At 44.8% G+C, this 57,671-nt stretch carries 55 protein-coding genes (1 of these 55 cut by a window edge); 18 read left to right on the forward strand and 37 right to left on the reverse strand.

The annotated features are described in order from the left end of the window. Nucleotides 1–89: 89 nt before the first annotated feature. The gene (locus tag H1230_RS18905; RefSeq protein ID WP_239711465.1) at nt 90–485 is read right to left on the reverse strand and encodes a hypothetical protein; all 396 of its coding nucleotides are present in this window, start codon (nt 483–485) and stop codon (nt 90–92) included. 219 nt (nt 486–704) lie between these two features. Between H1230_RS18905 and H1230_RS18910 the strand changes: the two genes are divergently transcribed. Further along, complete coding sequence (locus H1230_RS18910) at nt 705–1,910, forward strand: site-specific integrase (RefSeq protein ID WP_239711466.1); 1,206 nt, start codon at nt 705–707, stop codon at nt 1,908–1,910. A gap of 320 nt (nt 1,911–2,230) precedes the next feature. Here the strand turns inward: H1230_RS18910 and H1230_RS18915 are convergent, their stop codons facing one another. From H1230_RS18915 to H1230_RS18935, 5 genes are all read right to left on the reverse strand, one after another. Next, nucleotides 2,231–2,629: a hypothetical protein gene (locus H1230_RS18915; RefSeq protein WP_239711467.1), complete on the reverse strand. Its 399-nt coding sequence runs from the start codon at nt 2,627–2,629 to the stop codon at nt 2,231–2,233. A 266-nt stretch (nt 2,630–2,895) separates the two neighbouring features. After that, a complete protein-coding gene (locus tag H1230_RS18920) occupies nt 2,896–3,711 on the reverse strand; it encodes a DUF2935 domain-containing protein (protein ID WP_239711468.1) in 816 nt (271 codons plus the stop codon). A gap of 163 nt (nt 3,712–3,874) precedes the next feature. Then, nucleotides 3,875–4,273, reverse strand: coding sequence for a VOC family protein (locus H1230_RS18925; RefSeq protein WP_239711469.1), 399 nt, complete (start codon nt 4,271–4,273; stop codon nt 3,875–3,877). A 116-nt stretch (nt 4,274–4,389) separates the two neighbouring features. After that, on the reverse strand, nt 4,390–4,941 hold the full coding sequence (locus tag H1230_RS18930; RefSeq protein ID WP_239711470.1) for a hypothetical protein: 552 nt from the start codon (nt 4,939–4,941) through the stop codon (nt 4,390–4,392). A gap of 173 nt (nt 4,942–5,114) precedes the next feature. Next, a complete protein-coding gene (locus H1230_RS18935) occupies nt 5,115–6,815 on the reverse strand; it encodes an alpha/beta fold hydrolase (protein WP_239711471.1) in 1,701 nt (566 codons plus the stop codon). A gap of 167 nt (nt 6,816–6,982) precedes the next feature. Here H1230_RS18935 and H1230_RS18940 point away from each other — a divergent pair, with 167 nt between their 5' ends. Next, complete coding sequence (locus tag H1230_RS18940) at nt 6,983–7,225, forward strand: hypothetical protein (protein WP_239711472.1); 243 nt, start codon at nt 6,983–6,985, stop codon at nt 7,223–7,225. A gap of 475 nt (nt 7,226–7,700) precedes the next feature. Here H1230_RS18940 and H1230_RS18945 read toward each other — a convergent pair whose 3' ends face one another. From H1230_RS18945 to nirB, 8 genes are all read right to left on the reverse strand, one after another. After that, nucleotides 7,701–7,841: a YjcZ family sporulation protein gene (locus tag H1230_RS18945; protein ID WP_239711473.1), complete on the reverse strand. Its 141-nt coding sequence runs from the start codon at nt 7,839–7,841 to the stop codon at nt 7,701–7,703. Nucleotides 7,842–7,960: 119 nt separating this feature from the next. Next, the gene (locus H1230_RS18950; protein WP_239711474.1) at nt 7,961–8,380 is read right to left on the reverse strand and encodes a hypothetical protein; all 420 of its coding nucleotides are present in this window, start codon (nt 8,378–8,380) and stop codon (nt 7,961–7,963) included. A gap of 61 nt (nt 8,381–8,441) precedes the next feature. Then, nucleotides 8,442–8,723, reverse strand: a complete 282-nt coding sequence (locus H1230_RS18955; protein WP_239711475.1) for a holin — start codon at nt 8,721–8,723, stop codon at nt 8,442–8,444. Nucleotides 8,724–8,728: 5 nt separating this feature from the next. Continuing rightward, entirely contained in the window at nt 8,729–9,535 is an 807-nt protein-coding gene (locus H1230_RS18960) for a glycoside hydrolase family 73 protein (protein WP_239711476.1), read from the reverse strand. Between the two features lie 143 nt (nt 9,536–9,678). Beyond that, nucleotides 9,679–10,446 (reverse strand): uroporphyrinogen-III C-methyltransferase, encoded by a 768-nt coding sequence (gene cobA, locus H1230_RS18965; RefSeq protein ID WP_239711477.1) that lies wholly within the window; start codon nt 10,444–10,446, stop codon nt 9,679–9,681. Further along, nucleotides 10,443–11,288 (reverse strand): formate/nitrite transporter family protein, encoded by an 846-nt coding sequence (locus tag H1230_RS18970; RefSeq protein WP_239711478.1) that lies wholly within the window; start codon nt 11,286–11,288, stop codon nt 10,443–10,445. Before H1230_RS18970 ends, cobA begins: the two co-directional genes overlap by 4 nt. A 32-nt stretch (nt 11,289–11,320) precedes the next feature. Then, entirely contained in the window at nt 11,321–11,632 is a 312-nt protein-coding gene (gene nirD / locus H1230_RS18975) for a nitrite reductase small subunit NirD (protein WP_239717407.1), read from the reverse strand. Between the two features lie 24 nt (nt 11,633–11,656). Then, nucleotides 11,657–14,086: a nitrite reductase large subunit NirB gene (nirB, locus tag H1230_RS18980; protein WP_239711479.1), complete on the reverse strand. Its 2,430-nt coding sequence runs from the start codon at nt 14,084–14,086 to the stop codon at nt 11,657–11,659. A 292-nt stretch (nt 14,087–14,378) separates the two neighbouring features. Here nirB and H1230_RS18985 point away from each other — a divergent pair, with 292 nt between their 5' ends. Then, complete coding sequence (locus tag H1230_RS18985) at nt 14,379–14,975, forward strand: ANTAR domain-containing response regulator (protein ID WP_239711480.1); 597 nt, start codon at nt 14,379–14,381, stop codon at nt 14,973–14,975. Between the two features lie 15 nt (nt 14,976–14,990). Continuing rightward, nucleotides 14,991–16,037: an anthranilate phosphoribosyltransferase gene (locus tag H1230_RS18990; RefSeq protein WP_239711481.1), complete on the forward strand. Its 1,047-nt coding sequence runs from the start codon at nt 14,991–14,993 to the stop codon at nt 16,035–16,037. Nucleotides 16,038–16,138: 101 nt separating this feature from the next. Here H1230_RS18990 and H1230_RS18995 read toward each other — a convergent pair whose 3' ends face one another. Then, a complete protein-coding gene (locus H1230_RS18995) occupies nt 16,139–17,770 on the reverse strand; it encodes a sensor domain-containing diguanylate cyclase (protein WP_239711482.1) in 1,632 nt (543 codons plus the stop codon). A 192-nt stretch (nt 17,771–17,962) separates the two neighbouring features. On the opposite strand from H1230_RS18995, the gene H1230_RS19000 reads away from it, so the two are divergent. Together H1230_RS19000 and H1230_RS19005 are read left to right on the forward strand one after the other, a co-directional pair. Further along, nucleotides 17,963–18,247: a hypothetical protein gene (locus tag H1230_RS19000; protein WP_239711483.1), complete on the forward strand. Its 285-nt coding sequence runs from the start codon at nt 17,963–17,965 to the stop codon at nt 18,245–18,247. A 252-nt stretch (nt 18,248–18,499) separates the two neighbouring features. Beyond that, on the forward strand, nt 18,500–18,883 hold the full coding sequence (locus tag H1230_RS19005) for a PilZ domain-containing protein (RefSeq protein ID WP_239711484.1): 384 nt from the start codon (nt 18,500–18,502) through the stop codon (nt 18,881–18,883). A 172-nt stretch (nt 18,884–19,055) separates the two neighbouring features. Here H1230_RS19005 and H1230_RS19010 read toward each other — a convergent pair whose 3' ends face one another. Genes H1230_RS19010 through H1230_RS19030 form a run of 5 tightly spaced genes read right to left on the reverse strand, consistent with a single transcriptional unit; the run spans nt 19,056 to nt 22,625 of the window. After that, the gene (locus tag H1230_RS19010; protein ID WP_239711485.1) at nt 19,056–19,814 is read right to left on the reverse strand and encodes a hypothetical protein; all 759 of its coding nucleotides are present in this window, start codon (nt 19,812–19,814) and stop codon (nt 19,056–19,058) included. After that, nucleotides 19,808–20,509: an ABC transporter ATP-binding protein gene (locus H1230_RS19015; protein ID WP_239711486.1), complete on the reverse strand. Its 702-nt coding sequence runs from the start codon at nt 20,507–20,509 to the stop codon at nt 19,808–19,810. Before H1230_RS19015 ends, H1230_RS19010 begins: the two co-directional genes overlap by 7 nt. Before the next feature lie 13 nt (nt 20,510–20,522). Next, nucleotides 20,523–20,897, reverse strand: a complete 375-nt coding sequence (locus tag H1230_RS19020) for a GntR family transcriptional regulator (protein WP_239711487.1) — start codon at nt 20,895–20,897, stop codon at nt 20,523–20,525. Next, complete coding sequence (locus H1230_RS19025; RefSeq protein WP_239711488.1) at nt 20,897–21,643, reverse strand: ABC transporter permease; 747 nt, start codon at nt 21,641–21,643, stop codon at nt 20,897–20,899. Before H1230_RS19025 ends, H1230_RS19020 begins: the two co-directional genes overlap by 1 nt. Then, nucleotides 21,636–22,625, reverse strand: a complete 990-nt coding sequence (locus tag H1230_RS19030; protein WP_239711489.1) for an ABC transporter ATP-binding protein — start codon at nt 22,623–22,625, stop codon at nt 21,636–21,638. The genes H1230_RS19025 and H1230_RS19030 overlap by 8 nt, the downstream gene beginning before the upstream one ends. A 546-nt stretch (nt 22,626–23,171) precedes the next feature. Here H1230_RS19030 and H1230_RS19035 point away from each other — a divergent pair. After that, nucleotides 23,172–24,008, forward strand: coding sequence for a sulfurtransferase (locus H1230_RS19035; protein ID WP_239711490.1), 837 nt, complete (start codon nt 23,172–23,174; stop codon nt 24,006–24,008). 158 nt (nt 24,009–24,166) lie between these two features. Here the strand turns inward: H1230_RS19035 and H1230_RS19040 are convergent, their stop codons facing one another. From H1230_RS19040 to H1230_RS19060, 5 genes are all read right to left on the reverse strand, one after another. Beyond that, complete coding sequence (locus H1230_RS19040) at nt 24,167–24,718, reverse strand: hypothetical protein (RefSeq protein WP_239711491.1); 552 nt, start codon at nt 24,716–24,718, stop codon at nt 24,167–24,169. A gap of 502 nt (nt 24,719–25,220) precedes the next feature. Next, nucleotides 25,221–26,147, reverse strand: coding sequence for a hypothetical protein (locus H1230_RS19045; protein WP_239711492.1), 927 nt, complete (start codon nt 26,145–26,147; stop codon nt 25,221–25,223). Between the two features lie 525 nt (nt 26,148–26,672). Next, entirely contained in the window at nt 26,673–28,124 is a 1,452-nt protein-coding gene (locus H1230_RS19050; protein ID WP_239711493.1) for an IS1182 family transposase, read from the reverse strand. 189 nt (nt 28,125–28,313) lie between these two features. Further along, nucleotides 28,314–28,787 carry a hypothetical protein gene (locus tag H1230_RS19055; protein ID WP_239711494.1) on the reverse strand — a complete coding sequence of 158 codons (474 nt, stop codon included), beginning with the start codon at nt 28,785–28,787 and terminating at the stop codon, nt 28,314–28,316. Between the two features lie 238 nt (nt 28,788–29,025). Continuing rightward, nucleotides 29,026–29,325 (reverse strand): iron-sulfur cluster assembly accessory protein, encoded by a 300-nt coding sequence (locus tag H1230_RS19060; RefSeq protein WP_239711495.1) that lies wholly within the window; start codon nt 29,323–29,325, stop codon nt 29,026–29,028. 229 nt (nt 29,326–29,554) lie between these two features. Here H1230_RS19060 and H1230_RS19065 point away from each other — a divergent pair, with 229 nt between their 5' ends. Further along, a complete protein-coding gene (locus tag H1230_RS19065) occupies nt 29,555–32,995 on the forward strand; it encodes an S-layer homology domain-containing protein (protein WP_239711496.1) in 3,441 nt (1,146 codons plus the stop codon). 203 nt (nt 32,996–33,198) lie between these two features. Here the strand turns inward: H1230_RS19065 and H1230_RS19070 are convergent, their stop codons facing one another. From H1230_RS19070 to H1230_RS19080, 3 genes are all read right to left on the reverse strand, one after another. Further along, the gene (locus H1230_RS19070; protein ID WP_239711497.1) at nt 33,199–33,456 is read right to left on the reverse strand and encodes a hypothetical protein; all 258 of its coding nucleotides are present in this window, start codon (nt 33,454–33,456) and stop codon (nt 33,199–33,201) included. A 148-nt stretch (nt 33,457–33,604) separates the two neighbouring features. Beyond that, complete coding sequence (locus H1230_RS19075) at nt 33,605–34,249, reverse strand: hypothetical protein (RefSeq protein ID WP_239711498.1); 645 nt, start codon at nt 34,247–34,249, stop codon at nt 33,605–33,607. A 301-nt stretch (nt 34,250–34,550) separates the two neighbouring features. Next, nucleotides 34,551–36,140: an ABC transporter substrate-binding protein gene (locus tag H1230_RS19080; protein WP_345773365.1), complete on the reverse strand. Its 1,590-nt coding sequence runs from the start codon at nt 36,138–36,140 to the stop codon at nt 34,551–34,553. A gap of 348 nt (nt 36,141–36,488) precedes the next feature. On the opposite strand from H1230_RS19080, the gene H1230_RS19085 reads away from it, so the two are divergent. After that, entirely contained in the window at nt 36,489–37,823 is a 1,335-nt protein-coding gene (locus tag H1230_RS19085) for an S-layer homology domain-containing protein (protein WP_239711499.1), read from the forward strand. A gap of 238 nt (nt 37,824–38,061) precedes the next feature. Here H1230_RS19085 and H1230_RS19090 read toward each other — a convergent pair whose 3' ends face one another. After that, nucleotides 38,062–38,835, reverse strand: a complete 774-nt coding sequence (locus tag H1230_RS19090; RefSeq protein WP_345773366.1) for a hypothetical protein — start codon at nt 38,833–38,835, stop codon at nt 38,062–38,064. A gap of 250 nt (nt 38,836–39,085) precedes the next feature. Between H1230_RS19090 and H1230_RS19095 the strand changes: the two genes are divergently transcribed. After that, nucleotides 39,086–40,612: a flavocytochrome c gene (locus H1230_RS19095; protein ID WP_239711501.1), complete on the forward strand. Its 1,527-nt coding sequence runs from the start codon at nt 39,086–39,088 to the stop codon at nt 40,610–40,612. A gap of 124 nt (nt 40,613–40,736) precedes the next feature. Here H1230_RS19095 and H1230_RS19100 read toward each other — a convergent pair whose 3' ends face one another. Continuing rightward, complete coding sequence (locus tag H1230_RS19100; protein WP_239711502.1) at nt 40,737–41,465, reverse strand: N-acetylmuramoyl-L-alanine amidase; 729 nt, start codon at nt 41,463–41,465, stop codon at nt 40,737–40,739. Nucleotides 41,466–41,709: 244 nt separating this feature from the next. Between H1230_RS19100 and H1230_RS19105 the strand changes: the two genes are divergently transcribed. Genes H1230_RS19105 through H1230_RS19115 form a run of 3 tightly spaced genes read left to right on the forward strand, consistent with a single transcriptional unit; the run spans nt 41,710 to nt 43,345 of the window. Continuing rightward, nucleotides 41,710–42,153 (forward strand): hypothetical protein, encoded by a 444-nt coding sequence (locus tag H1230_RS19105; RefSeq protein WP_239711503.1) that lies wholly within the window; start codon nt 41,710–41,712, stop codon nt 42,151–42,153. Nucleotides 42,154–42,155: 2 nt separating this feature from the next. Continuing rightward, nucleotides 42,156–42,377, forward strand: coding sequence for a helix-turn-helix transcriptional regulator (locus H1230_RS19110; RefSeq protein ID WP_239711504.1), 222 nt, complete (start codon nt 42,156–42,158; stop codon nt 42,375–42,377). Between the two features lie 2 nt (nt 42,378–42,379). Continuing rightward, on the forward strand, nt 42,380–43,345 hold the full coding sequence (locus H1230_RS19115) for an NAD(P)-dependent alcohol dehydrogenase (protein WP_239711505.1): 966 nt from the start codon (nt 42,380–42,382) through the stop codon (nt 43,343–43,345). Nucleotides 43,346–43,347: 2 nt separating this feature from the next. On the opposite strand, the gene H1230_RS19120 is transcribed toward H1230_RS19115, so the two are convergent. The 4 genes from H1230_RS19120 to H1230_RS19135 form a co-directional block, all read right to left on the reverse strand. Then, nucleotides 43,348–44,586, reverse strand: coding sequence for a molybdopterin-dependent oxidoreductase (locus H1230_RS19120; protein WP_239711506.1), 1,239 nt, complete (start codon nt 44,584–44,586; stop codon nt 43,348–43,350). Continuing rightward, entirely contained in the window at nt 44,587–45,660 is a 1,074-nt protein-coding gene (locus H1230_RS19125; RefSeq protein WP_239711507.1) for a sensor histidine kinase, read from the reverse strand. It lies immediately after the preceding gene. Beyond that, a complete protein-coding gene (locus H1230_RS19130) occupies nt 45,657–46,400 on the reverse strand; it encodes a response regulator transcription factor (RefSeq protein ID WP_239711508.1) in 744 nt (247 codons plus the stop codon). The genes H1230_RS19125 and H1230_RS19130 overlap by 4 nt, the downstream gene beginning before the upstream one ends. A gap of 94 nt (nt 46,401–46,494) precedes the next feature. Continuing rightward, the gene (locus H1230_RS19135; protein WP_239711509.1) at nt 46,495–46,719 is read right to left on the reverse strand and encodes a hypothetical protein; all 225 of its coding nucleotides are present in this window, start codon (nt 46,717–46,719) and stop codon (nt 46,495–46,497) included. A 625-nt stretch (nt 46,720–47,344) separates the two neighbouring features. Here H1230_RS19135 and H1230_RS19140 point away from each other — a divergent pair. Continuing rightward, a complete protein-coding gene (locus tag H1230_RS19140) occupies nt 47,345–48,055 on the forward strand; it encodes a L,D-transpeptidase family protein (RefSeq protein ID WP_239711510.1) in 711 nt (236 codons plus the stop codon). Here the strand turns inward: H1230_RS19140 and H1230_RS19145 are convergent. Then, a complete protein-coding gene (locus tag H1230_RS19145; RefSeq protein ID WP_239711511.1) occupies nt 48,047–48,766 on the reverse strand; it encodes a hypothetical protein in 720 nt (239 codons plus the stop codon). The genes H1230_RS19140 and H1230_RS19145 overlap by 9 nt on opposite strands. A 178-nt stretch (nt 48,767–48,944) precedes the next feature. Here H1230_RS19145 and H1230_RS19150 point away from each other — a divergent pair, with 178 nt between their 5' ends. The 4 genes from H1230_RS19150 (at nt 48,945) to H1230_RS19165 (ending at nt 53,767) form a co-directional block, all read left to right on the forward strand. After that, nucleotides 48,945–49,700: a hypothetical protein gene (locus H1230_RS19150; RefSeq protein ID WP_239711512.1), complete on the forward strand. Its 756-nt coding sequence runs from the start codon at nt 48,945–48,947 to the stop codon at nt 49,698–49,700. A 13-nt stretch (nt 49,701–49,713) separates the two neighbouring features. Continuing rightward, nucleotides 49,714–51,402 (forward strand): vWA domain-containing protein, encoded by a 1,689-nt coding sequence (locus H1230_RS19155; RefSeq protein WP_239711513.1) that lies wholly within the window; start codon nt 49,714–49,716, stop codon nt 51,400–51,402. 35 nt (nt 51,403–51,437) lie between these two features. Then, a complete protein-coding gene (locus tag H1230_RS19160) occupies nt 51,438–52,577 on the forward strand; it encodes a toxic anion resistance protein (RefSeq protein ID WP_239711514.1) in 1,140 nt (379 codons plus the stop codon). A gap of 239 nt (nt 52,578–52,816) precedes the next feature. Continuing rightward, nucleotides 52,817–53,767, forward strand: a complete 951-nt coding sequence (locus H1230_RS19165; RefSeq protein ID WP_239711515.1) for an EamA family transporter — start codon at nt 52,817–52,819, stop codon at nt 53,765–53,767. Nucleotides 53,768–53,892: 125 nt separating this feature from the next. On the opposite strand, the gene H1230_RS19170 is transcribed toward H1230_RS19165, so the two are convergent. After that, nucleotides 53,893–55,452 (reverse strand): IS1182 family transposase, encoded by a 1,560-nt coding sequence (locus tag H1230_RS19170; RefSeq protein ID WP_239711516.1) that lies wholly within the window; start codon nt 55,450–55,452, stop codon nt 53,893–53,895. Nucleotides 55,453–55,808: 356 nt separating this feature from the next. Then, nucleotides 55,809–57,671 carry the 3' portion of an S-layer homology domain-containing protein gene (locus tag H1230_RS19175; RefSeq protein ID WP_239711517.1) on the reverse strand. The gene runs 2,181 nt beyond the window's last position, so the window shows 1,863 of its 4,044 coding nt (coding positions 2,182–4,044); its start codon lies off the right edge, out of view — the gene reads right to left on this strand; it ends in the stop codon at nt 55,809–55,811.

The raw sequence follows: 57,671 nt of genomic DNA on the forward strand, positions 1-57,671 counted from the left end.
TGTGAATATAGTGAATAAGTATTCATTCGTGTACGCATATGAAAAAGCCACCCGGGTTATGGATAGCTTTATGTACTACCTATTCATACTTACAATAAGGACTTTCTAATCAGTTCAGCCAATAATTTACTACCGACATCTTTGGTTTGAGTCAGCACCCACTTGCTACTGTTTTCTAAAATCTTCTTTCGTTTATCAGCAGATGAGAGTTCGGGTTCTATTTTCAGTAATGACTCAACATAAGATATCCCTTTGCTGGTCGGCTTTGCATTCCAAATATCAGTAATATTGGTTGCTGGTCTCGATCCAAGATTAATATATGCACCGCTGATTAATTCTTCATTTTGAAGTTTAATCACGGCGTTATGAAATACCCCTTTCTCCATATCCATTGCTGCTGGTTTAATTTTCTTGAAATTGGGCAAGTCATTCATATATTCTGTGTACATCGCAATCATAACTTGATCCTTAGCGCTTAATTCCATGTCTTCACCTCCCACAACCATAATTCGGCGTATGGAAGATAAATCCTGCATTTCGAAGGATATACAAATCACGTTTAAGCTCTCCCATGAGACGATCTACAAGGGAAATACACCTTAACTGCACTGGGAGATATAAATACACCCCTCTGCTTGTTCAGTCGCTGTAACAGGCTAATAAGGGGATATATGATTACAATGATACTGAAGGAGGTAACAACAATGGCAAGCATCCAAAAACGCGGAGAGAACCGGTGGCGATTAGTTGCAGAACTCGGCTACGATGCTCAGGGCAAACGGGTCCAAGAAAGAAAGACGATTATAGTCGATGATCCTTCCCTGCTGCGGGCACCGCGGAGGCTGCAAAACTACCTGGACGCTGAACTCCTGAAATTCCAAATGGAAGTAGAAGCTGGCCATTATATCCGACCGGAGAAACTTACATTCGAAGCTTTCATTGAGATATGGATAAATAAGTTTGTTGAAGTTGAACTTCAAGAAAAAACAAAAGTGAGTTACAAATTCCACGCTGAACGACGAATAGTTCCATTTTTCCGTACTATGCACATGGACAAAATCAAGACGATGCACATTACCGATTATCTGGACTATCTCCGGACACCTGAGGCAAGCCTGAATAGGGATGGCAAACCTCTTGGCTCTGCTACGATCGTTTATAATTACCGGGTCCTTCGCAGCATCTTCGCCAAGGCTGTTGAATGGCGAGTCTTAAAGGATAACCCCATGACAGGCGTCAAGAAGCCCCGTGAAGACGATATCAAAGAGATGGAGTACTATGACGAGAAGGAAATCGAACTGCTCTTTATGGCGCTTGAGGACGAGCCAATCCAGCTCCGGCTTCAAGTCACATTAGCTGTGACAACCGGTATGCGCCGTGCTGAAATGGCCGGACTGGAATGGAAGAACATCGATCTAGTCAATGGGGTTATTGATATCAAGCAGACTGTGACTATGTTTAAGGATGGCGCTCCGGTCATTAAAGGCCCTAAAAACAAACAATCAAAACGGCGTATTGCGCTGGCACCGGCTGTCATAGATGAGATGAAACTGTACAGAACCGAATGGGCGAAGATGAAGTTGCAGCTAGGGGATAAATGGACTGCGGGGGATTCAGAATTCCTCTTCTGTAGAACCAGCGGAGAGCCTTCTGATCCGGAGCGTCTTACAAAGCGTTGGATCTCTTTTCACCGCAAGCATGACCTGAAGCCGATCCGCCTGCATGACCTCCGTCATACGTCCGTCTCTTGGATGGTGTTCAAGAAGGTCCACTCTGAGGCCATAGCAAAGCGTGTAGGGCACACGAATACTAAGATGCTTCAGATATACGCTCACATCTTCGATTCCGTAGACCAGGCCGCTGCAGACGTCTTTGATGGTATGGTTATACCAGCTAAGAAAAAGGCTTGATTCAGGGAACGTAAGTGGGCACCATGTGGGCACCAAATCCGCAAAGAGGACCTAAAACCAGTACACACGTTCCTGTGTCATTTTGACCTAAAGCCTAATGTACCAAGGGTTTCACGTTTTAATAAAGTGCTGAAATTGTGCTTTAGTCTCCTCTCCCATGAAAGGGGCCCTAGTGATAGGGCCCCGAATTTATGTTTGTAGAGCCCTATAGTAGTAGCAATTTATTATTAAGGAAACATTTCCTAGATATAAGAAAGAGCACCTCATTGGGCACTCTTGAGTAATGACATAGTTTTAGATAATCCATTCTACTGTGCGCTTCAATGCAACAAACGTTTTTCATAGCTATTAATAAAATCTATCCAATATTCTTCACTAATTGATTTTTGACCTCCTCCGATAAAGGTAATCCTCTTATTCTCATAATCAACATCACTTACTTGAGTAATATTCGCTAAATCATGTTCCGAAATACGTTTGAGGAAATCTGGAAACGGCGAATATTCCATCGTCTCATCCACATTATTGTACGAAGGAATAATAAAATACTCGCCAAAGTTTGTCATAGCAATAAGCGAACCATTTTCATGAACCTTTAAATCAGTTATTTCGTCGCCTCTTATAGTTGCAAAATCTCCGCCCTTGGTTGGTACTGCGAGAATTTCTTCACGTTTACTAAGAAATCTTTTTATTTCATCCAGTTCAAGCTTTTCGTCCATAATGCACAACCTTTCAGCTTTAATGAGTCAAATATACAATTGAGTTCGGTAGAACACAAACAAGGAAGAATGAAAATAAGGTATGCCGTTTTACACGCCTATATGAGATCCAACTGCCTTAGGCTTTAAGCTTTAAACTAGAATAAGGGAAATTTTCCTGAGCAAAAGAAAAAACGCCTTCAGTTGGCGCTCATGGGTGAAGATATTTTAGTTACATGTATAGCGCAACATGGTTTTCAAGTAGGTGAAGCAAACCCCACAGCAAATCAGTGTAATATTTCTCTCTTGTTCACCTTAAAACCTGATAGAGATTGATCAAACATATCCAGAATAAAAAGGAAACGTTCAGCTTCGCGGAATACATGATCGGCTAACAAAGGATGGATAATACTCTTTATTTTGCATTCATCGATTAAATCACGCGCTGTCTTTTTAAAATCACGTAAAGATTGAACGGAAACTCGGTTTTCATCAACAAATTGACTCAACAAAGGAACCGTTTGTGATTGGGGACGCATATAACTTAAATCTGTCGCTTGAAAGACCAACTTATCAAAATCATTACTAAAATCCCTTGCTTGTTCGACCAGTTTCCGTTCAGATGGATCAAGTAAATGACCTATGAATTTTGCGTGATCTGCCATAATTTTTAAGAAAAAGACATTTTCATCGATAATAGCATCGGGCAAGGGTTGGAGTTTCCCTGAATTCAGTTCTTCCAAGCGATTTCTGAAATAATTGGCTTCCCGACTGATATGATCTACTAATAAAGGGAAATTAGTCTGTCCAGGAAGCTTGCACTGTAAAATAAGCCCCAACACCATTCTCTTAAATGCCCAAATATTAGTCGCCGCATTCCTAACCTCGTTATTAAACTCTTTGATAATGTAAGGATCTGTGTTGATATTAAAATTATGCGATCTTCGTTCAATGTCTTCAAAAATAGCTTGAAACTGTTTGGCTTCATTGATAAGTTGAGTATCTTCGGCTCTAAAACCTAATCCAAGAAAAAATGAATGCTCCTTCATGATCCTAGACCAAAACTGTATCTCATTTAACGACTGGGCAACAAATGCATCCAATTTATATTCCTCCTTATGTAACAAAAAACCTTACTTAGTCATATGAAATATATTTTGTCCGTTATGATAACTTTTTCTCGAACCAAAAAAACGATATGTAAGCAATTACCGAAGTAACTGCCTACATACCGTTTTTTCGATGCATGTGAGTGAGGACTGAATTTTAATTGAAGATAGAATGGTGGTCTCCTACGATGGGTCTGCTTCTAAAACAAATTATATTGCCATCGGGATCTCGAAAATGCATTGACCTTGCACCCCAAGGATAGGTAGTAGGAGGGGTCAGGAATTCAATACCCGTAATTATCAATCTTTCATATTCTACATCTACATCATGCACATTAAACCCCAAAGTAAAATTCCCTGTTCCCCAATGCTTTGAAAAGTCAAACCCCATATCAGTTTCGGCAGCTTTTTTCGAGTAAATGGCTAAACCCGTACCTATCGTTTCAATTTCCGCATGAATATCGTTTCCCTCTGCTTTTGTTTGTAATATAGCTTCATAGAAATTAGTAAGCACTAGCACGTTTTCAGTTATGAGACACACATCAGTAAACTTCACATATACCCTCCTCAATACTGAAGTGGATGATCTGACTAAACCATGACCCTTGTACAAAAAAACTCCTTCACTATACCCGTGAAGGAGTCTCTTAATCGTTCTATCGAAGCGAATTTTTATTTCGCAGCCTTAGCTGCGTTCAAAATCGCCGTTAAATAACCTTGAGTATCCACAAGTGTTGCTCCGCTTACAGCGTCGACCATTTGTTCTTTGGTCTTGTGAGTAAGTGTAGCTTCAAGTGATTTGATTGTTCTGCCTGTTGCATATTTTTCAATAGTAGCTAAGTTTTTGTCATAAGAAACTGTGGATTTAGCTTCTTCTTTCATGTGCTCGCTGTAATATTTAGCATTAGCCTTCTTCGAAGCAAGAACCATGTTAGGATCTTTGTAATTCAGTCCGAAATCGGAGTCAGAGTTAGGCACTCCCTTTGCCACATCCGAACCCAAGAATTGATAATCATCTAGCGAAGCAGCAACAATTACGCCATTTTGAACTACAGCAACCGCTACTGTAAAGCATTTCGTACCATGAGCAGCCGCTTCTACCCGGCCAACCTTAAGCGGTGCGCTTGCCGCCGAAGAAACATTGTTCAGAGCAGAGCTATTACCTGCCCCTACAACAGCCAAAGAAATACCAGCAACTAGCAATAATTTCGTAACTTTTTTCACAAACATTCCCCCGATTCTTGTTATAAAGAGCGCTTACATGTTATAATTTATCAATTTATCACATCCACGTCAGTTAAAAATGTTACTATAAAAATGCAAATATATGGAATTTTTCTGCTAATATCGAATATTCGCTATAAAAAAAGAGCCGTCTATTAGACGACTCCTCCTTATTATTTCTGTCCCGTAATCCATTCTGCCATATCGCTAATCACTTTGGCATCTACAAGCCCAGCAACATTATACTCTGTAGCGGTTCCTGCTCCAACTCCGTCGTAATTGACAAAGAAATGATTCAAGCCCGGATACAGTTTATAGACTGCCAAGGGATCATTTTTTAATACTTCCTGCCATAGAGGATAGTCCTTGTTGGCATAGACCTGAATATCATCCGAGCCTTGCAGCACAAGCACCGGTTTGGTCAGTTTACGGGCCAGAGTCTCGGTATTGTGCTGGTCCATCTCCATAAAGTAATAGGCGGGGCTTCCAAATAAAGTGGTTGCTTTAGCCTCCGTCTCGCTCCATGTACTCATTTGGTTTGCTTTTACCATTTCAGCTGCAAGCATGGCTTGAGATTGCGCCTTAAGCGGATCTTTGTCATCCATGGCCTTAAAAATGGCTGCGTATTGATCATTCATAATTTCCCACAGCTTCCGTGGTGAACCTGCCAATAGGATGAGTCCGGCAAAATCACCGCCCTCGGCGTCTATTCTAGGTGCCAACATACCACCCAGGCTGTGCCCAACCATATATACCCGTGCCGGATTAATCCGCTTGTCGCTCTTAAGTAGCAGGGAAGCCGCAATCGCATCATCCACTGTTTCTTCTTTGACGGTTACCCCTGTGGCTGCTTCACCCATAAATTGTTGCGGATAAGTAAAAGTACGCTTGTCATAACGGAGAACAGCTATCCCCTGCTGCGCCAGCCCCCACGCGATATCGCGGAACGGCTTATATCCGAACGCAGTTTCGTCCTGGTCTGACGCCCCTGACCCCTGAACTAGCACTACTGCAGACAAAGGCCCCGTTGCATTCTTAGGCAATGTCAGTGTGCCTTTCAGTGGATGCGTCGTTCCTGCTCCTACATTAATCTCCTCTTCTACTACACTCGCCGGAATAACGAGATCAGCAGGAACTGGGGAGATATGGAGCCCAATGATTTGACCATTGTTGTTAACAAGACTTGTTACAGCTACATCTCCTTTGCTAAAAGAAACTGTACTTACTATTGTAAGTCCATCATTTCCTTTGCTAGCTTGAACTGATTTCAATTTCACAAAGTCTCCGTTCGGAGTAGCGATGCTTTCCCAGGCCTGCTGAAGCTGTGGAACCGAGACGGCTGTCTGCATAACCTTACTAAAATATCGTTGCGACAATAGCTCATACTTACCAGAGGTAAAGAGACCCAGAACTGTATTTGCCATAGCTTGTGTAGTGTTCACAGCAACCTCCCCTGACACAGCATCATAAGTGGTCACTAATCCCAATGCATAGAAGAAGGTCAATGGTACATAAATACGATTATTTCTTAATACAACTTTGCCCTCAAAGGCGATTGTGTCTTGTCCATTAATCGTAACTTCGCTTCCTCCAACCTTAAGTGAGAGCTCACTTCCACCCCCAGCTAATAGGACGATGTTGTTCTTTTTAATGAAGGAAACAGTAAGGTCCAATGCTTCTCCTGCTATACGGAGGGGTACCATTACAGTAGAGCCGCTTACATAGGGTGTGCTGTCCACAGGGAGTATTAACGCCTCATTGTTAATGCTGAATTCCACTTTTGCCATTGCCCCGTGTGCTGTTGTTGCTGGCCATGCCCAACCTCCTGACAGCAGTAGACAACAAGACAAGACAATCGCTAACCTTTTTTTCACCAAAACCCTCTCCTCTCTCGATTCACATCTCTTTTTACGAATCATATTAAGATTGGTTACAGTATCATTTGGAAATTTTTTGCACAATAGAAGTTAATTAAATTCTCCCGCTTCTCTCCAAGTGCTGGTATGATTAAAAGATTAAATATATGTAAGGAGGTATCTACTTGCTAAAGCTATCTGTATATCGCAGTTGTCCGCCTCAAGGAGATCCCAATGAAATCATTACTGGAGAAACTGTTCAGGATCTAATTGCCACTCTTTATAATAAAACATTAATGAAATGGGCAGGAAAACTGAATGGTAAGGAAGTTATTGAGCAAATAAGTTCAAGTGATGTTGTAGAAGGTGTCGTCTGGTATCCCAAAGGTGACAAAAGATATTGGTTTATTGTAGAACGCATTTCATGACATTACTATAAAATTGATACAAAAAATAGAAGGCAGGCAAAGTTCCCGACCTTCTATTTCTGCTATCCATTGGACTATAACAACGATCTCCGCAAATTTTTAATTGCAATTCCATTTAAACGCAGTGCTTTAAGGATGGACACCCTCGCTTCAAGCACCTCATGTCTTGCCCGACTTCCAAGGGGTAAACAACGAAGATTTTCATTAATTTCTGCAAGTCTTCTCAAGAGTATAACCCGTTGTGCCCGCAAAGCCTTTAAAGCTCTCCAAATTCTCGCTTTATTCGCTACAGTCATTATCCAACACCTCTTTTCTTTTTTATAGAATAAGAGATGCAAGAGATCACATATCTGTCTGTATGATTTGGCAATTAAAGATTTGGGATTGTAAAAATTGTGAATATGTAAAAAAACGGCTCCTGTCAAAGACAGAAGCCAGCTATAAATGGCAAGACTAGATTGTTATTATAGTTCCTCTAGATGAAGCAGGCACTTAAAATAATAACTAACAAGATATAAAGTACCAATATCGCCCCTGTCGAAGTCCAAGGACTTACCGGACATGGACCTACACCAACGCCGCCAACATTGCCGCCGTGACCGCAATCAGCACCCATTTGAAAACCCCCTCCTTAAAGTTGAGTACAGAACAGAATATGTAATGAATGCCTTTAAAGATTGGGCGAACAGTCAAAAAGAACCCCGCCATACTCTGACGGGGTTAAACAAATGTGAATTAATCCGAAACCAGAATACCATCAAAGTTCTCTGGACCTACACGAAATGTGCCAAGAATACTCGAAGAAACAAAGGCTGTATAAGTTAACTGTGGTGTAATTGGCGGCAAAAAATCAGAAGCAGAGAAGGTAATGACTTGAGGAGCCAGTACATTAAAATCCAAATTGGAAGTAGCTGAATAAACCAAAGGATCGGTTGGCAAGATTCCTCTGACAATTGTAATGGTAATCGCTAAAGCTAACGGAATCTGTACAGATATCGTTCCTTTTAGAAGCACACGCGGATTCGTGGTTACTCCCTCTGTGATCAGACCAATTTGACCAAAGATCTGCGGTGTATTAATAACCAGAATAGGAATCGATATGGATCCCGCAAAGCTAGCATTCTGTGAGGTTCTTGCATCAAGATAAGTTCCCATATAAAGCACCCCTTCTTGTTTGATTTACTAGAAGAAATAATCATTCATTCACAAGACTTGATTAACTATCCTTGGTCGTTCCCTCCCGTTTATTAAAAGCCAGCTCGAAAAGCCCTGTCGCTGAGAGTCCTGCAAGCCCACCCGCCCAGAGACGCAGAATAAGATTCATATCCGTAAAAGGATACGCAATCGCCCCTACCAAGAGCCCTATTGCCAATCCTACAGCTGGAACTATATTTCGTGGAAGCTTCACACTATTCTTCACAAGCTGCACGAGCGCCATTACAAAAACAGCCAGCACAGAAGCAAAAGCAAGCACATTATTGAGTGCCTCGTTATTCATACTTATCAGTCCTCCTTACCTGTTATCAGCAGTCCAGCCCGATTAAGCACGGTTAATATTCGATAGAAATCATAGCTGCCTCCGGATGGAGTGTCTAGTAATCTAGCAGCGATTGCCGCATTCACCGCAGGCTGTGCCCAAGGAGGTACTGCCATCACTGTCTGTCCTTCTATCACGCTCAGTCGCTCTGATACGTTCTTGATGGACTGACCCTGTTCTTGTACACCAGTCTTTAGTGTGTCCCTACTGACAGTGAGACCAGTTATCAAATTTCGTAGCTCCGTTAGCTCCGTTTCCAGATTAACAAGCTTTTGTTTGTCTTCTGCCGACATTTCCTCCTCCTCCTTCACCTCATCATCATATTGATACAGATTATAGCTGTTCATAATCTGTATCAGCTTGCTTGCATAGCTCGGGTCCGTTGCATATCCGGCCGCAGCGATCTCCACAGCAGCGGTCTTGCCAGGTGCGCCAATCACCTTGCCGTATCGGCTGTGACTCCTTGAGCCCCCACCCACAATAAACTCGGAATGATCTGCAATAGATTCGCCCCAGTTGTTGTATGCGCGAAAAGCAGCAGTGACCTGTACAGCCTTACCACTAACATATTCAGTAGTTTGAATCATCATGCTTCCGGCCGGACCCGTGCCTTTGATGCCGAACAGGTTATTGGCTTTTACAGTTAAAGAACTGCTGCCCCAGCCGGATTCAAGCGCCGCCTGAGAAATGGTCAGTGAAGCGGCAATCTTACTTTTCCGCATATTTTCTATAGCATAGGGAGCCATCCTGGCAATAAACTCCGACTCCGTCATTTCATCACATCCCTTCTATTTATTGAATGCTAGCCCTTCTTAAATGCTTGTGCTTATTCCTACTGACTGCTTTGTTTCTGCTAGATTCTTGTATATTGGGCAAAAAAAATACACGCTCCAAGAGCGTGCACATCATTCCAACGCTAGCCAATTTGCGATCTGGCCGTACTCTCCAAACTCAGCAGTTGCTCCCGCACCTTCACGACTTCCCCCACTATAATGAGCGCTGGATTAGTGATCTTCATCGCTGCAGCCAGTCTATCAATGTTTGCAAGTGTTCCAGTGACAGTCCGCTGGCGGGACGTAGTGCCATTCTCTATCAGCGCAACCGGTGTTTGAACATCCTTGCCATGAAGTAGCAACTGTTCGCGGATATGACTCAGTTGGCTAACTCCCATATACACGACTATAGTATCTACACTATGCGCAAGCATATCCCATCGGACGGGCGAAGCATGGTCATGGCAACGACTTCCGGTCACAATAGCAAAGGAGGCAGCCAGTCCACGATGTGTCAGCGGAATTCCAGCAGAAGCAGCTGCCCCAATAGCTGAGGTTATCCCTGGTATAACCTCATAAGGAATACCTGCTTCTGCCACTGCCAGTGCTTCTTCCCCACCTCTGCCGAATACAAAAGGATCTCCTCCCTTCAGGCGAACCACTTTGTTACCTTCGGCAGCATATTGAATCATCAACCGTTCGGTCGTCTCCTGCGGCATAGAATGATGGCCTGGTGATTTGCCGCAGTAGATTCGAAGAGCCTCTGTTTTAGCGTAGCTTAACAATTCTTCATTTACTAGTCGATCATAAAGAATAACATCTGCCTCTTGGATACGGAGCATCGCTTTAATAGTGATTAACTCCGGATCGCCCGGTCCCGCTCCTACAATGGCTACACTGCCCGGCCTCATGAGCTTTTCTCTAATACTGAAGGGGATATCGTTATAGCGGCAGAGGCCCGCCCTGTCTTAAAGCTTCTTTGTGAGAGATAGAACAGGATACCTGTAAACACGACACCGCCGATGAAATTACCGACCAAGACAGGTATGCCATTCCAAATCCACCAATCTGCAAACGTAACATTCGCACCCAGCATCATACCGACGGGAATGACAAACATATTCACCACCGTATGTTCAAATCCTTGTCCGAAAAAGGTCAGAATCGGCAGCCACATGGCCAATATTTTGCCTGAAGTAGATTTAGAGGTCAGCGCCATTACAGCCCCCAGCGTAACCATCCAGTTACATAACATGGCTTTAATGATGACCAGCAGCATCCCATCTCCACCTAAATGCTTGTAAGCGATTGTCTTGCCTTCACTTGCCGTAATCAGGGTTTGAATCATTGGATTACTCATATCGGTACCCATCTTCGTAATAGTAAGAGCATACAGAACTGCATATACCGCACAGCCAAGCAAATGCCCAAGGATGACCCACAGGAAATTATTCAACATTCGCCTTACCGTTGTTTTCTTCTCCAGCACCGCCAGCGGAATCAAGGCGAAGCTGCCCGTAACAAGCTCTAATCCAAGTAGAATAATCATTACGAAGCCTACCGGAAACAACAATGCCCCTACCATCGGAATCTTTGTCTGCGCCGCTGCTGTAAAGGCGAGTGTTGTCGCACAGGCCAGAATTGCACCCCCCAGACTCCCACGTACCAATAGCTGCATGATGGATAGCTCCGCTTTATTTTTTCCAACCTCTATCATTGAATCCAGAACTTCACTTGGCTTCACGTAGTCCATGATTATCCCCCCTCTTAAGTAAGTTGTTTCTATTAGATGGTCACATAGATGGAGCCGTTGTCCGGATCAATCTCCACATTAAAAGTGGGTACACAGCCAGTATCCGGTTCCTGCACAGCTCCACTATGCAAATCAATACGCCAATCGTGAAGTGGACAATGAACCTTTGAGCCGCAGACCATACCTTCCGACAGTGCTCCACCTTTATGAGGACATTTATTCTCAACTGCCAGGACTTCACCATCGGAAAGACGGAATAGTGCAATATCTGTGTCATTCACTCTAAAAGTGCGAGAGCCCAAGAGATCAATGTCGGTAACTTTTCCCACAAGCATTTTGTTCATATTCATAGCATAGGCCCCCTCTTTTTATACTGTCTCAGGCTGTGTGATAGGTTCAAAATTCTTGCGCAGCTCCGGTTCGTTCACGATCTGCTTCCAAGGGTCGGTTGTCAGGCTGAGTGTTTTCTGTATTCTTTCCTGCAGCGCTAGGCGATCCTCACGATTCTCCAAGGCCTTTTTCACACTATCCACACCTACGCGTTCTACCCAAGCTGCCGTTCTCTCATTCCATCCAGCACTCTCGCGATAATATTGGAGGAAAGCACTCGCCCATTCCACTACCTCATCGTCTGTCTTCACTACACAGAGCAGATCTGTTGCCCGGACATGTACACCGCCGTTACCCCCGATGTGCAGCTCCCAACCCCCATCAATTGCTACCACGCCAAAATCCTTAATCGTCGCTTCCGCACAGTTGCGGGGACAGCCAGAGACAGCAAGTTTAACTTTGGCTGGTGCAGTCAGGCGTTCGAATTCTTTTTCCAGACGAATCCCCATTCCAATAGCATCCTGTGTGCCAAAGCGGCAGAAGGTAGATCCGACACAGGTCTTTACTGTGCGCAATGTCTTCCCGTAGGCATGCCCAGAGGGCATATCCAGCTCCTCCCACATTTTCGGCAAATCCTCTTTCTTAACCCCTAGCAGATCGATTCTTTGTCCGCCCGTAAACTTCACCATTGGCACATCGAACTTTTCAGCTACTTCCGCAATTTTTTTGAGTGCTGCTGGTGAGGTTACACCGCCATAAATTCGAGGAACCACTGAGTAAGTCCCATCCTTCTGAATATTGGCATGATACCGTTCGTTCGTGAACCGTGATTCTTTCTCATCTACATATTCTTCAGGCCAGAGCATCCCTAAGTAATAGTTTAAGGAAGGACGGCATTTCGAGCAGCCTTCTTCTACATTCCACTCCAGAACATTCATCACTTCTTTGACCGTCTTAAGCTCCATTCGTTTAATCTCGGAGACAATTTCATCACGCCCCAATGGGGTACAGCCACAAATCCCTTCCTTGACGGTTACAACGGCATCACCTGCATACAATTGCAGTAATCCTTCGACTAGAGGCTTACAACCGCCACAAGAAGCAGAAGCCTTGGTACAAGCTTTGATCTGTCCCACACTGGTGCAGCCTTCGGATTGAATCGCTTCAGCGATTCTGCCCTTGGATACTCCATTGCAGCCGCAGATGATCTCATCATCCGCCATTTCTTCCAGCCGATTCCCTTGACCCGCAGAGAAGGCGTCCGCAGATATTCCTAGCAGCAGTTCTTTTTCGCGCCCTTTAATATTCTCGCCTTTCTTAATCATGGAGAACAACTGCGCTCCATCGTTGGTGTCTCCAAATAACACAGCTCCGATGAGTTTGTCATTCTGAATGACCAATTTTTTGTATACCCCGTCTATTTCATCCTGAAAACGCAGTGCGCGGGAATTCTCTGGCTCCGTAAATTGGCCTGCTGAGAAGACATTCACTCCAGACACCTTAAGCTTGGTTGATGTCACAGAGCCGGCATAACCTTCAGTCACGACTCCAGCCAGCCTTTTGGCTAGAACAGCCCCTTGCTCATATAGGGGGGCTACGAGCCCATAAGCGATTCCCCTGTGCTCCGCGCATTCACCGACAGCAGAGATGCCCGGAATATTCGTCTCCATATAATCATTGACGACAATGCCGCGATTGATGGTAATCCCGCTCTTTTGTGCTAATTTAATATTGGGCTTGATGCCAACCGCCATTACAATCAAATCTGCCTCAACTGTACTTCCGTCAGCGAATAATAAGCTTTTGACTCTCTTTTGGCCAAGAATGGCTTCCGACTGCTTATTTAAAAGGAACTTCATCCCCTGATCCTCAAGCTCTTTTCTGAGCATGATCGAGGCCGGTTGGTCCAGCTGACGTTCCATAATATACTCATTGATATGAACAACCGAGACTTCCATCCCCAGATGCAACAATCCTCTAGCTGCCTCCAAACCTAGTAGGCCTCCGCCAATCACTACTGCCTTTCGATAAGACTTCGCAGTTTCCTGCATAATCTCACAGTCCTTGATATCACGAAAAGCAATGACACCTTTCTTATCTGCACCCGGCAGCGGCAGCATAAAAGGATGGGAGCCAGTTGCCAAAATTAACTCATCATATTCCGTTTCAATCCCTTTATCGGAATAGATTACGCGTTTATCAGTGTCTATCGCAGTTACTGTCTGACCGATATATAAGGTAATGTTGTGGCTGCGATACCATTCCAGATCATTAATTATGATCTCATCCATATTTGCTCCACCAGCAAGAACAGAAGATAACATAATTCGGTTATAATTAGGATGCGGTTCTGATCCGAATATTGTAATTTCATAAGCCTCGGGAGCCAATTTAAGCAAATGCTCAATAGCCCACACCCCTGCCATACCATTGCCGACCAGTACCAGCTTTTTGCGTGTAGCTGTCATATTATCTCTCTCCTCTCCATGTAGAAAACACAAACAGCCCGCTTCACTCCGCCCGGAAACAACCATTTCCATTGCGATAAGTGAAAGCAGGCGCCATTGCCGCTTCAACCGAATACATCATTGTATTCGCGATTGATTAATTTATTAAACCGACTATACAACAGAAACAAGAGGCACGTCAACAATTATGACATTTAAATTTTTAAATTCTTAAATTTATCGACAAATCGTCTGCTTCTGTGTTATATAAATTAACATTAGGATTCATTACAGTTAAAAGGAGCGTCAAACTATGCATTCCCTGTTGATCATTCATAATAGTACGACAGAGAGAGACATAGAAGAGCGCTCAGCAAGCAGTCCTGATAGCGTTCTTCGTTCCTGCGGTTATCTGGTCGAGGTAGCCACTACCCCAAAGGAAGCTCTATCCTTGATCAGAGATGCGGATGCCTCGATTCTCCAATGCCCGATCACAGACATCAACTTCTGGGGAATCCTGCTCATGCAGCAAAAAATAGCGCCGATTATCTGGTGGTGTACCCACGAGACTGCTAATCTCTCTGTCGCTGCCTGTGATGACAATATTATGGTAGATGGCGTATTATCGCCTTCCATGCTCGCTCAGGAGATTCATTGGAGCCTTCATTTCAGTGCCAAACAATGCTTCGAGCGGCAGCAATGGCTGAAGGAAAAGGAACAGCTACTGTCCCGCATTGAGGAGCGGAAATGGATTGACATGGCTAAGGGCATTCTGTCCAAGGTGAAGAACATTTCCGAATCGGAAGCCTATGACCTTCTCCGCAAGCAAGCGATGAACGAACGCAAGCGTATGGTTGACGTAGCTACTTCTATCGTCAAGGTATATCAGCTGTTACAGGATCAAACATAAGGGGGCTTACTTATTATGATAAATATATTAAAAGAAGTCGCCCGTGGGAAGCGAGGGGCCCGTGATTTAAGCTACGAAGAAGCCGTCTATACAGCAGAATCTATTCTGGGCTTAACAGCTTCTCCTGTACAGATTGGCGCTTTTCTTATCGCCGAGCGCATCAAACTGGAGAGCATAGAAGAACTGGAAGCCTTTGTTACCGTTTGCCGGAAATACGCACATCGCGAACCTCTGCAGCAGGGACTGGATTGCGCAGGTCCCTACGACGGAAGAAAACGCTCTTTTGTGGCGACGTTCCCGACAGCCTTTCTACTCTCGGCAGCAGGTTTGCCGGTTACTTTGCATGGAGCAGCCTCTTTGCCGCCCAAATGGGGAGTAACACTGCAGGATATCATTCACGAGAGCGGGATTGATATTACCCAACTGACCCGTAGGGAGGCCGTAACTGCTGCTCGTGAGAGCGGAGTGCTGTTCGCTGCTGCTGAGCAGTGGTGTCCTCCCTTGGGAGCCATCCGGAGTCTTCGTGAAGATATTGGCATGCGGACTATTTTTAATACGGTAGAGAAGCTGGTCGATTATTCTTGCTCTCCCTTCATCGTGTTCGGTATCTATCACAACACCGTCTTCGACCTCTTATCCCGACTTATTATCAAACTTGGTTATCAAAAAGCATTAATCGTCCAAGGTGTAGAAGGCTCTGAGGATCTCTATATCGACCGTCCAACCCGTGTATACACCATAGAAAATGGTTTTTCCGCCCTGGATATTATCGATCCAGAGTCGCTGGGTCTGGACACGGAAGTACCTGAAATGGATTGGACGCCCCTTCAGCAGATCACAACAACAGAAGCTGTACTGCAGGGAGGCGGACATATGGCCTTCTATAATCAGACATTATTAAACGGCGCTGCAAGGCTGCATTTGACCGGAAAGGTCAATTCCATAGAAGAAGGCGTGTATACGTGCAAGCATTTATTGGATAACGGAGAAGCCTGGGCTGTCTACACCAGATGGAAAAGCGCACTGCTAGGCAGTAAAGCAACCTCCATTAGTCCAGCGTGAACATACAATAACAAATCTGAGCATCTACACAGCAGCAAAACCGCCGAATCCATCTTTCGGCGGTTTTGTTGTGTTGAGGCGGTTTATCCAGATTGCTGCGCTCAAGAAGCCGTTTCGAACGTAATTCGATTCTTGCCATTTCGTTTCGAAATATATAGTGCCTCATCCGCCAAACGCAGCGTTTCGCTAGTATCCTGTCCATCTGGTCCCCATACAGCCGCGCCTACACTGCAGCCCACGTGAACCTTCTCACCTTCGATTTCAAAGGTTTGATTAATTTTACTGACAATCCGCGAAGCCACTACTTCTGCTTCCTGCATGGGTTTATTGGCAGAGGTATGGAGAATCACAACAAATTCATCTCCACCGATACGGGCTACAATCTCATTGTCCCGCGTGCAGTCACGCAAGCGAAGAGCTACCTGCTGCAATAATATATCGCCGCCAGTGTGCCCAAGTCTATCATTTACGGCCTTAAATCCGTCCAGATCTAGATAAAGGAAACTGAGCGATGTCCGATGTTGCTTCGCACGATTGACAGCATGCAGTAGGAACTCATCCAGAGCAACACGGTTTGGAAGCCCCGTTAGACGATCATGAAGTGCCATATCAGACATATAACCTAACGCGTTCTCCGTCTGGGTCAAGTTGTTGACCAGATTTCGCAATGACGCTGACAGCAGGGCGACATCCTTTATTCGTTCGAAAACAGGAATTTCCACATCCGCCCCGGAACTTAACAGATCTGCTGTTTTGGTAATATTATTAAGCGGTTGAACGATCCACCCGGCCAAAAACCAGCCAAAGATTCCGAATATTACCGCGCTGGCCATTCCGACAAGCACAATAAACCGTTCAAGCTGGTGCACGGAGGCAAAAGCCACCTCACTTGGCTGACGAACAATAACAGTCCAACCTAAACCTGGGTAATTTAAATATCCATCTCCGTAGGCGTAACCACTCAGATAAGAGGTTTGATGGGCCGCGGACTCCACCATCCAGGAATTCCCACCTGCACGTACCTGCTTCAGTGTATCACTTGACATTCGCCGGCCTATCATGTCTGGAGGCCCGAGTAGAATCGTGTCATCCTTCTGGCTTACCACGAATATTTCCACATCTTTCATATGATCTTTAAGCGGAGCTACGATAGAGGTTTCCACCTCATGCGACCACTCCCAGCTTAGATGAGCAGATAGAACCCCACTAGTCTGACCTTGCTTCCCCTGCACAGGAACACTGACATCAACAAATTGCAGCGGTTCTCCACTCGGATTAGGAATAAGCTTGGCCAACAGTACGGCATCATGAACATCACCGATATACAGACCTTTTAAGCCCTCCTGGAAAACAGGGCGTTCACTTGCATTTTGACCTACTAAAATATTATCGGTTGCGGCTAAGACGTTACCCTTAGCATCACTGTAACCCACCCAAGTGAATACGGGCATACTCTTTTTCAACTGCTTTAGCAATACGCTAATTTCCGTCGTATCTACCGGCTCTTGAAAAGCATTAAGCTTGCTCAGCACCTCCACTTCCCCGGAACGCGACCACATAAAATGGTCCAGATTCTCGGACATCTGATAGGCAACCTCTGCTAAAGAACTCCCGATACTTACCTCTACTGTTTTAAACGATTGATTCCCGATTACATAACTCAACAGTGCAGTTAACATAATAATGATTACTACAAATGCACTTGAAAAAACAGTGCGCAAATTCAATGACACGCTACATTCTCCTTGTCTATAACTGCTTCCCTGGGTACAGACGCAACCCATAGGACAGCGGAGTCATTCCTTCTTGATAAAGCTCATGGTTTGTATGAAAATTGTCCTGAGTTCTGCGAATGATAGTGCTTACATGAATCGCATATAGTATAATTATTAAGCATTAGATGCCAAAAATAGGAGTGATTTCATTTGTCCGAACAATTCGAAATGTACGACGACCCATTCAAAATGCTAATCCTACTGGCTACACTGATCTCAGAAAAGCAGGGTGTAGAATTAAAGTATGAACATGTTCCTACTTATGAAAATGATGTGTTCGCGATTCAACATGAGAAATTTGTCTATAAAAAAGACGGGACTGAAATTACCTGGTTTGAATTTCTGGGCAGAGATATTGCCTCTACCAGCGACCTGAGTCGGTCCCAGTACAATAAGATGTTTGTGGATTGTATGGCTTCACTTTACAGTCTTTAACAGCTCCAGCGCTTCTTCATAATTCTCCTTTGCGGGAGCCTCTCCGGTAGATTCTCATCTGCGGAGGGGCTCCCGTTTTGAGATTAAAACCCTCAGATTTCCCTTTTCGTAGCTCACTCATCTGCAAATTACAGCCTAATCTTTATTATTCGAACCCTATAAATTCTTAATTTTTGAAAAAATAGAACTTTAGTAGATTGTCCTATTCCGCTCATTTCGATATAATAGCTAATAAACAAGCGGAGGTAAACTATGGACGGCTCCAGCAGAAAAGAACCATTCCGTTATGTAATGAATCAGCCTATTGATTGCTGGCTCGAAGTACCAGCCAGTAACGCTGGTCCCGGAGCCGGAAAGTTAACTGAGGGGATACTGCTTGACCTCAGCCATTCCGGCTGTAAGGTACGTACTTCCTTAAATCTCCGCTTCACAGCGGGTGATACGAAGCTAATTATTCATTTTCAACTAAATGATGAGAAGCTACAATTTGAGGGCAGTGTACGTTGGGGCTGGATGTTCGGTCTCGGCCAGTACCAATATGGAGTAAGACTGGATTTGCAAGAAGCCGAAGAAGATGAACTTCTAAGGGAACTGGAAACATGGACAAGTGCTCGCAGTAATGTTGAAGGAATGTAGGATTTTTCGTATTCATTAGGCGCCCTCCGCACAGGAGTGGCGTTTTTTTACGCAAAAACGAAAGCAAAGCTTAGTCAGCCTTACTTTCGTCCACTGAACTACATCATTAGATTGATAATACCATTGTTGCGGCGATGAAGATAAGTGACTAATTTCCTAACTAAATAGGCTATCAGGACTCTACTCTCTTTTTAAAAAGCAGGACAATTATATATAGTACTACGGCTGCCGTGATTACTTCGAACAATACAGCCCCAACGTTAACGATACTACCGGAAGTCAGGTACAGGTCAGGAGTAATCTTCCCATCAACCATGTGAAACTGCAGAGCATTTTCCAGTGCGCTAAAAGATTTACCAAATAGCTGCTGCTCAATATAGGAAATTCCATTCTCGACGATAAAAAACACAGCGATGCCAATCCAAACCTGTCCTTTAATCCGCAAACTTCGGGCAACCGTAATAGATAACATCAAGAGAATCATTAGGTACCCTGCTACCCAGACCATTTGCAGCAAACTTGCGGTTGATACAGACCAGAAATTTGCTGGGAGGAAGTCTGCAGAATTAAACAAAATATAAAGACCCAAATGCAACTCGGCCATCGCCACAACTCCCAGCAGCAGAATCCAACCCAATAGGAGCGGAGAAAGAACACTAAGAACCGGGTTTACTGGCAATAACCGCCGATGATAGGATCTTAAATTGTGGTCATAGGTACGTATGTTATAGCTTTGGAGGATTATTCCGGCAACCAAATAAGTGAAAATATTTCCGATGAACATCCCTCCATTTGTTTCTTTCCCAAGTATCCATATCCCGGTTTTATCCGCAAATATCCATAAGCCAACTTGCACCAGCAGGGTTATTGCATAAACCCGAAGAATCCGGTCCCGATTGCGTCTAAAATCATACTTAAGGAGCTTTAACATTCTGCGTACACCTCTCTGAACAGTTCATCAATACTCTTCCCGTGACGGAGCCGAAGTTCTTCCACTTCGCTTTGCATGATGATTTCTCCCTCTTTTAGAAAAATCACATCATCAAATATTCGCTCTATGTCTGAAACCAAATGGGTCGATAGCAATATCGTACTATCCTCTTCATAAAACTCCACCAGTGCATCAAGAATCCGAGTCCTCGCCACTGGATCTACGCCACCTATAGGTTCATCAAGCAAATATAACCTTGCTCTGCGCGACAGGACCATTGTAAGCTGCAGTCGCTCATTCATTCCTTTAGACAGGGTGTTCACCTTATCTTTTTCCTTCAGCTTCATAAATTCCAGCATGCGCTGGGCTTTGTCTGGATCAAAGTCAGGATAGAACGCACGCTGAAACTTCAGTGCATCACCCACACTCATCCACGATTCGGTCAGCGGCCGATCAGGCATAAATGATACAACCGCTTTACTCTCAGGTCCCACAGGCCCGCCAAGAACAGCTACACTGCCGGAGGTTGGATGGGTCAAACCGGCAATGATCTTCATTAACGTGCTTTTTCCGCTGCCGTTGCTGCCCAGCAGTCCGGTGATTTTACCTGCACCCAGGGTAAAGGATACCCCGCGCAACGCGTGTTTAGAGCTGTATTTTTTCGTAACCTCATGAATCTCCAGGATATTCTCCACCTTGCTAATCCCCCTATTCTCCATCCTTGGTCCCGATACTCTCCGCCACTGCCGCCAGAATATCCTCTCCCTGAAAGCCAAGATCCTGCATCCCACGGATAAAACGGTCTAAAATGTCCTTCGCCATTTCTTTTTTGATCGTCATAATTGTCTCTTCCTTGCTTGTGACGTATCTGCCCATTCCGCGCCGTGTCTCCACGATCTCCTCACGCTCCAGTTCCTGAAATGTTCTTTGCACCGTATTCGGATTAATCTGCATCTCACTGGCCAATTCACGCACCGAGAGGATCTTATCCCCCGGTTTCAGTTTGCCTGTGACGATTTCTCCCTTGATGTAATTCATGATCTGGAGGTAAATCGGCAGGTTGTTATCGAATTCGATTATCATCAAGCAACGTCCCTTCGTCTAAACACGACAAATCCTGCCAAGAGAAATAGAAGCATATACACGGTGAGCACCACAATGGAGAAGCTTAATGTCATCCCTGGCATCGGCGCTCCATCCCCTTTGTAAGCAACCAGATTCAGGTTAGGGAATAATACATATTTGTAAAATTCACGAGATATGACCAATTTGTCTATCGTAATGGCGAACATGGTGATCCCGATCGTCACTCCGGTGGAAGTCGTCAAGATTCCGATCATAAAGGCGAGAGTTGCATACACAACGGTGTATACAAAAACATACAAGACTGACAGCAGGATCTCCGTGAATCCTGCCTCTCCTCCGTTTAACCCAAACCATAGGATACCAGAGCCATAAACAGCCACAGTAGTAACTATCGTCAGAGTCAATGCATAGAGCAGTACAACTACATATTTGGAGGCCAGAATAGCTGTGCGGCTGCGGGCCCGAATGAGCAGAAACTTAATAGTTCCTTGCCCATACTCCTTGGATACAACACCAGCCGTTCCGATGATAGCAAGAATGGTCAATGCCTGGCCAATGCCATTTGGCAGCAGCATCGTCGAAGAGAAATCAAAGGCCGATCCAAATAAATCAGCAGATACTGAATGTACAATATAACCTACCAGCAGCGGTAGTAAAATCAGCAATACGTACGGCACGAAAAACATGCGTTTCTTGGACAATTTCAGCCATTCGTTAAGCATCAAGTTATTAAAGCTACGCAATGAGGTTCCCTCCAGTCCATTTCAAGAAATCTTCTTCCAGACTTTGTTTCAGCTCTGTAATCCGGTAGATGCCCACTCCGCCAACCCCAAGGGCCGCCACAAGCGCAGGTACATTACTATCCAGCAGCGTTACTGTCAGCTCAGCGCGGGTACTATCCATACCGTTCAACTGTGCAATCTTGGCTCCTTCCACGATGTCTATAGCCGATTGGAGCAAATCAACACGAATCGTTAGCTTCACCTGTGCTGCAGCTTCCTGCTCCTCACCCAGCTTCGTCACCGTTACCAGCTTGCCGTTCTGAATGACCACCGCGCGGTGGCATATTTGTTCAATCTCAGCCAGCATGTGACTGGAGATTAGAATGGAGATGCCTTCCACCTCGGCGATCGTGCGCATGTATTCGCGCATCTCGCGGATGCCTGCAGGATCAAGCCCGTTGGTTGGCTCATCGAGGATTAACAGCTTCGGCCGCTGAAGCAATGCCTGTGCAATCCCTAGGCGTTGTCGCATGCCCAGCGAATAGGCCTTCACCTTCTTGTTCATCGCTTCCTGCAATCCTACTAGCTGCACAACCTCATTGATCCGCTCGTCATTCACCTCATCCGTCATTCGCTGATATTGCTTCAGATTATCGAGTCCGGTCATATACGGATAGAATTCCGGATTCTCAATAATGGCTCCAATATGGGCAATGGCCCGCTTGAAATCATTTCGGATACTATGACCCTGAATCATCACATCACCTTCACTCATCCGAATCAGACCCGTCATCATACGAATCGTCGTTGTTTTGCCTGCCCCATTGGGTCCCAACAGCCCGACAATCTCGCCCTTGCGGATATCAAAAGACAGCTTATCTACAATCGCCTTCCCCTTGATGATCTTGCTCACGCCATTCATTTGCAGCACTACGGGTGCTTCCTTACCATGCTCTACGTTCTGCTGATTCATCGTCTTTTGGTTCGTCGTTATCTGGTTCATCGAAATCCTCCCTGACCTTTTCATTGTGTCGGTGTTATAGTTGAATAGTACACTAACATAGAGAATATGTAAAGCCTAATTTATGTAAAAAATTTTCTGCAAATTAGACAGGTTACCGGTTGATTTAATTATCAATAAACGATTTGTTGATTCATGATTAGTGGGGTTCCAAGAAACAAGCAAGAAAAAACGGCTTCGCTTTCCTTTGGCTGCAACCTTCCTATTTTTGCAAGCAAAAAAAAGAATCGTCCGGACTAAAAAGCCCCTATTTGCTCGAAATCAGGCGATTTGTGAGTTTGGCGGACTCAAGGGACGCTATTGATTAAATTCCTCCCGAAAAGAAGCAGTTTTTGAGTCAATAGCGTTTCCTGAGTCCGCTTCCTATTCCGCACACCCCCTCGAAAGGGAATTAGTGGATCTACAGTCCGCCAAGTTGAACTGCAACTATTCAGACTTCATATCTTTTTAAAAAATAGCTGAGGTGCACCCTCCTTTATTTTCCGCTATAATGACTCCATACATATCAAAGGGAAAGAAGGTATCATTATGGAACCTGTAGTTTCTATCCGCTGGCTGCTTGCTCGCCTATTCGAGCCCGAGATGGTCATCGTCGATTGCCGTTTTTTACTCTCAGATCCGCAAGCCGGACGCACAGCCTACACTGAAGACCATATCCCTGGTGCAATCTATTTACATCTGGAGGAGCAACTCTCCTCTCCTATCGGCACTCATGGTGGACGTCATCCCCTGCCGGACATCACGGAATTAATCTATACGCTTAGTAAAGCTGGTATTAATCGAGATAGTATAGTCGTCGCTTATGACGATCAAGGTGGGGCAATGGCTTCCCGTTTCTGGTGGCTGCTGAGATATTTGGGGCATGAACGTGTCTATTTAATGGATGAAGGCTATTCCGCTTGGAAAAAAGCAAGCTTCCCCGTCAGTGCGCATCAGGCTGTACGTATCCCTAGCCAATACGTAGCTGATGTTCAGCATGATATGGTCGTGGGTGTGGAGGAAGTTCGGGCTGCTTCCATTAATGGAGGCCCACTTTTGGTAGATTCGCGTGAACCCCGCCGCTATCTAGGTCTGGAAGAGCCGATGGATGCCAAAGCTGGTCATATTCCCCGAGCGGTTAATAAGTTCTGGAAGGATGTACTGGATGATGAGGGGCGCTGGAAAAGCTCAGCTGTGCTGAAAGAGCAGTTCGCGGACATTACGCAGGAGCAGGAAGTGATTGTGTATTGCGGTTCAGGCGTAACCGCCTGTCCGAATATACTCGCGCTGCATAAAGCGGGCTATGAGCATGTGAAGTTGTATGCGGGGAGTTGGAGTGACTGGATTAGTTATGAGGGGAATGTGGTGGCTACGGGAGAGGAATGAACAATGGCATAAGCATGCAAAAGCCCGCGTCGGGTGCTCGCCCGACGCGGGCTTTTTGTGCTGGAATTCGCTGCTCTGGCGGTGCAACACTTGACTTCAAAACACGGATTCCCCCGTGCTTTTCCAGCTATTCGCGCATGTTGCAATAGCAGCAAGACTCAAGGTGCATATCTGCTGACATCTACGGCCACATGCTCCAGCTTGGTTTTGCTTAACGAATGATAAGGAGCAAAGATGGTAACGTACCGGTCCTTCAAAGGGAACGTCAGCATGTCGGTACCGTTTACTTTGTACCATTTGCCCTTCACGTTATTGGATTCAGGCAAAGTGACTACGGTGCCTTTATAGCTATAGGAATAATCGCGCGGGGACACGGAAACTCTCATGTATTTAAAGAAAAACGTAACGCTGTCGCCGACAACGCCTACTTTTTGGAAGGTATCGCCTGTGATCATGCGTGTAGGCACGTACGCGGTTTCGAATCCGTCGAAAGAAGCAAAGGCTTGAATGATTTTTTTGTACTCAGCGGACGAATAGGGCACATCGCTCACCGTGAAGTTCAGCTTTTGGGAGGCTGCGGCGGAATTAGAAGCGACGGACGCTGCCTGTCTTTCCGTATTGCCGGCTGCCGAGGCCGGCTGAGCCGATATGATTCCTGTAAAAAGTACACTTGTGGCGATTGAAGCTGCGATCCATTGGGGGTAACGCATGTTTGATTCCTCTCCTTTGTGTCTGGGTTTCTTTGTTCGAACTCATCTTAACAGCCAATTGTATCCATCCTAAAGCCGAATTGTATCCAAGTTGTAAATAAACGCAACCATAACAAATTAATTTCTTTTTGGAAAAACCGTTCGAAAGAAGATATTCATTAGGATCTTTATTTCTAGGTTTTTGCATGGTTTTTCTAATCACTGCTCCTTTCGCAGATGGAAAGACCAGTCAGGTACACAATTGTGCGGCTGTATGCCGGAAGCTGGAGTGACTGGATTAGTTATGAGGGGAATCCGGTGGCTTCGGGGGAAGAATAAACATAAAGAACCCGCGTCGGACGCGGGCTCTTTATGTTGGAGTGATGGCGATGTAGGGTTCGTACAGAGTGCCAAGGAATGTTCGAAATCAACATGGAGTCAACCGCAAACCGCCAAGGCCAGTTCTCCCAAGGCCCATACCCATTCGTCAGTTCTACCTAAGACGGGTCCAGCTTTCCTTCTACTACAGCCTGGTCAGCACATGCGCGCTCACAAAGTAATCCCTGTCTTCGTATTCGTTATGAACGAACTCCCACAGCAGCGAAAACCTTAATTCAACTTTATACAACCGCATAATTTGCGGGTGAACGTGGACGAATGCCCCTGGCAGGCACAAGCCTTGTTCAGCCAGCTCCGGCAGATGCTCGTAAATCAGGTCCAAGTTATCGCGGAGATTTCCTCCCGTCAGCTCCAGAGTCTTAATAGTAGCCGGGCTGGTATAGCCGGTTGATTTCATGTGCTGCAGCAGCAGAGTATCGGTTAAATGGACAATCACCCCGTCCGATGCCAGGAGGCCTCGCAAAGATTCAAAGATATTGATATGAATCCGTTCAAGCAGCTGATCCAGCTGAGCGCTGAATTCTGGCGTATGGGCAACCTTATTTTTCTTCCGGTAAAAAAAGGCGGAGATGAGCTGCGTCGTGAAGCATAAATTCATGACCACGTCAAAAGGAGGGTGCAGCGGCGAGAAATCCACGTTTGGCAGCAAATCGTCGACCTTTTCTTTCAAGTCATCCAGTGAAGATACTTCCGTTCCTACTCCGGTCAGATCAATGATTGCTCGTTCGTATTTTTCCGGGTGCGCCGACTTGGCCAGAAAGCGGTCCAGCGCTTTTTCATCGATATCGACGATCGTGATCCGTTCAAATATAGACTCGATGTACGAAATGGGCACATCATTTCCGTTCCCGGCCCCGAGTAATAAAATATGCCCGCGCCCGCAGCGGTTATGCTCCAGAGTTTGCTCCAGAACTTGCTGGATCTGATCCCGGTAGCCCCCCCAGTGTTGCCAGTCATGTTGGGTCGAGTCGTTTCGGAGGGTGTTGGCTTTGCGGAATTTGACGTAAGGGACATTGACTTTTCTCATAAATAGATTCATAGCGAGATTCACCTTTTCTATCTAGAATGGAGCATTAACTAAATTATATATTGTTTTTGGGGGCATTACTCGGAAAGCCCAATCATTTGTACCACATACTTTTTTATGCCTCAAGAGTTAAGGCGCCTAAAGAGAGATTTATAGGCATTCTTCGAATAGATAAGCCCTTGATTTGTCTGAAGAAATTACAAGTAGAGCAAATGACAACACAAAAGCTATACTTTTCTGTTGTTTTTCAGATTATTCCCCTCCTTTCATTTAGTAGTTTGCGTAAGCTAAGTCCATAAGATTCTTTATTAATTGCACATAAGCTAGTGAATGTTGAAACGTACGCCTACATACCCTATCATCTTAGGGCGGATCACAGGTTGGAGACCGGAGAACAGCAAAAAAGAGCCTTCACACGCTGCAGGCCACTGAAAAACATGGCCTTCTCGGAAGATTGGAAACAACTATATCCAAAAGACGACATTCATTCGGATCTTGGCGAATGAATGTCGTCTTTTTAAGATGTATTGTTGCTGGACTGAGCCCTTTTTAGCTCATGAGCTTCAAAATCCGTTTCAGATTCACTGCAAATATCGCCATTGCTCCTTGAATTTCCATGCCAATCAGACCCGAGGTAGACGCAACATCATACCCATGTCTGTGCTTGAGTTCACTATTCTTAGCTTCAATCTTGTAACGCTCCTTGGCTTTGGCTTTAAAGGCTTCGCTTTCTTGAAACCTTGCCTGCTCTAGATGCTCGTGGCTCTTTATACTTACCGAATAGGTTTTGCTCTTTGACCCTTCTTTGTAGCAGCCTTCGCGCAGTGGGCATCGTTTGCATTTCTCTACGTCAAAATAATAGGTGTCAGTCTGGTTTTTCCCCCGTCCTTTCTTTCCCTGCCGCGCTCGACGAATGGCCAGATGGCCAGCCTTGCATACATACCTTCCCGCATCTTTATTAAATTCAAATTCGTCCTCTTTCTTTCGGTTTCCCTGCGTAATCAAAGGGTTTAATTTGGAGACGAGCTCGATTTCGTTTTGAGCACTGTAGGACAGATTATCTTTTTCCGAATAGGCCGTATCTCCAATTACGGTTTCAACCTGCATCCCTGTAGCCTTACTTTTTTCAATCAGCGTTTGGAGCTGTTTCCCGTCATTTTGTTCGCCCGTCGTAACCGTCGCTGCTGTAATTATTCGTTCTTCACTCATGGCGATATGGGTTTTGTATCCGAAAAAAGAAGAGTCTGCACTTTTGTGTCCCACTTTGGCGTCCGGATCGGTAGAGGTTTGCAGATGCTCCACATCATCGGCGACCGTTTCTTTCAGCAGATTTAAAGGCTCGCTTACCTTGGGAAGTCCCGTAAACCGTCCATCCTGCTCAATCACCGCAACCAACCGCTGGCAATATTCGATTTCATCCTCAAGGACATCCGTAGTCGGCTTGGACGGAAAAACATTTTTCATTGACTCCTCTATACTGTAGATCACTTTACGTACCTTTTTGGAGCGTTCTCGCAGCACTTCTTGCGGGGTCTTTTGGGTATAGCGCGCTTTGGTATGAGTCGCATCCACAATAATGGTTTTGCTGCGAATGACGCCTTTTTCAATGGCGATTTTCACCGTTTTGCCAATGAGCAGATCGAGTAACTTCATATCTTTCAGTCGCAGCTTGCGAAATTTGGTCAACAGACTGGGGTCAATGACCCCTTCCTCTGGAGCCATATGTAGGAAAAACTTGAACGACAGGTCGGTTTTAGAGCGTTCCACCAGATCGACGTCGGACAAGTCAAAGATAGATTTGAGCAGTAGATATTTAAACATTCGGACCGGGTCCACCGCGGTTCGACCGTTATCGTGGCAATAGGTTTCGTTCAGTTTCTCATAAACAAAGCTAAAGTCCACCAGCTCGTCCATTCGCCGTAGCAAGTTATCCTTAGGAATCAGTATATTGTAAAGTTCGATATACGGGCTCAAGATAAAATTCTGCTGCTCAGGGAGCATGGAGACCACCAGCCTTTGATTTGATACTTTAAGTATACCGAAAAAAATAGATATTCTCCTCAAAAAAATGAGGAGAATGTCTATTTGAGATCCTGATGGACTTTTTCAGTGGACTTCACACGCTGCAGGCTCTTTTTTTGCTGTTGTTATACGATGAATGCCTGTTCATAGTACTCAGGACAGAGCAGGTTATGTCAATAATAGTCCGTCAAATGCCTGTTCCAGTGCTTGCGGATAATAAGGAGTTATTATTTTATATGCATTCAGGTGAGGATTCTTCAAATCATTCTCATAGATGATCATATGCTGTCTTCCCTTTAAAATAATATCAAATCGTTGCTTGCGGTCAGCCTGAACTATCGTAATATAGTAGCTGAATTTTTTGTCAGAGTTTACATTGCGGGCCGATTTCATTAATTGAATATGAGAGAAATCCGCAAAAATTCTTTCAATGACAGCTGGATCAGTAATAATAATATCTTTCTTCTCACCGGGAACTGACGACAATCGCGTGATTTCTAGCGAGGCGATTTCTTCCAAACGGATGGTGTTGGCTACGATTCGTTTAAACGAAGTATAGCGACTTGCTGTATAGGTCATCAAAGAGACGCCTACCCCTGTCAGAAGTGCACCAACAAGCATGTATTTTCCACTTTTCCCCATAGTCCCTGTTCCTCCCTGTAATACGATTCTGTAAGCTCCAATTATAAAACTATAAAGACATTGGTGCAAATATGCTTACTTTAAATTTGCTTCCGCCACTCGGGACTTCAACCCTAGAGATAAACGCCCTTGCTGGGAGCACGAAAAAAAGCCCCCTCACGGGAGCCTTTATTGAAGCTTCACATTTTCCAAGCGAACTCCCAAATGCTTAACAAGAAGCGTTCAATTATTCAGCTGCTTATTTTTCATTGAAGCCAGTTGAAGGATTTGTTATAAAGAAGCCTTCTGGTTGCACATAGAAATATTGAATCCAAACCCCATCCAAAAGAGGTTCGCGTGTATCTAGCAATACGTCAATATCTTTATCTGTTTTGACAATTTCATCATGCTCAGTAGCTGTATCAAGAGTCACATCATAATGACCATGATTTCCATGATTCTGAGTGATAATTACACGAATCATCTTGCCTTCCCCTGCTTGACTACTCAACATATCTTTTAATACTTTAGATGCATTCTTATTAATTTTACATTTCATTTTCTTTATCCTCTATTCATCTGAATTTACAATAAGGAATTCATTATAACATAACCTAATAAGCAAAGTGTAATCCACCTTTCTCCCTTGGGTACTCTCATATATACTAACTAACAACCGATTGCTCTATAGCATTCGTTGTAAGAGTTTGTCATTTTGCTGTCATTGGGGATTGTTATACTTGGTTTAATTATGAATAGTAACAGGGAAATTTGAAGGAGGAATTGGAATGCGTGTCCTATTAAGAAAAGGAATATCCATCATGCTTGTGATGTTGATGCTGTTAGGTGGAATGAATGGGCTGCTTATTGGAGGAGACAAAGTTTTTGCTACAGCTTTTGATGGTTTTGCTGGGGGAACAGGTGATATAAATGATCCTTATCAAATTGCAACTGCTGCTCAACTCAATGAGGTTAGGAATCATTTAGATGCAAACATTTATTTCAAACTGACTGCAGATATTGATTTAAGCACCTACGCAGCAGGCGAGGGTTGGCTCCCAATAGGTCCTTTTGGTGGCGTTATGGACGGGAATGGTTATACAATCTTCAATCTAATAATAAATACTCATAGTACAGATACAGGGCTTTTCGGAAGTATTTTAAATAGTAGTACGATTAAAAATATAACTCTTAAACAAATTAATGTGCAGGGTGATGGTGTAACAGGCGGCTTGGTAGGAACGAACGGTGGAATAATTAGTAACTGCTCCGCCACAGGAAGTGTGACTGGGGGCAATTATACAGGCGGTTTGGCAGGGATTAGTTATGGCGCAACAATCGGCAATAGCTACGCCACAGGAAGTGTGACTGGGAGCGAGTTTACAGGCGGTTTGGCAGGGATTAGTTATTCTGGAACAATCAGCAATAGCTACGCCACAAGCAATGTTAAGGGAACTAATAAGACAGGCGGCTTGACAGGAATGAGCGGAACCATCATCAGTAGCTACGCTACAGGAAATGTGAGTGGGTCTAAGGATACAGGCGGCTTGGTCGGATATGATGGCGGAACAATCGTCAACAGCTACGCCACAGGAACTGTAAGTGGTACTGTTGGAGTTGGGGGATTGGTAGGAGATGCCGTACTTTTGGATGGAGCCACTTCAATCACTAGCAGCTACGCCTCAGGAAATGTGAGTGGTACTTCCGAGGTAGGTGGTTTAGTAGGAAGTAGCTTTTTATTAATCAGCAACACCTATGCCACAGGAAGTGTGACTGGAAACAACATTATAGGCGGCTTGGTGGGGCAAGTTTCCTTTCTCGCACAAATTCGTAACAGCTACGCCACGGGAAGTGTTAGGGGCTTTTATAATGTTGGCGGTTTGTCAGGATTTTTTCCTTATACAGCCCAATTCCAGAACAGTTACTACGACATTGAAACAACAGGACAACCGGATAATTCAGGGAATGGTAGCCTTGGTAAGCTGACATTAGATATGCAAAGCTGGAATATTAGCTCAGCATGGTATAATGCTCCAGGTCAATATCCAAGATTATGGTTGTTTACAGTCCTGACTCAAGGAAGTGACATCGGAACAACCAAATTGAACAACGTTGCAAATGGCATGGAATATTCGCTTAATGGTGATACAAATTACACTGCGATTACCAGCTCTTTTGTCGATAACATTAGCGTAATTGCGGGAGATACGATTTCATTCCGCACAGTTGCAACTCCAACAAGCATAGTAACATTGACAGTCGATTTTAAGGATATTAGACAAGCAAGCACAGATGCGATGTTGGAATCCACAATTGGAACAGTAAGCTTAGGTAATACAGCAAATGAAACGATAACAGCCGTTCCATTTGGAACAACATTAGAGGCTTTAAAGAATGCGTTTATGCTACCGGCGTATGCAACTTTTGAAGTCTATGAACCAGACGGAATAACAGCAGCAAAGATATTGGCAACTGGCTATAAAGTTATTGTTACAGCACAAGATGGTATAACAAAGGTTGTATATACGTTAACCGTTGCGTCGAACTCTGCGAAAGCAATTTCCGCTTTTACGTTTGCGGGATTGACTCCAGAGGTAAATGGAACTATTGACGAAACGAACAAGACCATTGCATTGACTGTGCCCAACGGAACGGATCTAACCACGCTAGTTCCCACATTTACGACAACGGGTATTAATGTATTGGTGGGAAGTACTACTCAAGTGAGCGGAACCTCCGCTCAGGATTTTACTCACGCAAAAACATACACGGCAGTAGCGGCTGACAGTACGATACAGAATTACACGGTAACAGTAACCATAGCGTCGAGCTCTGCAAAGGCCATATCTGCCTTTACGTTTGCTGGATTGACCCCAGAGGTAAATGGAATTATTAACGAAACGAACAAGACCATAACATTGACTGTTCCACATGGAACGGATGTAACTTCAATTGTCCCTACGTTTACAATTACGGGTGCGAGTGTGCAGGTGGCAAGCGACGTGCAAGTGAGCGGTATATCAGCTCAGGATTTCACTAACGCAATAACGTACACGGTGGTAGCCGCTGACAGCACCACACAGAATTACACGGTAACAGTAACCATAGCGTCGAGCTCTGCGAAGGCCATATCTGCCTTTACGTTTGCGGGATTGACCCCAGAGGTAAATGGAATTATTAACGAAACGAACAAGACCATAACATTGACTGTTCCACATGGAACGGATGTAACTTCACTTGTCCCTACGTTTACCACTACGGGTGCGAGTGTGCAGGTGGCAAGTGACATTCAAGTGAGCGGGATTACAGCCCAAAATTTCTCTAACCCAATAACATACACGGCAGTTGCGGCTGACGATACGACACAGAATTACACGGTGACGGTAACCGTAGCAGAAGCTCCAACCCCAAGTAACAATGACGGTGGAAATATTTCTACACCTACACCAACATCAGCACCAGCACCAGCACCAGCACCAGCACCAGCACCAGCACCAACATCAACATCAACACCTACTCCAACATCAGCACCAGCATCAACACCAGCATCAACACCAACACCAACACCAACTGCAGCAGAAAATATTTTCATGAGTGAAATTGTTAATCCAGCAAAGGAAGCAGTTATTATCCAGTCCATGGTGGAAAAAGCGAATACTATTAATGCCAAGGTTGAATTAAAGGATACTAATGGTCATTGGGCTGAAAAAACAATAGATACATTCATTAAACTAGGTGTTATACAAGGTTATGGCGACAAAAGCTTCAAACCTGATAGCAATATTACTAGAGCAGAATTTGCAACAATCCTTACTAAAGTATTCTATATGGACGCAGGGACTAAATCTGTGAATTTAAAGGATGTAGGAACTCATTGGGCAAAAGCGGCGATAGAGAAGCTTACCTCACTTGGTGTATTAAATGGATATGGGGATGGTACATTCAGACCCGACCGCACAATATCGCGGGAAGAAATGATTGTCATTATCTCACGTATTGTAAACTTAACTCCTATAGCTGATGATACGAATAATACGTTTACAGATATAGATGGTTCTTACGCTCATGCTGCGCTTAATGATGCTTTTAAAGTTGGTATTATCACGGGTAAAGGCAATAATAAGATGGAGCCTAAGAGTAAAGCAACACGTGCAGAGGCTTTAACGATAGTGTTGAACACTTTGAACCTCGATCCACAACTAAAAACATTGTTAGATGAGTTGAATTAAATCCTCATTTAATGTCAAGAAAGCTCGTGTCTCAACGCGGGCTTTTTTGTTGTGTGAGTGAAGCAATAGATGAAAAAGAGGAGCATTTCAAGCCTGTAGAACAATTTTGATATTAGAACAAGTCTAAGGAGCTGCCGTCGGCAGTTCCTTTTTCAAGTGCATACTCAAAGTGTGCTTCTCTGAGGGATTATTGTATTTCTACCTTAATTGGGGACACCCGCCATATTGAAGGCTGCTGGGTCGAGATACATTTTCGCACTATTTGCAGCTAATATTGCATCGGTGAACGCACTTGCGATCAGACAAACCTTATTGCCATGGGTGATGAAATCTCTGGCTCCAAAGATACCAGACAGGCTCGTATGCATTCGCGGATCGACTAGTTTCCCATAGTCTTCGGATAGTTCCTCATCCACGCTCTGTTCCAATGGAAATATTAGATCAAGTGAGACCCACTCCACAATCCACTCCGCAAGGAACACAAAGATCAAAACGAAACCGAGCCAGTCTCCAATAACTCGGAGACTAGCTCGGTTTCTAGCTTTTACAGCTTTGAAGTGCAAAAAGCTGGCGCATACGTGAAAAAAATCTTTTTTTGAGACAGTCCTATTATTTAAACTTAACTGACTGCAATATCTTATCCGTTTCAACCTTTGACTCATCGTCTGTATAAGTAAGAATAAGATTAAAAGCATAGCCGTCGATAATTGTACTGTAATAGTCCTGTGAAACGATCAGGTCACCTGCTTCAATAGTGGCCTCCATCATATCCATGTCTTTCCCACCCACTTTAACAGTTGTTATCTCCTTATATTTGTAAGGAAGCTTGCTATCCGTCATTAATTTCTTAGAAGCTTCCAAATAATCTTTTCCACTTTTAATACCTTGGAGCATGCTTACTTTTTCAGCAACAGCCACTGCAGAAGGGCCAGCTTTACCTGAATCTAATGAAAATTTCGATGCCATCAATAAGTTGAGCGTTTTGGCCACAGTTAAATCCAGCATTTTCCCTTTGGCTTTATCATCTCCAGCAATAGCTCCTGCACTAGCAGCCATGAGTTCTCTCATCTGGTCAGCATTTTGGTAAACCCATTCTTTAGGGAAGGTTAGTGAAAACCCAAAATAATCATTGGTATAAGATCCGCTTTCAGTAATACCTAAACTGACTTCTTTTTTTTCTCCTCCACATGCGGTAACCAGCACTAAGACTAGTACCATCACTATGGATAACAATCCCTTTTTTTTACTTTTCATAATTCCTCCTGATGGTTTTATTTTCTATTTTCGGCATACCAAGTACAGTTTAACATAGCATAGCTTTATTACCACTTATTTTTATCTATAGCTTTTTATACAATAAAATATGAATTTCACGAAACGCTTGCAGGACTAGACTATACACCGGAGGCTTCGATTTGGAATGAACCGGATTTCTTATGAGAGACCAGGTGCTGCTAGAGAAGGTTGAATGTAAAGAAGCCCGCGTCTCAACGCGGGCTTTCTTGTTGTATGAGTGTAGTTATAGACGAAAACATCGGAAACATAAGCAAGTCTATTATTGTGTCGATTTGGCCAGGAATTCGTCAATCTGACGCTGAACTTCCGCGATTATTTTGTCTATGCCAGCGGCTTTTGTCTGCTTCTGAAGCTTGGCCAGCCCACTGTCTACATCATTTACCGTGCCATATTCCAGCGGAATGCCGTATTGGAGCATCACATTGCTTACATTTGCGATTTCCGTCTTCACCTTGCTGTTATCGAACACAAAGGTTTCCAGCGGATAGTGGTAAACCTCCCCTTCCCATTTGTCGGTCAGCGCGTTCGCTTCATCTGGGAAGGAAGCGTTGTCCCGATTCAGCGGGGAGTTAAAGCTCCAGTTGGAGAAGCCGGTGAAGTTAGCGTTCTTATCCGCATTCGTGTACTTGTCGTCTCCTAACGGATTGTAATGCACACCAGCGATGCCACTCATGATGAGATCGTGCAGTTCTTTGTCGTTCTGCAGCAGATCAACCATCATCAGCGCTCGTTCAGGATTCTTGGAGGAGGCGTGGATGGCGACCCCATTCTGCGTGGAGACAGCCACTGACTTTTTCTTGTCCGGCGTAACGTCAGCCAGCGCCAATTCATATGGCGAATTCTTCCCGCGCATGTCGGTCATCAAAGATCCCAGCGTGCCCAGGTTGTGCGTAATCGACGCCGTCTTGCCTTCCCGGAACTCCTGCTGGTGATCGAGCTTGCTGTTTTGCGCACTCTTCGACCAGACGTTATGATCGGCCAGATCTTTATAATAGTAGACCAGTTCCTTAAATTCCGGTGTTTCGTAAACATTGAACACTTTACCAGCGGGATCAGTCAGCTTGAAGCCTATCGGTAATTCAAAGTCGAGCATGTTCCATTCATTCTGCTGCTTCAGGAGTACCCGGTCCAGGTTGTGGAATTTCCAGTCTCCTGTCTCTGGTGTGAACGGAACGACACCCTTCTCTTTCTCGGCGATGGTCTTGAGGTAGGTAGCGTAAGCTTCCGGACTGTTGATCTCTGGCAGGTTGTATTTCTTGCGAAGGTCCTCCCGATATAGAATCAGCTTTTCCACCGTTTCCCCGCGGTTCTGGGGCACCATATAAAGCTTGCCGTTCACCTTTGCCTGACCCCAACTCACCTCTGGCATCGCTTCCCAGGTCATCGGAGCGTACTTCTGCAGTAAAGCATCAGTCAGTTCCAGGAAGCCACCTTTGATGGCCTGATCGTTGTAGCTTGCCCAGTTGGCTGCGTAAATGAGGTCGAAATCCTCGTTGGCCGCGAGTTTGAGTGGATATTTCTGCGCCCAGTCCGACCAGTCTAAGAATTCGCCTTCCAGAGTCACGTTTATTTTCTCCTTCAGCTTCTTATTGATCTCTCCAAATACTGTATCGTAATCAATCGGCTTTGGCCCCACAAAGATCATCTTCAGTGTGACAGGTTGGGATGTATCTATTGTACTGGAATCTCCGGTAGCCTGCTTATCGTCTCCCGCCGCCTGCGTCGCGGCTGCCGAAGCCCCCGGCTCCGCCCCATTCCCTCCGGCGTTACCATTGTTGTTGCCACACGCACTCAACAGCGACAACATTAGAATACCGGAAAGCAGTGTCAACCCTTTTTTCTTATTCAATTGATTATTCCCCCTATCGCTATTTGTAATCGCTTACATATAGAGTATAGAGAAATTTTGCTTCTTTTCTAAGATAGGCTGTCAACGATTATAGATACTTTTGCAACGACTTTCACTGCGGTGATTGTCAAACCATCTCCCCTATGCTCAGGAGGAGTTTCATCATCAAATATTATATCGATATCTATCCGCATAGAAACTTTACATACTTCAGATATATATTAAATTTTTATATCGTAAATACTATCTAAAATTTATTTAATACTGGGTAATTTATTATGATAGGATAAAGTATATTCTTCCAATAATGTTGGTCATAGAATAAATAGATAATTCGGAGGCAAAAACATGAAGAAAAAATCAATTAAGATGTCCGTATTATCATTATTTTTTGCATGTATGCTGTTCTCATCCTTTGGAGTGGCATTCGGTGCCACTGCATCACAAGCATCGGATATTAAAGGGCATTGGGCAGAAAGCCAAATCAATACTTGGATTCAAAAAGGTCTTATTAAAAAATACGAGGATGGAAGCTTCAAACCTGATAATTCAATCACAAGAGCGGAATTTTTTTCTTTAATTAATCGTTCTTTTGGATTTACAGAAAAAGCTGCAATATCATTTAGTGATGTTCCTTCGAATCATTGGGCTTACTCCGAATTGGCAGTCGCTGTCAAAGCAGGGTATATTACAGGTTATGCAGATGGAACAATCGGCCCCAACAAACCGATTAGCAGACAAGAAGTGGCTGTTATTGTGGGGAGACTGCTAAACTTATCTGCAAATGAAAGCGCAGGCACTTCATTCCAAGATGCGAGTATGATTGCTGATTGGGCTAAGTATGCCGTTAATACAGCAATAGTTAGTAATATATTGATTGGCCATGATGCGGACAGTAGCTTTAAGCCGATGAATCCACTCAATCGTGCAGAAGCTGTCGTAGCATTGGATCGTGTAATTTCTTACAAAGCGGAGGCCAAAGAAAATACAATAGGTGAAACTGGAGCAGTTGGCCAGACTGGAGCAGCAGGCACAGCGGGTGCAACGGGTGCTGCTGGTGCGACGGGTTCGGCTGGTGCAACGGGTGCAACTGGTCCGGCAGGAGTAGCGGGTGCTGCTGGTGTAACGGGTCCGGCAGGCATAGCGGGTGCAATCGGTCCAGCAGGCCCGGCAGGTGCAATCGGTCCAGCAGGTCCGGCGGGTGCAACCGGTCCAGCAGGTCCGGCGGGTGCAACCGGTCCAGCAGGTCCGGCGGGTGCAACCGGTCCAGCAGGCTCATTGTATTTCGGATATATTTATAATACATCTGCGCAAATTGTTGCATTAGAGGCTGATGTTCCTTTTGATTCAAACGGTGTTTTAGCTGGAATTACACATGCACCAGGAACCGCGAATATTCAAATTGACAATAGTGGTGTTTATGAGATTAATTTTTCAGTGGCAGCTGTAGAGCCCAATCAATTTGCTATCTTTGTTAATGGAACTCCTGTAACGGAAGGTATATTCGGTTCAGGTTCAGGTACTCAACAAAACAATGGACACCTCATGCTTACTCTAGCCGCAGGTGATGTTATTACTCTGAGAAATCATACTTCAATTTCGCCCGTTACTCTTCAGACATTGGCAGGAGGCACAAATACAAACGTAAACGCTTCTATTGTTATTAAATTAGTAGGCTTGTAAGTTAGATTCTAAAAAAATGTTGAACCGAAGAATAGGTTTAAGGAGCTGCCGTCGGCAGCTCTTTTTTTAATGAACTCATAGTTGAGGTTTATGATGATCTTAAGACCCAAGCGGACTACCGGAACAGCGATCAAACGATGCCCGTCTGGTGCTACAGCCACAGGATCATGTCACATCCATTGACCGTTCCGATTACACCATACTTTCCATCTCAGTTAACCATTCTGAAGAATCAACCTCATTTTCTGCAATGTTCGGCTAAAGCCCGTATTTCTGAGCTCATTCTTGGATTAACAGGATAAATTTTTTCCAAGTAATTCAGAAGATGAATAGCAGACTCTGGGATTTTATCATAACCTTGAAGCATGCCACTTAGAAAACTTGAAAATTCAGGGAATCTCTTCTCAACTCTCCTCTCATTTCCAAATACATCAGGAAAGTAAGCTACCTCCGGCTCTAATAAATGCATCACAGACAGTAATCCGTCTATCGGATAACTTTCAATAAACCTTAAAGCTGATAATTTCTCTCCTCTGGCGTATCTGCCAAGCCCCACATAAATGTTGGTCAGTGCTTCACCGACGACATGGTCGATCGAAGATGATTTCAAGGAAGGGATGACTGCTTTTCCTGTAAGAATATCTTCATTCGTATAAGAAGGTTGCTTCCAAATCATTCTGCCGCCCGTATAAAGAGCACTTTCTAAATCTGACTCTTCAAATATTGCAAACTCGCCATAAATTCCATCTTCGAATAAAATTTTATGTCCCAGATCGGTATTTTTAAAATGGTACGCTAACGGATAGGTTTCCTCCAGCCAATCCAGATGGTCAATATATCTCTGTTTGTTGCCTGGAGTTACAATAACAAAGAAATCAATATCTGAATATTCGTCTATGCGATCGGTTTCTATTCCCACAGAACCAAGACCAAATAAAGCTAATACATCCCCTCTATTCTCAAGCACTTTTCCTATTTCATCCAGTCTTTGCAGCAATAATTTTTTTCTCATCAACAATCTCCTCTCCATTTAAATGCAAGAAGGGCTCAACCAACGCTGATAAGCGAGGTTGAGCCCTTTGGCTACATTGCCTTTAATATAAAACAGATAATAGCATAGCCTACTAATTGTCGTCAAGATAAAGCCTCGCTCCGCTTACTTTAATTACTTAACCCTTTCTTTAATTACTAATGCTTCCAAGGGCAGGAACCTTTCCGCTATGCTTATTGTGAAAATATGCACAAAGGGGCGAGATTATAAAATGAAGAAGACAGCAGCCGCTGCCCTTACTCTCATTCTCTCAGTCATGCTCGTGATCGCAGGATGCGGCAACGGGAATGGCAATGAGAAACAGAGCAAGGACAATGAGACCAGCAAAGTTGAAAAAGTTGAGGGCGTTTCAGGAGCATCTGAAGCAAGTTATACACCGTATGATCAATTAAAAGATAAATACGATATCATCATTATCGGTTCAGGCGGTGCGGGCATGTCTGCTGCCCTGGAGGCCAAAGAAAAAGGCCTGAACCCGGTTATTTTTGAGAAAATGCCGGTTGTTGGCGGGAATACAAACAAATCCTCTTCAGGGATGAACGCTTCTGAGACCAAATTCCAAAAAGAGCAAGGCATTAAAGACAGCAATGATTTATTTTATGAAGAGTCATTAAAAGGCGGTCATGGTACCAACAATAAGGAGATGCTTCGTTTCTTCGTTGACAATTCCGCAAGTGCAATCGAATGGCTGGATTCCATTGGAATTCGCTTGAATAATATCACCATTACTGGCGGCATGAACGAAAAGCGCACACACCGTCCTGAAGACGGATCGGCGGTAGGTCAATACCTTGTCAAAGGTCTGGTAAAAAACTTACAAGAAAAAGGTATCCCACTGTTTGTGAACGCCGATGTTAAGGAAATCACTGAACAAGACGGCAAAATAAATGGCGTCAAAGTGCTTTTTAATCAAGCAGATGAGAAAAATATCACTTCAAATGCAGTTATTGTAACAACTGGCGGTTTCGGTGCCAATATGGAGATGATTACCGAGGTCAGACCTGATTTGGCAGGTTACGTGACCACTAACCAGATAGGCAGCACCGGAGATGGCATCAAGATGATTGAGAAAGTCGGCGGCACAACCGTTGATATGGATCAAATTCAAGTTCACCCTACGGTACAGCAAGAAAAATCCTATCTCATAGGAGAAGCTGTTCGCGGTGAAGGAGCTCTTCTTATTTCAAGTGAAGGCAAACGTTTCACGAACGAAATGGATACGCGTGATAAAGTTACAGCGGCAATCAATACACTTCCTGAAAAAGCGGCCATTCTAATATTTGATTCCGGCGTAAAAACCCGTGTTAAAGCAATTGAACAGTATGAAAAAATGGGCTTCGTAATCCAAGGGGATACTATCGGGGCATTGGCAAAAGAAATTAATGTTCCTGCAGAACAGCTGCAAACTACACTGGATACATGGAACAGCGCTGTGAAGAATAAAAAGGATGCCGAATTTGGCAGAACGACAGGCATGGACAATGACTTGTCCGGCGCGCCATACTACGCAATTAAAATCGGACCTGGAATTCATTACACGATGGGCGGCGTAGTCATCAACACCAACACAGAAGTGTTAAATAAAGCAGGTGCAGCTATTCCTGGCCTATTCGCGGCAGGCGAAGTTACAGGCGGCTTACACGGTCAGAATCGGATCGGCGGCAACTCTGTTGCAGAAATCATAATCTTCGGTCGCCAAGCCGGTATTAAAGCTGCAGAATTCGTAACCGCACAATAAGCTATCTATTCCTACTCTATTCGGCTAAACACAAAAACCGCAGGGGCTTAACATAGCCCCTGCGGTTTTTGTGATGTCCGGTATTCCACGTTATTCTCAATCCAGAATTGAATTGATTCCAGTTCTATTTTTTCACTGTAATTTTAAAATACGAATCTAATCCTTTTTTTATTCCTTGAACAATTAAGTCCTGATATGTTGGCTCGCTTAACTTCACATCCTCTTTTCGGTTCGTCATGAAGCCCATTTCGATTAGCACAACAGGTACTTTGGACCAATTGAATCCGGTGAGGTCACTCCGCGGTACTAATCCACGCGATGTCGCTTTCGTTTCCTTAAGCACTGCTTGGGACAGAACCTTGACGATCTCCAGACTTTGTGGGGCAATATTCTTGGTAGATGAGCTGGAAAGTGAAGGGTAGAGAAATGACATGCCTTGTACACTGCGATTGTCGCTACCATCAGCATGTAATCTAAGGGTAAGATCAGCACCTGCCTTATTACACCGTGTGGCCCGCTCGCTATTTGATATATTAACGTTGTTGCTTCGACGTATCATAATAACCTTGTAATCCTTCTGAAGGACTTGCTCCAGCTTCGATGCTACTTCTAAGGTAAGTTTGAATTCAGGTTTACCCGTAGCCACACCTTGCGTACCACTGGACACCTTTGGTTTTAACGTTTTGCTTCCTGGTGCTACTGGCTCTTTGGTGTTATTCCCTTTGCTTTGGTGACCCGCATCTATGCAAATTACAGGCTTATCCTTAGTATCAGCATTCGCTATATTAATTACGCTGCCTGACATCAATAAGCTCATGATAACTAAGGTGATAACACTCATTTTTACACGCATGATGAACTCCTATCAGTTAGGCCAAGGATCGCCGCTGTATAATTTGGTAACTCCGTTATCAGTAGCCAGAGAGTTTAGACTCGTACTTCATTCGACACTATCCAGAATACTCCTCCTTCTGCATTTAATAAGAATTATTTTGCAATTCAATGTATGAAATACTTTACATTATGTATGCTTTGAGTTACATTATGTACAAATAACATTACTAAAAGTAAATCCAACACTAGAGGAGGAGCAGAAAATGTCCTATCAAGAAAAAAAGAACATCGTATCTCTACTCAGCACCTTACTGATCTTTGGATTCTATTGTTCCTATGTATTTCAAGTGCATCAAGAGAGCATGGATTCGACAGACACCTTCCACTTTTGGGGAGCCAGCATCCTGATCTTAATCCCGGTATCCATTGTAGTTAAGATCATCATCACTATTGTATTTAATATCATCAACAGAATAACTACGAATGAAATTGAGCCTTCTTTTTCCGATGAGTTAGACAAATTAATTGAGTTGAAGGCGACCAGAAATTCACATTATGTGTTTGTTCTTGGCTTTCTTGTATCCATGGGATCATTGGTCATAGAAATGCCGCCCTCAACGATGTTCATCATCCTTATCTTCTCAGGGTTGGTGTCAGAAGTGGCTGGAGTAATCACACAGCTCTATCTTTATCGGAGAGGTGTCTAAAGATGGACAAATTGCTGATTCGCAGTAACGTTCGCAAATTACGTTTTGAGCATCATGAGATGACCCAACAGCAATTGGCGGAACAAGTAGGTGTGACTCGACAAACGATCGTAGCCATCGAAAAAGAAAAATACTCCCCTTCGCTGGAATTGGCCTTTCGGATTGCGCTCGTATTCAACTCACCGCTCGAAGAAGTTTTTTTTATAGGAAATAAGGAGGAATAAGGATGCAAGCGATTGTATGTACAAAATACGGAACACCGGATGTTCTTCAGCTCAAAGAGGTTGACCGACCTATTCCTAAAGATGATGAAATACGTATAAGAATACATGCAGCAATCGTGACGCCCTCTGACTGTGCTTTTCGAAAGGCTGACCCCTTTATGGTTAGATTTCTGTATGGTCTCAGAAGACCCAAATATGCGATATTAGGGGTTGAATTATCCGGGGAAATCGAATCCATAGGTAAAAACGTGAAATTATTCAAAGAAGGTGACCAGGTTTTTGGCGTAAGTCCACGTAGCTTTGGGGCGCATGCCGAGTACAAATGTCTGCCTGAAGGCGATCCCTTGGCCCTTAAACCAGCCAATATGAGCTACGAAGAAGCTGTCGGCATCTGTGATGGAGCGTTAACGGCATTTATTTTTCTACGAGATGCGGCAAAGATTCAACGCGGGCAACAAGTTCTCATCAACGGCGCTTCCGGTTCGGTTGGTGCTTATGCAGTGCAGCTTGCGAAGATTTTTGGGGCAGAAGTTACCGGGGTATGCAGTACCACGAATGTAGACTTAGTGAAATCGCTAGGAGCCGATCAGGTAATTGACTATACCACAGAGGACTTCACCAAAAATGGTCTGACTTATGATATCATTTTCGATGCGGTAGGCAAGAATTCATATTCACGTTGCAAAAGCTCCCTAACACACAGCGGAGTCTATCTCACAACTGCTCCAACCCTAGGAATCATGCTCCAAATGTTATGGACTTCAAAAATCGGCAGCAAAAAAGCAATGTTCACGGCAGCGGGCTTAAAGCAGAATAAAGAAAATCTAGTCTTCCTAAGAGAGCTTGTTGAAGCGGGGAAGCTAAAATCAGTTATAGATAAACGCTTTCCGTTATCACAGACTGCCGAAGCTTATGCCTATGTTGAACAAGGACATAAAAAAGGCAATGTGACCTTAACTATCGCATAACATTATACCCAAGCGTCTTTCGCATAACCCCTTGCTTCCCAATACCCGACATAATCGTCTTCAATCAGTTCGATTCGGTTCAGCCATTTAACGGACTTGTAAGCATACATTTTCGGCACGATGAGCCGGATAGGTCCGCCAAGATCACTTGGTATGGGCTTGCCATCATGCATCACTGCAACCATGACATCATCCAAATCTGCTTGATCCAGCGTTAGTGAATCTGTGTAAACACCATCTCCGGAATAAAATTTCACCGTACGGGCATTCGACTTTACGCCAGCTTGCTTCAGCAGCATTTTCAGGGGAATGCCCTCCCATGTGTTCTTGTAAACGGACCAGCCCGTCACGCAGTGAAAATCGCTGATCTGCACCAAACGCTTCTGCTCCACAAACTGTTCCCAATTCCATTTGAAGGGCTTGTCAACAAGTCCGTCGATCGTAAACGACCAGTTCTCATTCGTAAATGAAGGAATCGGCGTCACTGTATACACGCGGAAATGTCCTTGAGCGCCACCACCTAAAGGTAGAGTCGATGCTGGCAGGGGTATCGGATTCGGGATCAGTCTGTTGGCGTTGTCTTCGATCAGCTTATCAAGCGTTTGACTCCCGCCGATGCCGCCAAGCGAATTACCCACCCACTTCAGAAAAGAGGGTCCTAGCGTAACTGCAAGACCCACACCGATCGCCCCGCGGACAAAAGCTCTTCGTGTATACATGGCCTGTGGTGCGGCCGGTTGTAGCACCGCCGGACGGTTCTCCTTCTCTTTGACGGTTCGACGGTTTGGTTCCTTCAGCCATTTTAGCCGTGTAATAGAATGATAAATAATATAGGGAAGTCCAATCCATGTAAGCAAATCATGTACGACTAATGCAACATTCGATACTTCTGGTCCTACCAATTTGAACTGCCATAACAGAACACCCGAACCAAACCAGCCTAACAGAAACCCCAGCACAACTAGTACATTAAATCGCTGCCAGGGCTTCTTCTTCAGTTGCTTCCAATGCTTTGTCGCTAACAATAAATAGTAAATAACTGGAAGGATGGAGGCAATACCTACACCAATATGCAGCCATTTAATCCAGACTCGTCCCTCACCGAGGAACCCTCGCCAGAACCCGCCGATGAGAATAAGTCCGGTCAATGCTAGGATCAAGACTATCCAGCCGTTCCACATATGAAGAGAGATCAGCTTCTTCCCATAGCCCTTGCGAATTCGATCCAACATTCCACTCATTCATCTACCGCCTCCTGTCCACTCTTCCTTAAATACTTCGAGTGTAAACCAAAATTCACTCCCCTGCGGGGATGCTTGCAAGACGCCAATCCGACCTCCATTTTGCTCGACTAAAAGCTTTGCGATAGACAGTCCTAATCCAGCGCCGCCTCCCTCTCGGCTTCGTGAATGATCGGAGCGGTAGAAGCGTTCGAATATAAGTTCTCGTTCTTCAACCGAGATACCCTCTCCTTCATCGGATACAGTAAACCTGACGATCATTCCACCTTTATCTTCTAATTCTTCAGCAGTTATAGAGAGCTTTCCGTCTTTTGGCGAATGCCTTATTGCATTTTCGAGCAGATTCTGTAAGATTCGCTGCAGATGCCTTGGTGCTATTCGCAACCTCAGCGGCCGGTCAGGCAGCTTCACGTTAAACTGCAATGACTTCATATCCATGGGCTTCGTAAACCGCGGCAATAATTCAACAAGAACATCCTCAGCAATCGATAACTTCAGTTCCTCAGGTTCCTGCCTCACTTTATCAAGCGTTGATAATTCGAACAAGTCCTGAATCAAAATGCCTAGTCTGACCGTCTCTGTGCGAATGGTCGCCAGATAATTGCGGAATGTCCCCTCATCCTGAATGATGTCATCCTCTAACGCCTCCACATAGGATTGTACCGATGCGAGTGGGGTTCGCAGATCATGCGCCATATTGGCCACAAGCTCTCTCTGTGCCGACTCCGCAGCCTTCACCTGGCGGAAGCTTTCCTCCAGGCTGCTGCCCATATGATTAAACTGATCGGCAAGCTGCTTGAACTCCTTTAATCCCGAATGTTCAATTCGAGCCTGCAAATCCCCTGCCGCTATGCGCCTGGCCCCTTCCCCAATTCGACGCACCGCCGCCTCAAGCGGCCGCAATAGAAGGAAGTGCAGAAGTACCGACACCACTCCCGCTCCAATTGTCGCAGTTGTCAGCCAAATAAACTGGCCCATCGACAACAGCATATAACGGTAAAAGGCTACCAGCAAAATAATGATAAACGCAATACTGATCGTATTTGCGAGCAACAAATAGGTACGAAGCTTCATTCGCTCACACCCTTGCCTTCCAACTTATAACCGATTCCCCACACCGTCTTAATCCAGGCAGGCTCCGACGGATTGTCTTCAATTTTCTCACGCAGACGGCGAACATGTACTGTAACGGTTGTAGTATCCCCGTCGTAAGCGACATCCCAAATTTGATTCAATAGTTGACTACGCGAGAACACTTTACCCGGGTAGTTAGCTAAAAGATGCAGCAAATCAAACTCTGTAGCCGTCAGTTCCGCCTCAGTTCCTCTAACCGTTACCCGTCTTTCTTGTGGGAATATAGATAATCCGTCAAAAAAGATCGGCGGCTGTTCCGTTTCACCAGCGTTAGGAAATACCGTAAGCTCTTTATTTGCTGCAGCACGTGCATAAACGCCCGTTCTTCTCAAAATATTTTTAACTCGCAGCACAAGCTCTCTTGGACTGAACGGCTTTGTAATATAATCATCCGCACCCATGGTTAGTCCAAGCAGCCGGTCAGCTTCTTCTCCCCGAGCCGTCAACATAATTATTGGAGTTTCCTCCACTTGCCGAATCCGTTCGCACACCTCAATTCCGCTCAGCTTCGGCATCATCAAATCGAGCACGAGTAAATCCGGACGTTGATCACTCCAGAGGCGCAGCGCTTCCTCACCATCTGCTGCCACCCAAACTGTCCAGCCCTCACGCTCCAAATAACGGCGGCATACATCGGTAATAATTCGTTCATCATCGGCTATAATTATTTTGGCGCTCACGACTGGTTCCTCCCGTTTTGCTCGTATCCAATTTAGTAGCTACATTATATCGTTATTGTCATACTTGTACGACCCCAGCACCTTCTGCGCTCTTTTATTTGTCCGTCATCTCCTCATTCATCATGTTTTCGTCGTTCATGTCCTTATCCTTCATATTCGCGCCATCCATTTCTTCGCCGTTCATATTCCCCTTCATTTCAGTGTTAGTGTTAGACATAACGTTCGTGTTCCCCTTATTCATATCGTTCTTATTCGAGTTGCAGGCACTGAGCATCAATATAACCCCCAAGAATAGTACAGCTAAGATTCCTTTTTTCACGTAAATCTCCTCCTCTGAATTAGTAAGTATTTGTCTATCTGCCAATCATCTTAACGAACAAAGCTAACCATACAAGAACGAACCTCTTGCGAAAGCATTAGAAAACCATTACGAAAGTATTACGTTTCCTGATATTCACCGAATCTTGTCATTGATGCACATTGATATAGCTGGAGAATAGAATGGTGTAGGTTATGTACCAAATTATCGGAGGTAACTAATAAATGTTAAAATATAATCTTGATCGTCAGATGACTCCCCATCCTGTGTTATTAAATGCAACTCAAACGGCTCCAATCAGAGATTAATCTCCTATAATCAGCGGACAGATTTAGGATCAGCAACTAACGTATCCAATTACTGGATTAGGAGCAATGCTGGGCAAATGGCATGTAATCCTTGTTCCATAAACGCTATATCCATAACGCCAGCAATCTTATACTGAATGAGTGCAACGAGCACATATTAGTGAGCAAAAAATCCCCCACTTCATTAAGAGTGTGGGCCATAATTATGCCTATTTCTTTAAATAATAGGTTATTAACGCGTCCGATAGCATCTCAATATGATAGTATTCTAACTATCATAGGTTTCAACGACGAAAGTCAAAGAAAAGAGGAAGCACATGGCCAACCCTGGTTTAAAATATGGGTCACCCGCTATAATGACCGTTCTTCTGGCTATTCTGATCTTTATAAACCTCCCTCTTTCCAATGCCTCCGCAGCAAGTTTCTCTGCATCCTGGCCCTACAAAGCCGACCTTCTGAAAGCCAGCCAGATCGTCGTGGTCGAGACGAAATCCGTTCTCTCGCCATCGGGATTGCTCTCCTTGCGGGAGAAACGGGACGGGAAATGGACCTCCATTCTTTCCGCCATCCCTGTAACTATTGGCCCTAATGGCATTGGAAAGACCAAGGAAGGTGACGGGCGGACGCCTTCCGGAGTCTTTCCGCTTGGTCAGGCTTTCGGCACGGCAGTGAAGCCCCAAGGACTTAGGCTTCCATATATACGGACAACCAAAACTGATTATTGGGTTGATGATCGCACTTCCGTACAATATAACCAATGGGTATCCTACTCCGGTAATCCAGACCAACGCTGGGACTCGTATGAACGACTTCTGCAACCCTTATACAAATACGCAATCGTCTTGCGTTACAATGACAATCCCATCGTCCCTGGGAAAGGGAGCGCAATCTTTCTTCATGTCTGGAGGGCAGCAAATAAACCAACCGCCGGTTGCATTGCCATGTCCGAGAGCAATCTGCTGAAGCTGATGAAATTGCTTGATCCGGCGTCGTCGCCAGCGATTGCCATCGGGGTTGCGCTACGTTAGCACAACGGAATTCACAGCACCCCGGGCACATTGCAGCAAGGTTTCGTACAGCTCCGCGGAAAATTTATTATATTCCTGTTCACGATGATGGGTATAAGCAGAATATGGAGGACTGTCATTCCAGGAGCCCATACCTCCAAACACCCATGTTTTGTAGACCGCATCCAACAGGCGGTGCGCTTGATCCGAATAGACTGATGGCAAGTCAAAAGATAACTGTGGAACAGAAGCTGTTCCTTCCAGAATGGCGATTCCTTGATCAAAAAAGCTGTCTTTCCAGAAGGTTTCATCGATCTCCTCAGACAGCTGTCCAATCTGCCGCAACAACTCTTTTAACTTAACAGATAATTCAGCCAAAGGGATGAACTCGCGCTGCCCTTTGTCGTCAGCAGAAATCTTATGTTCAGTATAAGTAACCGTCCACCTTGTTCTGGAACGGTGCTGATCCAGCTTCCAGTCGGGAACCCACAGTGACTCGTCCGTTGCTCCCACTATGGTTATACCGCTGCTTAACAACATCAGGCGGCGGCTTCCCTCCTTGCGCAGATAATCAAGCCACTCCGACCATTTCCAGCTATGTAAGCCATCTGTAAATTTCACCTCCAGATTGTCGGTATGCTCCAGTCCTTTATGGGATGCATCTGCTCCGCTCATCAAGAACCCATTACCTGACGCTGTGATCCACAGCAACTGGTGTAACTCTCCATTCATGCTGATCCCCCCCTTGCCATTATAAAAGCAATTATGAAACATAGACAAATCCTGCAACGTAATAACAGATACTTGAAACATTTCCCTTTGTATGTTGAGAATTTTGGTAAAGTTTAGGAAGCTAACGCCGTTATTCTCTGTTAAACTAAAGCAGAATGACCCCTGGCGAAAATTACTCATGGAGGAGGTGTACATCCTGAATAGACCTACCAAACTGCTCAGCATTATTGCGGGAGTTGTCTTTCTAAATATTACTGTTTTGTCACCGGGGCTGCTGGGCGTGGAAATAGGCGGTGAAAGTACGCTTGAGACTGCTGCTGGCATCACCCTATTATTTAGCAGTCTTCTTGTTGTCCTATATGGGAGTTATACAATGCTCTTCAAACCTCCGGCAGTTAAATCCCTTAAGAACCTGAATACCCCTGAGGATTATATAGCCGAACTTACCCAATACAGAAATGTAAAAGTGTTGAAAAATGAGGTCTCTCTTGCGATCGATCAGTTGGAGCGGATTGAAAAGAAGAAAAGCACCCTGCTAAACGTTCTGGGGCAGCGGTTTGATCCTACGGAGTTGAGTTACCGTAAATTTGAATCTGTCATCCATGAGGTTCAGAAGCTATTTTACCTGAATATCAAGGGAATTCTTAACAATCTTAGTGTGTTTGATGCTTCCGAATACTCCCTCTTCGCCAATCAGCAAAAGGCTGTAAAGTTATCAGATCAATTGGTGCACAAGAAAACTGAGCTTTACAAGGAGTATTTCGGCTACATAAGCGGCTATGTGGGGGCAAATGAAGAAATTCTGCTCAAACTGGATCAGTTGCTGCTGGAGATCTCTCTTTTGGACAATACGGATTATAAGGTTATCGAAGACATGCCTTGTATGAAGGAAATCGATGCTTTGATTAAACAGACGAAACTCTATCAGCAATGAAAGGAAGATGCGTATGGCCAGAAAAGGTAAACCATTTATTGTCCTAGGAATTATTGCCGTGGCTGTCTTTGCTCTTGTCTATTTTGGCATCAGCATAACCTCAAATTTAGGAAAATCACCAACAGAGGTATCTTCGGAAGATGCGGCTAAACAGCTGGATAAGCTCTACAAAAATATTAAGGTGAACACTGCTGCACAAGTAAAAGGTCAAATTGACCTTGATCCCGTTGCAGTCGGTGATTCATTGCCCGATATCTCCAAATTCCCCATCTCTGTAGACAATACAACGGACACCTTCGTAGAGATTTTCTCTTCCACCGAGAAATCTGGAACCGGAAATGACGGTTGGTTAAATGAAGTGGCGTCAGATTTCAATAATTCCAATACAATAGTGGATGGAAAGTCCGTTTCGGTCAAAATCCGCACGATTGCTTCGGGCACGGCCACCGATTACATAAGGTCCGGCAAATACGTGCCAGATGCTTTTACACCCTCCAACGAGTTATGGGGAGAAATGGTCAAAGCCAATGGAACTCCAACTGAGCTTGTATCCAAACGTCTTGTTGGAAATGTGGCCGGTGTTGTGACCAATAAGAAGAAATATGACGAACTGGTAGCTAAATATGGTTCACTCAATGTCAAGACCATTACGGATGCCATTGCGGCGAACGAGCTGGCTATGGGGTACACTGATCCTTTTGCCAGTTCCACGGGACTGAATTTTCTGGTAACGGCCCTCGCTACATTTGACAGTACTGACCTGCTTGGAGAACAAGCGGTTCAAGGATTCGAGAAATTCCAGGCCAATGTACCCTTTATCGCGTCCACGACTTTACAGATGCGCGATGCGGCGAAGACGGGCATGCTGGATGCTTTTGTGTTGGAATATCAAACCTACGTAAATGCAGCAGACCTAAAGAGCGGTTATGTCTTTACTCCTTTTGGCGTACGGCATGACAGCCCGCTCTACGCTTTGGGAGATTTGCCTAAAGAGAAGCTGGAAATTATCAAAAAGTTTGCAGCATTTGCCGAACAAGACAAATATCAGACCTTAGCTGAGAAAAAAGGATTCAACGGTCTTAATAATTACGTTTCAGAGCTTGAACCCGTTGACGGTACCCTCTTATCCGCTGCGCAGAAGCTGTGGAAAGAGAAGAAAGACGGCAATAAACCGATTGCAGCCGTATTTGTAGCTGATGTATCGGGCAGCATGGCCGGTGAACCGTTAAACCGCTTGAAAGAGTCGCTGTTGAAAGGCCAGAAGTATTTAGGAAAAGACAATAGCATCGGCTTCGTTTCCTATTCCAATGAGGTTACTATTAATCTTCCTATCGGGAAATACGATACGAATCAGCAATCCATGTTTGTCGGGGCGATTAACAGCCTGCAGGCTAACGGTGGCACGGCTACTTTTGACGGTATTGCAGTGGCTATAAAGATGCTGCAGGAGGAACTGGTCAAGAACCCTGAGGTTAAACCCCTGATCTTTGTGTTAAGCGATGGGGAAACGAACGAAGGTCATTCATTGGATGATATCAGAGGCTTGATTGAAAACTACAAAATTCCGATCTACACCATTGGATATAATGCCAACCTCAAGGCCCTTGAGAGCATTTCAAGCATTAATGAGGCTGCGAATATCAATGCGGATACGGACGATGTGGTATACAAAATCGGCAATCTGCTTAATGTGCAAATGTAATTGTTCAATACCTATTAACCTTTAGGAGGATGCTAATGTCATTCACAATGGAAGTGCCAAGTGCGGAGAAGCTGAAATCGGTGATTGAAGAACAGATTAAACCTGAGCCGGAGGAAGTCAGCCAGCTTAAAGAACTAGCTATAAACAATGTGTCATCGATTCTGGATATGGATATAGAGTCCTTGGACAAGCGAAAAGCGGTGCTGCAATCCATTGACAGCTTCGGTATGGGGACGATGCGCTCCTCTTCGGAGAAGAATGCCCTCCTGCAAGTCTCTGTTGGAAATCTCTCCCGCGTAGGTGACGAAGGCGGCCAAGTGGCTAAGGGATTAACGGAGCTGCATTTGCAACTGAAGGATTTGGACCCGAGTGCTGTTGATTTTGCCAAAAACGGCCTTCTGGGTAAGTTCTTCAATCCCTTGCGCAGTTATTTCGCCAAGTACCAAAAAGCTGATACTGTAATTTCGGATATAATTATTTCACTCGATAAGGGTAAAACCGTCCTGAAGAATGATAATACCACACTGGAAATCGAGCAGCAGACGCTTAGAGAACTCACCAAAAAACTGCAAAAAGAAATCCAGCTGGGTATCCTCATGGACCAAGAGATTGAGCAGCAGATTGAAGCAGCCAAATCACGCAGTGAATCTGAAGAGAAAGTTCGCTTTATTACCGAGGAAGTCCTCTTCCCATTGCGCCAGCGAGTGATGGATCTGCAACAAATGCTAGTGGTGAATCAACAGGGGATCATGGCTATCGAAGTGGTGATTAGAAATAACAAAGAACTGATCCGAGGGGTGGACAGAGCCAGAAATGTTACCGTGTCAGCTCTGAAAATCTCAGTTACAGTAGCCAGCGCCCTTTATAATCAAAGAATTGTTTTAAAAAAAATTGAGCTGCTCAATCAAACCACCGACAGTCTAATCAGTGGCACTTCAAGAATGCTTAAAGATCAAGGCGCAGCAATCCATAAACAATCGCTGGAAACCAGTATTTCAGCAGACACTCTGAAGCAGGCTTTCACGGATGTTTTATCCGCTCTAGACTCCATTAGCACCTACAAACAAGAGGCGCTTCCCAAAATGCGTGAAACGATTAATCAGTTCCGAGAACTGGCCGATAACGGGGAACAGCAGATTTTGCGCCTAGAGAAAGGGCATCAGCTCGGTTTGTGAAATCCTCTTTGAAGTGTTGACAGCAGCTCACCTGACGTGTAATATATGAACAGTCGCCGCATGAACAATTGCATATTTCTCTCGTATAACCCCGCAAGCACGCAACAGGGTGGGGGTATCTACAGGAAGCCTATACTTCCTAACTACGATGATAAGGATAATGTCTATTCCTTAACATCTGCAGTTGGGATTTTTTGTGTTGATTTGCGGACTGTTCATCAGATTACAGGAGGTTTCAAATGAAATATTTAGTGTCCGTTCTAATGGGAGCAATGAGTTATGGCGTATTATCGACGATAGTCGTGCTGGCATATGGAGAGGGATATCAACTCGGTGAAGTGGTAGGCAGCCAGCTTTTGACCGGATTTATACTCTCTTGGCTACTTGTTCTTTATACTAAGCTTAAAGAGAAGCGTAAGCTGCATGGTTCCGCTAGTGTATCCACCGCTACAAGCAAGATTTCACCTAAGTTAACCTGGAAGCAGAGATTATTGCTAATGTTAGCCGGAGCACCGACAGTCGTAACCGGTCTGCTGTATTATCAATCACTTCGCTACATCCCGGCATCGTTTGCTATCATATTGTTATTTCAATTCACTTGGATCAGCGTGCTTATTCAGGCCGTTAGCAAACGGCAGCGCCCAAGTAAAGTTATGCTCTGGACACTGCTTGTATTGCTGGGCGGAACTTTACTCGCTGCAGGAGTTATGGAGCAAGGGTCTGCACCATTCAATTTCCTCGGGATTCTGCTGGGTCTTCTTTCTGCCGTTAGTTATTCCTTGTTCATTATTTTTAGCGGCAAAGCCGTACCCACCGTGCACCCGGCGTACCGCAGTGCCTGGATGGTTACAGGTGGTTTGATTCTGTTATGCATTTTATTCCCACCTTATTTTCTGTTTAATGGCTTGTTGTGGGGGCCGCTGCTCGTATTCGGATTACTGCTCGGTTTCTTCGGAGCGTTCATCCCACCTGTGTTATTCGCTATAGGCGTCCCTCATATCGGTGAAGACATGGCGGGTGTTTTGGGAGCTGCTGAACTTCCGGTTGCCGTGCTGCTGTCTTCGTTCGTCTTGCATGAACAGGTAAGTGAGCTGCAGTGGCTGGGAGTTGGACTAATCTTGCTGGGAGTCATCGCACCAGAGCTGCATAAGGTAATGAGACTGGGCATCAGACGTCTGGGTACCAGGTAAATACAGAACAATATGTACTATCACCTCATTAAAAGGGGCTGTCTCAAAAGTAGATTTTCTACGAGCAGAGACAGGCCACCTTCAATTTCAAAAGCATAAAAGTCAACAGAGCAGCACACCTCCTGTTATTGGAGGTGTGCTGCTCTATGTTTTTGGTCTATGGCTGCTCGCTTCAGTAAATTGTGGGCAAGCGAAAGCCACCCGACCTCAAGCGTCACTTTTTCCATGCCGCGAAGCAGAAAGCGCCGGAAGCCCCGGTTATTTTTCAGTTGTCCAAATACACTTTCCGGTTCCGTCATTCGGCGTACGGCCAGGGCGTAACCTTCCTCACTTCGCAAGATCTCCCGAGCCTGCTTTTGGTAACGCAGTCGTTCCATACTAACAACCACTTCCCGATCTCCAGCTGCCTTCGTGCAGCGTTCCTTCAACGGACAGCCCTCGCAGCTCTGACTTCGGTAATGACGTTTGTGAATTTCATATCCACTCTGTGAGATTTCCTTGCTTTCTCTGCGGAAATGCAGCATTTCCCCGGCGGGGCACGTCCAGTTATCCTCGGCTGCATCGTATGTCCAGTTCTCGATTTTACCAACATTCGCTTTCCAGGCTTTGCTCTTTTCCTTGTGGTAGCTGCCGTACTTCACCACCGCCTGAATCTCTTTCTTTTCCAGATAGGCGTAGTTTTCTTCGCTGCCGTAGCCTGCATCCGCAATGACTGTATTGGGCAGTTTTCCGAGGATCTGCTGCGCTTTTTCCATATGCGGCTCTAAACAGCGGGTGTCGGTCGGTCTTTGGTGTAAACTGTAGGCTAAAATAAATTGGTTTTCGGTCCCGATTTGCACATTGTATCCCGGTTTCAGCTGGCCATTTCGCATGTGGTCTTCTTTCATCCGCATAAACGTTGCATCTGGATCTGTCTTACTGAAACTGTTCCGGTCACCAAGGAGCTTTTGGTATTGTTCGTACTTCAGCAGTCGGGGAAGCCAATCCTTGCGCAGCGTCCGAACAGCTTTTTTTAAGGGCTTGTCTTTCGGTTTTTGGGCCAGCTGAGCTTCGAGCTTTTGCACCACCTGTTCAAGTTTCACGCTGCTCACTTCGGAATCTGTGCCGAGTTCAGCCAGGTCTTTGCCTGAATTCTCTTGTTCTTCCTGTTCTTCTGCCGTTTCAATGTCAGCGAACAGGGCCTGCACCTTATCTTGCAGTTTGACTTTGTGTTTACTGACGGCTTTCCCCCAAACAAACGTGTAGCGATTGGCGTTCGCCTCGATTTTGGTTCCGTCCACAAAGTAATGCTCTAGGGAAACGTATTTTTCGTCAGCCAGAAACTGAAGCACGGCGGTAAATACGGTTTCGAGAACGTTCTTCATCCGCTGGGAACGAAATCGATTCAACGTCCGAAAGTCTGGCCGCTGCCGACCGGCGAGCCACATGAAGGGGATGTTCTCCCGAATGGATTTGGCGATTTGGCGAGAGGAATAGATGCGCTGCGTGTAGGCGTAAATAATGACTTTGGTCAGCATTTTAGGATGGTAGCTGTCACGGCCACCACCTGGGTAGGCCGCGTCAAAAATGCCGTCGTCCAGCCGGTTAACGGCGGCATTGACGATACGAACGAGGTGATGTTCTGGAATGTCGTCCTCTAAATCCATTGGCAAGCAAAGTTGGTCCATGGTATATTGAATGTACAAAAGAAACCTCTCCTTGATTTAAAATGGTTGGTCGCACTTCCATTTTAACAAAGAAAGGTTTCTTTTTTTATGATTTTTAGAAGGATTGTAGATACGAGTCCCGCTTAAACAGCGGAGAGGACGGAACGATTGTGGAAAAGCGATAGCGTTCGCCTTGGTCTCCGGATTTTCACCGCTAAGGGGAATGAAAAAAATCTGGAGACCACAGCGATTGAAACAACGGTCCGTTCGCGGAGCGTCCTCACAAGCGCAATGTCTATCTGACTCCAAAAAAGAGCTGTCCCAAGCAGCCATTTCATGGCTTATGGGACAGCCCCTTTTACTTTTAATATAAATGACTTCAATTCCCTGCTGAACTAGATCAGCTTCAGTGCGCTTAACATTCGATAGATCATCTCGGCACTTTCGGCGCGAGTTGTGACCTTATTGGCTTGTATGCTAAAAGCATCCTTGATCTTAACAATACCCGCTTTCAGCACAACATCCACTGCCTCGGCGGACCAAGTCTTATATCCAGCGGAGGTATCGAACTTCACTACATAGCCTGTACTATTCTGCTGATTGCCTCCATAGAGAAGTGCTTGATACAATATAGCCACCATTTCCTGCTGCGTAATTGTCTGGTCGGGCTTGAAGCTGCCATCTGTATATCCTTTGAGTAGACCAGCCTGAACGGCCGCCGTCACTGCTTCGGCGTACCAAGCTCCCTGCTTGACATCTTTAAAGCCGGAAGTTCCAGATGTTGGGAGTATCCCAAGCGCTTTGACAAGCATAGTCGCTGCTTCCGCGCGGGTTACCGATGTATCTGGCTTAAATGAACCGTCACTATACCCTTTAACAACCGTGCGCACAGCCAATTTGTCTATCGCTGTTTTGGCAAAATTCGTGGCTGGCACATCCTTAAATTCGCCTTGACCTGCTACTAGCGAATAGACTGAGTTTCCTTTACGGTATATGGTTGCTGTGATCTTGTCACCGTCTTGCATGAACACAACCGGAACTGGTATTACTTGTCCACCGGAAGCATCAATCATTACCGCAGATAACGTTTCTCCTGACTGTACGGGTTTATTGATCGTAATAATGTGACCGATGTAACGGTCTGCAGTAGTAAGCTCAACAGCTGCTCCACCGGAGATTTGTTTGCTGATTGAGAATTCATAGGGTTGACCCACCTGCTGAATCTTTTGGGCGACTAGCAGCTTTTGTGCCGCCTCGGCAGATAAGCCCTTTAAAGGAGCCATGGTGAGAATAAAATCGGTTTTCTCTGCGTCAGTACCTGACTCACCAAAAAATCCAGCCGGAATAACAAACCCGCTTTCTGCGCCTTGGATCTGTAGAACTGCATCCTTATCTTTTCCAATAATTTTGCTTAATTGGCTTCCGCCAAGCGTTACTTTCATTACATCGGCACTCTCAGTAAGCTGGATAGTCATTGTATTGGCTTTTCCACTCCAATTGGCCAATTCAGTCTCCAATACCTTATCGTCCAGCTTAATGATTGCTTCGGAGCTTCCGTCTGCATTTTTACTGACTTCCGTTACTGCAAGTTTGCTTGAATTACTCTTGTCCACCACTGGTGTGACAATGCTCGGCAAACCGCCGCCACCGCCTAAACTACCTCCACCTGGGCTTCCACCATCTGGGCTTCCTCCACCCGAACTGCCGTTGGAAGAAGGATAATCCTTGACTACATAGAAGCTTTCATGTTTGCCAGGGGAAGTAACAGTAACCAGTAGTACATTGAACTCATCACTGAGATTAAGACCATTAACTTCAGCTAAAGTTTGTCCGGATGCTACTGTTTTCTCACCATACAACTCTCCAAAATAAGAATACACTCTAACCCTATCACCAGCATTTAACCCAACAACTTTAACGGAATCAGCAGCGCCTAGCGCATTTACTACTGTAATCTGACTAGGTTGTGGAGCTAGGGTCATCCGATCCAGAATTTCCACCAGAGAATATCCCGGCGCTCTGCTTCCATCATGATCCAGCAGATGAACACCGATTGCAATCGCTCCATCCGGTATGATTGTTCCTAGTGGAATGGACAGAACATAGTATGCTTGCCCTGAGCCTGCAATGATTCCAATAGGTTCTCCAATGCTGCCATCCTCGCCTTCAAAAGATACTTCATAGCTATCTCCGGAAATCTCCCCAACAGAGGCCTCAAAGCTAACTTTGCCTCCTATTGAAGCTAGAGACGTATCATA

Origin of the sequence: Paenibacillus sp. 19GGS1-52 (assembly GCF_022369515.1) — a bacterium.
GTDB lineage: Bacteria > Bacillota > Bacilli > Paenibacillales > Paenibacillaceae > Paenibacillus_AQ.

Bases quoted from the DNA above. Each gene is read 5' to 3' on its own strand.
- H1230_RS18905 (WP_239711465.1), bottom strand. From the start codon at position 485: ATGGAATTAAGCGCTAAGGATCAAGTTATGATTGCGATGTACACAGAA.
- H1230_RS18910 (WP_239711466.1), top strand. From the start codon at position 705: ATGGCAAGCATCCAAAAACGCGGAGAGAACCGGTGGCGATTAGTTGCA.
- H1230_RS18915 (WP_239711467.1), bottom strand. From the start codon at position 2,629: ATGGACGAAAAGCTTGAACTGGATGAAATAAAAAGATTTCTTAGTAAA.
- H1230_RS18945 (WP_239711473.1), bottom strand. From the start codon at position 7,841: ATGGGTGCTGATTGCGGTCACGGCGGCAATGTTGGCGGCGTTGGTGTA.
- H1230_RS18950 (WP_239711474.1), bottom strand. From the start codon at position 8,380: ATGGGAACTTATCTTGATGCAAGAACCTCACAGAATGCTAGCTTTGCG.
- H1230_RS18955 (WP_239711475.1), bottom strand. From the start codon at position 8,723: ATGAATAACGAGGCACTCAATAATGTGCTTGCTTTTGCTTCTGTGCTG.
- H1230_RS18960 (WP_239711476.1), bottom strand. From the start codon at position 9,535: ATGACGGAGTCGGAGTTTATTGCCAGGATGGCTCCCTATGCTATAGAA.
- cobA (WP_239711477.1), bottom strand. From the start codon at position 10,446: ATGAGGCCGGGCAGTGTAGCCATTGTAGGAGCGGGACCGGGCGATCCG.
- H1230_RS18970 (WP_239711478.1), bottom strand. From the start codon at position 11,288: ATGGACTACGTGAAGCCAAGTGAAGTTCTGGATTCAATGATAGAGGTT.
- nirD (WP_239717407.1), bottom strand. From the start codon at position 11,632: ATGAACAAAATGCTTGTGGGAAAAGTTACCGACATTGATCTCTTGGGC.
- nirB (WP_239711479.1), bottom strand. From the start codon at position 14,086: ATGACAGCTACACGCAAAAAGCTGGTACTGGTCGGCAATGGTATGGCA.
- H1230_RS18985 (WP_239711480.1), top strand. From the start codon at position 14,379: ATGCATTCCCTGTTGATCATTCATAATAGTACGACAGAGAGAGACATA.
- H1230_RS18990 (WP_239711481.1), top strand. From the start codon at position 14,991: ATGATAAATATATTAAAAGAAGTCGCCCGTGGGAAGCGAGGGGCCCGT.
- H1230_RS19005 (WP_239711484.1), top strand. From the start codon at position 18,500: ATGGACGGCTCCAGCAGAAAAGAACCATTCCGTTATGTAATGAATCAG.
- H1230_RS19010 (WP_239711485.1), bottom strand. From the start codon at position 19,814: ATGTTAAAGCTCCTTAAGTATGATTTTAGACGCAATCGGGACCGGATT.
- H1230_RS19020 (WP_239711487.1), bottom strand. From the start codon at position 20,897: ATGATAATCGAATTCGATAACAACCTGCCGATTTACCTCCAGATCATG.
- H1230_RS19030 (WP_239711489.1), bottom strand. From the start codon at position 22,625: ATGAACCAGATAACGACGAACCAAAAGACGATGAATCAGCAGAACGTA.
- H1230_RS19035 (WP_239711490.1), top strand. From the start codon at position 23,172: ATGGAACCTGTAGTTTCTATCCGCTGGCTGCTTGCTCGCCTATTCGAG.
- H1230_RS19040 (WP_239711491.1), bottom strand. From the start codon at position 24,718: ATGCGTTACCCCCAATGGATCGCAGCTTCAATCGCCACAAGTGTACTT.
- H1230_RS19050 (WP_239711493.1), bottom strand. From the start codon at position 28,124: ATGCTCCCTGAGCAGCAGAATTTTATCTTGAGCCCGTATATCGAACTT.
- H1230_RS19055 (WP_239711494.1), bottom strand. From the start codon at position 28,787: ATGGGGAAAAGTGGAAAATACATGCTTGTTGGTGCACTTCTGACAGGG.
- H1230_RS19060 (WP_239711495.1), bottom strand. From the start codon at position 29,325: ATGAAATGTAAAATTAATAAGAATGCATCTAAAGTATTAAAAGATATG.
- H1230_RS19065 (WP_239711496.1), top strand. From the start codon at position 29,555: ATGCGTGTCCTATTAAGAAAAGGAATATCCATCATGCTTGTGATGTTG.
- H1230_RS19075 (WP_239711498.1), bottom strand. From the start codon at position 34,249: ATGAAAAGTAAAAAAAAGGGATTGTTATCCATAGTGATGGTACTAGTC.
- H1230_RS19085 (WP_239711499.1), top strand. From the start codon at position 36,489: ATGAAGAAAAAATCAATTAAGATGTCCGTATTATCATTATTTTTTGCA.
- H1230_RS19090 (WP_345773366.1), bottom strand. From the start codon at position 38,835: ATGAGAAAAAAATTATTGCTGCAAAGACTGGATGAAATAGGAAAAGTG.
- H1230_RS19095 (WP_239711501.1), top strand. From the start codon at position 39,086: ATGAAGAAGACAGCAGCCGCTGCCCTTACTCTCATTCTCTCAGTCATG.
- H1230_RS19100 (WP_239711502.1), bottom strand. From the start codon at position 41,465: ATGCGTGTAAAAATGAGTGTTATCACCTTAGTTATCATGAGCTTATTG.
- H1230_RS19105 (WP_239711503.1), top strand. From the start codon at position 41,710: ATGTCCTATCAAGAAAAAAAGAACATCGTATCTCTACTCAGCACCTTA.
- H1230_RS19110 (WP_239711504.1), top strand. From the start codon at position 42,156: ATGGACAAATTGCTGATTCGCAGTAACGTTCGCAAATTACGTTTTGAG.
- H1230_RS19115 (WP_239711505.1), top strand. From the start codon at position 42,380: ATGCAAGCGATTGTATGTACAAAATACGGAACACCGGATGTTCTTCAG.
- H1230_RS19120 (WP_239711506.1), bottom strand. From the start codon at position 44,586: ATGAGTGGAATGTTGGATCGAATTCGCAAGGGCTATGGGAAGAAGCTG.
- H1230_RS19125 (WP_239711507.1), bottom strand. From the start codon at position 45,660: ATGAAGCTTCGTACCTATTTGTTGCTCGCAAATACGATCAGTATTGCG.
- H1230_RS19140 (WP_239711510.1), top strand. From the start codon at position 47,345: ATGGCCAACCCTGGTTTAAAATATGGGTCACCCGCTATAATGACCGTT.
- H1230_RS19145 (WP_239711511.1), bottom strand. From the start codon at position 48,766: ATGAATGGAGAGTTACACCAGTTGCTGTGGATCACAGCGTCAGGTAAT.
- H1230_RS19150 (WP_239711512.1), top strand. From the start codon at position 48,945: ATGGAGGAGGTGTACATCCTGAATAGACCTACCAAACTGCTCAGCATT.
- H1230_RS19155 (WP_239711513.1), top strand. From the start codon at position 49,714: ATGGCCAGAAAAGGTAAACCATTTATTGTCCTAGGAATTATTGCCGTG.
- H1230_RS19160 (WP_239711514.1), top strand. From the start codon at position 51,438: ATGTCATTCACAATGGAAGTGCCAAGTGCGGAGAAGCTGAAATCGGTG.
- H1230_RS19165 (WP_239711515.1), top strand. From the start codon at position 52,817: ATGAAATATTTAGTGTCCGTTCTAATGGGAGCAATGAGTTATGGCGTA.